The organism is Streptomyces sp. YIM 121038, from assembly GCF_006088715.1.
Taxonomy (GTDB): domain Bacteria; phylum Actinomycetota; class Actinomycetes; order Streptomycetales; family Streptomycetaceae; genus Streptomyces.
The window spans coordinates 3825076-3879301 of sequence record NZ_CP030771.1; the positions used below are offsets into that span (position 1 = coordinate 3825076).

A 54226-nucleotide genomic window follows, 5' to 3' on the forward strand; every position below is an offset into this window, starting at 1 on the left:
GCCGAGCCCCGGAACCCGTTTCGAGCGGTTCCTCACCCTTGATGCGATTCATGCTCAGCGCCCCGTCCCGCGTAGTTCGTCGTACGCATTGTCCCTTCAGGTCCCTTCCGGGTGCCTTCCAGCAGGTCCCATCCGGGTTCCCCTCAGACCGACTCCCGGAACGGACGATGAGTTCCCGGCGTCTGAAGGAGCGGAGGGGGGCACCGTCGGCTCCCTCGCGGCCCATGACGCATCATGGGGTCATCACACCGGAGCCTCGGGCTCCCCCTGCCCGAGGAGAAAAAGGCCGCATGACCAAGCGTCACGGTTATGCACTGCTGGCCGCTTTGCTCGCGGTCACCCTGGTCGTATCGGCGGCCATATACCTCGGCGTCACGGGCGCCGACGACACCGGGGACGCGTCCGGCGCGGGCCCCCGCACACCGCGCAACTCCGCGGCCCCCGCCTCCGCGGGCACCTGGGTCGGGACCTGGTCCGCGTCCCCGGCGGGCGCCGAGCCCGGCACGCGGGCGCACGGCCTCGCGGGCCGCACCGTGCGCAACGTGGTGCACACCAGCGTGGGCGGCGACGGCGCCCGCGTCACCCTCTCGAACCTGTACGGCAGCCGGCCGCTGACCGTCACGCACGCCTCCCTCGCGGTGGCCGCCGGGGCCGGCAGCCCGGCCGCGGCCGCCGACACGCTGCGCCGCCTCACCTTCCGCGGCGAGACGTCCGTCGTCATCCCGCCCGGCCGCCAGGTGATCAGCGACGCGGCGCGCCTGCGCGTCCCGCACGACGCGGACCTGCTGGTCACCACGTACTCGCCGACGCCCTCGGGCCCGGTGACGTACCACCCGCACGCCCGCCAGATCTCCTACGTGGCCGACGGCGACCGGACCGAGGACGCGACCGGGGCGGCGTACCACGAGCAGAGCCCGTACTGGCGGTACGTCTCCGCCGTGGACGTCCTCAGCAGCGACACGGACGGCACGGTCGTCGTCATCGGGGACTCGATCACCGACGGCATCACGTCCACCATGGGCGCCAACCGCCGCTGGACCGACGTGCTCGCGGACCGGCTGCGCGACGAGGCGGGCGCGCCGCGCTACAGCGTCGTCAACCAGGGCATCAGCGGCAACCGCGTCCTGTCCGACGGGCGCCCCGCCCGCTCCGCGGACGCCCCCGCGAACAACCCCAGCGGCCTGTCCCGCTTCGACCGCGACGTCCTCGGCCGCAGCGGCGCCAAGGCCGTCGTCATCGCCCTCGGCATCAACGACATCCTGCGCAACCCGCGGCAGACCGATGCCCAGCGCATCCTCGACGGGCTGCGGGAGCTGACCCGCCAGGCCCACACCCGCGGCCTGCGCGTCGTCGGCGCCACGCTCATGCCCTTCGGCGGCCACCGGGGCTACGCCCCCGCCCTGGAGGCGGTGCGGCAGTCCGTCAACGCCGAGATCCGCTCGGGGCGGGTCTTCGACGACTTCGTGGACTTCGACAAGGCCCTGCGCGACCCGTACGACCCCCGCAGGCTCCTCGGCCGCTACGACTCGGGCGACAGCCTCCACCCCAGCGACGCGGGCTTCCGCCGCATGGGCGAGGCCTTCGACCTGGGGGACCTGAAGGGGTCCGGCGCGGCCGAGCTGTGAGAGAACGGTCACCCGGCGGCGCCCGCCGGGCTGTGTTAGAGTTTCAGCGTTGCAGTTGTGGTACCCATGAACCTATGTGCGCCTGACGGGAATGTTTCCTCGGGCGCATTAGTTTTTTCCGGCATCTCCGGATGGGGCCTCTGCCTACAGTCAAGGAGAATGTCATGGCACAGGGAACCGTGAAGTGGTTCAACTCGGAAAAGGGCTTCGGCTTCATCGAGCAGGACGGCGGCGGCCCCGACGTCTTCGCCCACTACTCGAACATCGCCACCCAGGGCTTCCGTGAGCTCCAGGAGGGCCAGCGCGTCTCCTTCGACGTGACGCAGGGCCAGAAGGGCCCGCAGGCGGAGAACATCGTCCCCGCCTGATCGCCGGACGCGTATCCACTCACCGGGGTCCGTACCGTCACGGTGCGGACCCCGGTTTGTGCTGTTTCCAGGAAGGCAAGTACCCGCATGTCCCGCAGGCCCCAGAAGCCGAACCGGCGCGCGTCGTCGGCCAAGACGTCCTCGTCCAGGTCGTCCAAGTCGTCCGCGTCCTCGGCGCCGCCCGCGAGGGATTTCCGGCTGCCGGAGAACACGACACCCGCACTCCCCGCCGTCGAGGGCTTCGCCGATCTGGACATGCCTTCGGGCCTGCTCAAGACCCTCACCGCGCAGGGGGTGACCACCCCCTTCCCCATCCAGGCCGCCACGCTGCCCAACTCGATCGCCGGGCGCGACCTCCTCGGCCGCGGCCGCACCGGATCCGGCAAGACGCTCGCCTTCGGGCTCGCGCTGCTGACCCGCACGGCCGGCCTCCGCGCCGAGCCCAAGGCGCCCCTCGCCCTCGTCCTCGTACCCACGCGTGAGCTCGCCCAGCAGGTCACGGACGCGCTGACCCCCTACGCGACGGCGGTGAACCTCCGCCTCGCCACCGTGGTCGGCGGCCTCTCCATCACCAAGCAGGCCGCCACGATCCGGCGCGGCGCCGAGGTCCTCGTGGCGACCCCCGGCCGGCTCAACGACCTCGTGGAGCGCGGGGACTGCGTGCTCGGTGACGTCCGCGTCACGGTGCTCGACGAGGCCGACCAGATGACCGACATGGGCTTCCTGCCGCAGATCACCAAGCTGGTCGAGCGCGTGCGGCCCGACGGTCAGCGCCTGCTCTTCTCGGCCACCCTGGACCGGAACATCGACCGCCTGGTGCAGCGGTTCCTGACCGACCCGGTGGTGCACTCCGTGGACCCGTCCGCGGGCGCGGTGACCACCATGGAGCACCACGTGCTCCACGTTCAGGACGAGACCGACAAGAAGGCCGTCACCACGCGCATCGCGGCCCGCGACGGCCGGGTGATCCTCTTCATCGACACCAAGCGCGCCGCGGACCGGCTCGCCAAGCGGCTCCTCGCCGTGGGCGTGCGCGCGGCGGCCCTGCACGGCGGCCGCTCCCAGCCGCAGCGCAACCGCACCCTGGAGCAGTTCAAGAACGGGCAGGTCACCGCCCTGGTGGCGACGAACGTCGCGGCCCGGGGCATACACGTCGACGACCTCGACCTCGTCGTGAACGTCGATCCGCCGGCCGACCACAAGGACTATCTGCACCGCGGCGGCCGCACGGCCCGCGCCGGTGACTCCGGCAGCGTGGTCACGCTGGTCCTGCCCGAGCAGAAGCGGGACATCACCCGGCTCATGTCGGACGCGGGCATCCGCCCCCGGACCAGCCGCGTCACGTCGAGCGACACGGAGCTGGCCGACATCACCGGCGCCCGCGAGCCCTCCGGCGTGGCCGTCACCATCGAGGTCCCGCAGCCCCAGGCACCCGCCTCCGGCCGCGCCGACGGGGCGTCCGGCTCCGATTCCCGCAGGCGGTCCAGCCGCCGGCGCCGCGGTGGCGGCGGGGCGAAGGCCGCGACGGGCACCGCGACCGGCACCACGGGCACGGCCGGAGGCCGGGGCTCGGAGCGCCGGGCGTCCGGCGGGACGACGGCGGGCGCGGCCTCCGGCCGTGGCTCCGGCCGCCGGTCCGCCGCCGGTGCCGCCTCCGGCAACGCCGGGCGCGGTTCCGGACGGCGTACGGCGGCGGGCGGCGCCAAGGGCGGCGCGGGCACCGGCCGCCAGGGCGGCCGCCGGGACTCCGCGGCCTAGGCCACCGGCCAGGCCCTGACCCACCCCCGCGGGGCGTCACGCCCCGCTCGTCAGGATGGTGTCGATCCGCTTCAGGACCGGCTGCGACTCGCGGTGCAGCCGGTCCAGGTCGAGGCCCTCGTCCCCCAGGACGACGAACAGGGCGTTGTCCCCGACCGCGTACACCGCCGCACAGCCCCGGCTGCCGTACGACACCGCGCTGCGCAGCACGCCCCGCCCGGTCATCGCGACCATGCGCTGGGAGAGGCCCAGGCCGGCCGCGGCGAGCGCGGCGAGGCTGTCGGCGTCGATCGCCTCGTCCGTGTCGGACACGATGAGCAGCCCGTCGACCGCCGCCACGGCCGTGTCCGTGACGCCCGCGAGCTGTTCGCGCAGCCCCCGCATCTCCGTCGCCAGTGCCTCGTGGTTCATTCCATGGCCCCCCTCGGGCGTACGTACGTGATGCGAGGCGATGTCACACGGGGCGCGGGGCCCGCCGGGTCGCCGGCGTCGCGGGGGGCATGTCTACCAACCGGCGTGCGCCCTTCGCCCGCATTCGCACAATGTGACGGAATGTGGTCCGGCCCGTGGATCGGGAATCGCTTTCCTTTCGATCGAGCGACTGTTTACTTCTGGTTCACCCTTTTCGGGGAGAAAATCGCTCACCCGCCCGGATTACCGCCGGAACACGTCACGGAATGGACGCCCTGCGGCACGGTCCTGTCGTTCTCAGGCAGGTTCCGAGGGAATGCGCCAGGTCCTTCCGCCGGTGTCGTGGCGGTGCATAACCTCCGCGTCACCGCGGCACGGTGTGCGAACCGCCGCGCCGCGCGGGGAGGGGAGCCCGGGTGTCCGGAATCGACGTGTGTCTGTACGAGGTCATGGCCCTGCCGGGTGCGCGGGGCGCCGCCCTCGTCGACTGGACGTGCGGCCTCGCGCTCGGCTCGGCGGGCGAACCGCCGCGCGGAGAGGCCGAGTCGGCCGCTGTCGAGGCGGCGGAGCTGGCCCGGCTCTCCGTGGAGTACGGCACCTTCCGGCCACCGGACGACGAGGCGCCGCCGGGCCCCGGGGCGCCGGGGGCCGTCGAGGACCTGATCGTCACCACCCGCACCGCCTACCACCTGCTGCGGTTCGTCGAGACCGGCGACGAGAGCAGCGTGTTCCTGCATCTGTGGCTCGACCGGGACGCGGGGAACCTGGCTGTGGCCCGCCTGTGCCTCAGGGACGCCGCCCGAAGGCTGGTCCTGGAGTGAACGCCACCGCGCCGCCGACGGCGCAGACGGCCCTGCCCTCGCGCTGCTCGACGCTCCAGCGCCTGGCCGCGGAGGGCGCCACGGGCGCGCTGCTGCGCGACACCGGGACGCTGTACCTCACCGAGGGCCGGGTCAGCCACGCCGAGAGCGCGTCGGCCCCCGGCGTCGACGTCCTGCTCGTCGCGGGCGGGCGGCTGCCGCGCGCGGTCTGGGACGAGGCCGCGGGGCGGGCGGGCCCCCGGCGGCAGGTCGGCAGCCATCTGGTCGCCGAGGGCCACCTCACCCCTGGGGAGCTGGAGATCTGCCTGCTCACCGCCTTGTACGACGCCGCGCTCTTCGCCCTGGCCCCGGGCGGCGGGCCCACCCGGTTCCGGCGCGGCGTCGGCCACGGCATCGGCACGGTGCGGCCCGTGCCCGCCGCCGCCGTGGAGCGGGAGGCCCGGCGGCGCAGACGACTGCTCGACAGCGCCTGGCCGGGCCCGGCCATCGACACGGCGCCGCTGGTGCGGCGGCCGGGGCCGCCCGGCGGGAGCGTGCCGCGCCGCCAGCGCGCCCTGCTCGACCTGGCCGACGGCCGCCGCACCCCGGGCGATCTGTCGCGGCTGCTCGGCAGGCCGGTCTTCCACGTCCTGCTCGAGGTGCGCCGCCTGGCCGTCGCGGGGCTGATCGACCCGCCGCGCCCGCCGCCGCCCGAGCCGGACGCCCCCGACGTCCCGCCCCGGGACTCCCCCGCCGCCCGCTCCTTCGGGACGGACGGCTTCACCCCGCCCGACGTCGCGCTGCTGCGCCGGGTCCGCGACGCCCTGGAGGCCCTGTGACGCGCGGCGCCACGGGCCGGGGCGCGAGTGCTCCGTGAGGGGGCGGGCCGCACGGCGCCGCGCCCTGAGGAGGCAGCTGATGGCGGTGGAACCCGACGTGCTCGACGAACTCGCCCGGCTGCGGGCCCGGGTCCCGCGGCTGACCGGTGCCCTCGCGGCCGACACGGGCGGCCGCGTGCTCGCCCGGGACGCCGCGGACGAGGGGGCCCAGCGTCTTGCCGCCCTCACCGTGGACGCCCTCCTGGCCGCCCTGCGGCTCGCGGACGCCGCGGGCCAGGGGCGGGCGGGAGAGCTGCTCGTCCGGGGCGAGGGGGGCTACGTAGCGGCGTACACGGCGGGCCCCACCGCCGTCCTGACCCTCCTCGCGGAGCCGCGCGTCAACGTGGGCCGGCTCCATCTGGAGGGCCGCCGGGCCGGCGCCCGGATCGGGGAACTGCTCGACGGGGCGCTCGAACGACTGGAGGACACCTGACCATGACCCCTCCCACAGCCCGCTCCACCAACAGACGGAAAGGAAGTACGAGTCCCATGTACAACACCGAAACCGCCCTCAAAGAGGCGATGACCGCCATCGACGGCACCCTCGGCGCGGCCCTCGTCGACTACAGCAGCGGCATGGCCCTCGGCACCCTGGGCGGCAGCAAGGAACTCGACCTGTCCGTGGCCGCGGCGGGCAACACCGACGTGGTGCGCGCCAAGGTGCGGACCATGGAGATGCTCGGCCTCAAGAGCGAGATCGAGGACGTCCTGATCACCCTCAGCGATCAGTACCACTTGATCCGGCTGCTGAAGTCCCGCAACAACAGCGGGCTCTTCCTCTATCTCGCGCTCGACAAGGACAAGGCGAACCTCGCGATGGCCCGGCACCAGCTGCGGCGCATCGAGGCCGAGCTGGACGTCTGACCGCCGCGGCGGACGGCGGGGGCGGGCGGGCTACTGCCCGTCCCCGCCCCGGATGCCGCGGTGGTGGTCCTCCGGCCGCCGGTGGCGGAGCTCGTGGCGCTCCCGGTGGTGGAGGCGCCGGGCCTCCCGCTCCTCGAGCCGCTCCTGGCGGCGCTGCTCCTTCAGGCGCTGGCGCTCGGCCTTGCGGAGCTTGCGCTCGACGCCGACGCCGCCCATCAGGGCGAAGCCGGTGACGGTCACCCGCGGGGAGCCGGGGGTGCCCTCGCCCGTGGCGTCGTCGCCGAAGCCGCCCATGATGCCGAAGCCCTTGACGGTGACGTTCAGTTCGGGCGGCACGGTGACCTGGATGCCGCCCATGATCGTGAAGCAGCGGATCACGACGTCGCGCTCGGCGAAGCGCGCCTCGCGCAGGTCGATCTCGCCGCCGCCCCACATCGCGAACGAGGTGAAGAGCCGCCCGATGGTCCAGCCGCCCTTGCGGTTGAAGCCGCTCCAGAGGGCGAAGGCGCCGCTGGAGGTGGGCTCGGCGCCCACGACGACGCGCTCCGCCCAGTCGATCTCCGTCGAGTCGTCGTCGGCGGACCGCTTGACCAGGGACGTCTTGGGGGCGGGGGCGACCGCGCCGGCCGCGGGCAGGTCCCGGGTGAGCGGCGCGAGGTCGCCGTACGTACGGGCGCGGTACGCCGTGTCCACCCGCTCGTTGAACTCGTCCATGTCGAGGCGGCCCTCGGCGAGGGCCTCGCGCAGGACTTCGGCGACGCGCTCGCGGTCGGCGTCGGAGGCGCGCAGGCCCGGGTCCGGCGCGCCGGGGACGGCCGGCGGCGACGCGGCGGGCCGCGGCGCGGGGGGCGGGGAAGACTCGGCGTCCGTCATACCCCGAAGCCTACGAGGTCCCCCGGTCGGCGTACATCTTGGCGATGACGGCCTCGATGTCCGGCTCGCGCACGGAGAGGTCGAGCAGCGGGTAGCGCTCGGCGACCGCGGCGACCAGCGGGGCCGCGGAGGCGTCCGCGGGGAAGGCCAGCCACTGCCGGGGGCCCTCGGTGCGCACGACCCGCGCCGACTCGACCTCCAGGGGCGGGAGTTCGTGCTCCAGGTCCACGATCAGCATGCGCTCGCTCTGGCCCGCCTCGTGGAGGCCGTCGAGCGGGCCGTCGTACATCAGGCGCCCGTGGTCGATGACCATGACGCGCTCGCAGAGCTGCTCGATGTCGGTGAGGTCGTGGGTGGTGAGCAGGACCGTGGTGCCGGACTCGGCGTTCAGATCGCGCAGGAAGCCGCGGACCTTGGCCTTGCTGACCACGTCGAGGCCGATGGTCGGCTCGTCCAGGTAGAGGACCTCCGGGTCGTGCAGGAGCGCCGCCGCGATGTCGCCGCGCATGCGCTGGCCGAGCGAGAGCTGGCGCACGGGGACGTCCAACAGGGCGCCCAGGTCCAGGAGTTCGACACAGCGGTCGAGGTTCTCGGCGAACCGGGCGTCAGGAATCCGGTACATCCGGTGCATCAGGCGGTACGAGTCGATGAGCGGCAGGTCCCACCACAGCGTGGTGCGCTGGCCGAAGACGACGCCGATGTGCCGGGCCAGGCGGGTGCGTTCGCGGGCCGGGTCGATGCCCGCGACCCGCAGCCGGCCGCCGCTGGGCGTGAGGATGCCGGTGAGCATCTTGATGGTGGTCGACTTGCCCGCGCCGTTCGGCCCGATGTAGCCGACCATCTCGCCGCGCGGCACCCGGAAGGTGATGCCGTCCACGGCCCGCACCTGGTGCCGCTCGCGGCGCAGGAAGCCGGTCTTCCTGCGGACGTCGAAGACCTTCTCGACGCCGTCGAGGGTGATGAACGCGTCGGTGTCCACGAAAGGGTCAGCTCCCTGTGCTGCGGTAGGAACGGAGTCCCGCGCGCCAGGCGAGCCCCGCGAGCGCCAGACACGCGAGGGCCACGAGCGGCGGGGCGAAGGCGGCCCACTCCGGCAGGCCGAGCGGAGCCGGGCGGCCGAGGACGTACAGGCCGGGCAGCCAGTTCACGAAGGCGATCGGGACGACGAACGTGACCCCGCGCACCAGGTCGTCGGCGAAGACGGTCGGCGGGTACTGGAGCAGCGTGTTGCCGCCGTACGTGACGGAGTTCTGCACCTCGGAGGCGTCCTGGGCGACGAACTGGAAGGCCGCGCCGAGCACGAAGACGGCGGCGAAGATCCCGGCCCCGCTGATCAGCATCAGCGGCACGAGCAGCACCTTCAGGGGCGTCCAGGCGATGTCCACGCTCCAGAAGGCGTACGCGAGGACCAGCAGGCCCTGGGTGATCCGGCCGAGGCGGCGCAGCGCGAAGCGGTCGGCCGCGACCTGCGCGAGGACCGGCACGGGGCGGACCAGGAGGGTGTCGAGCGTGCCGTCGCGCACCCGGGTGCCGAGCCGCTCCATGGAGCCCATGGCGAGGTCGGCCACGCCGAAGGCGGTGGACGCCGCCCCGTACAGGAAGGCGATCTCGCCGAGGCCGTAGCCGCCGAGCCGGTCCACCTGGGAGAACATCAGCAGGATCGCGACGAAGTCGAGCGCGGTCGCCGCGAAGTTCCCGAAGGCCGTCAGCGCGAAGGAGGCGCGGTACGCCATGGTGGAGCGGATCCACATGGCGGTGATCAGGCGGTAGGCGCGCACGCCCTCGCGGGCCCTGCCGAGCGGCCCCACCGGGGCGCCGAGGCCGCCGGACGCCGGGCCCGCGGCCCGCTCGCGCGGCGGCTGGGGCCGCTCCCGCAGCGACTCAGCCACCCTGGACCACCACCCGTCGGGTCGCCACGCCCTGGAGCAGCCGTCCGACGGCGAGCAGCGCCGCCGCCCAGGCGGCCTGGAAGGCGTAGATCGCGAGGAGCCCGGTGCCCGTGTGCTTGCCCAGGAACACGTCCGCGGGCACCTGGAGCAGCGCCGACCAGGGCAGGGCCCGGGCGATCTCGCCGAGGGCGCCGGGGAAGACGTTCAGGGGCAGCAGCATGCCGGAGAAGAACGTGCCCGCGAGCCAGGAGATCTGGGCCACGCCCGCGCCGTCCAGGAGCCAGAAGGCGCTGAGCGCCACGAGATAGCGCAGGGCGAAGCTGACGACGACGCCGAGGAACACCGCGAGGAGCGTCGCGAGCCAGGTCAACGGAGATCGCGGCAGCGCGAGTTGGAAGGCGAGCGCCCCGAAAATCATCGGCACCACCCCACGGCCCAGAAGGTGGAACGCGGCCCGGCCCAGATCGCTCGCGAGCCACCACGCCTGGAGGTCGGCGGGCCGGTGGAGATCGGTCGCCACGTCGCCGGTGCGGATGCGCTCCATCAGGTCCGCCTCGAAGCCGCCGCCCATCGCCGCGACGGTCATCAGGAGGGCCTGACCGAGCCAGACGTACGTGAGCGCCTGCGCCTGGTCGTATCCTCCTAGTCCGGGTCTCTCGTCCCAGAGGGCTTTGTAGGTGTAGGCCAGGATCACCCCGAACACCGTGTTGGTGAACACACCCGCCAGCGTCGCCATCCGGTATGTGGCGAATCTCCGGAAGTTTCCTCCGGCGACGGCCGCGTACAAGCGGAACCGTCCTGTTCTCACGCACATCCCTTTCAGAGAGCCTCGTCCCGCTTCCAGGCCGGGCGCCCGGACCGCGTGTCCGGACCGAAGCGCAGGAGCCTAATGTGAGCGGGGCCGTCCGTGCCAGGCAATTTCGCCGCGCGGCGCGTGCCTGGTCAGAAAGGCATGCGGAGACAGTGTGCAATGGGTCGTACGAGGCGTACGACGCGAACTGGGAGTTCCGCGAGACATGAGCAGCGACGAGCCGCAGCAGCGGCGTGGTCCCGGGCGCGGGCCCGCTGACGGGCCCGGGGAGCCCGCCGCCCCCGAGGACGGGCCTGCGGCCCCGCGCCGGGACGCCCCGGAGGGGGCCCGCCGCCCCGCCGACGCGGGGCGCCCGGGCGTCCCCGGCAAGGGTGACGGGCCCGCACGCCGGGATGACCCCGCCGCGCGCCCCGGCCAGGGCGCGCCCGACCCCGCCACCCAGCAGATCCGGCCGGTCACGGACGGGGGCGGGGCCGCGCCGCGGGGCAAGGGCAAGGGCGGCCCCGCGCCCCTGCGCAAGAACGGCTCCGCCGCGACGCCCCAGGGCTCCCCGGCCGCCGGGGCGAACGACCCCGCGACCCAGCAGATCCGCCCCGTGAAGGCCGGTGCCCAGGGGGCCGGGGCCGCGGGGGCCGGGGCCGCGGGGGCCGGGGCCGCGGGCGCTGCGGGGGCGGCGGCGAAGGGCGGCCCCGCCACGACCCGGCTGCGCCCCGTACGGCCCGAGGGGCCCGGCGCCGGGCACCAGGAGCCCGGGAACGGCCGGCCGCAGGGCTGGGCGCCCCGCGACCCCGGCGAGGGCGGGGCGGGCGACGGCGACGGGGCGAGCCCCGCCGGGCCCGTCGCGCCCGGCCAGCAGGGCAAGAAGGGCAAGAAGGCGAAGCGGCCCAAGCGCAAGGGCTGGCGGCGCCTGTTCCCGACCTGGCGGATGGTGCTCGGCGCCTTCATCCTGTTCGTCCTGCTCGGCGTGGGCGCGTTCATGACGGGCTACTTCCTCGTGAACATCCCGCCGGCCAACGCCATGGCCACCAAGCAGAGCAACGTCTATCTGTACTCCGACGGCACCGAGATCGCCCGCGACGGCAAGGTCAACCGCGAGAACGTGCCGCTGTCGAAGGTGCCCAAGAAGGTCCAGCACGCGGTCCTCGCCGCCGAGGACCGGGACTTCTACAGCGAGTCCGCCGTCGACCCCAAGGCGATGCTCCGCGCGGGCTGGAACACGCTCACCGGCAAGGGCAAGCAGTCCGGTTCGACGATCACCCAGCAGTACGTGAAGAACTACTACCTGGCGCAGGAGCAGACGGTCTCGCGCAAGGTGAAGGAGTTCTTCATCGCGATCAAGCTGGACCGCGAGGTGAGCAAGGACGAGATCCTCCAGGGCTATCTGAACACCAGCTACTTCGGCCGCAGCGCGTACGGCGTGCAGGCCGCGGCGCAGGCGTACTACGGCAAGGACGTCGAGGACCTGTCCGTCGGCCAGGGCGCGTACCTGGCGACCCTGGTGAACTCCCCCAACGCCTACGACGTGGCGACGCACCCGGAGAACAAGCCGCGCGCCGTCGCGCGCTGGAACTACGTCCTGGACGGCATGGTCAAGGAGGGCTGGCTCGAGAAGGCCGAGCGGGACAAGGTCAAGTTCCCGATGCCGGAGCAGGCGAAGGGCGCGCCGGGCCTCTCCGGCCAGCGCGGCTACGTCGTGAAGGCCGTCGAGGACTATCTGATCGAGAACCGGATCGTCGACGAGGACGCCCTCAGCAAGGGCGGCTACCGCATCACCACCACGCTCCAGAAGCCCAAGCAGGACGCCTTCGTGAAGGCCGTCGACGAGCAGGTCATGTCGAAGATCGACAAGAAGGTCCGCAAGATCGACAAGGACGTGCGGGTGGGCGGCGCCTCGGTGGACCCCAAGACCGGCAAGGTCGTCGCGATGTACGGCGGCATCGACTACACGAAGCAGTTCGTGAACAACGCGACCCGGCGCGACTACCAGGTCGGCTCGACCTTCAAGCCGTTCGTGTTCACCTCGGCGGTGGAGAACGACTCGACCACGCAGGACGGCCGCCCGATCACGCCGAACACGGTCTACGACGGCAACAACCGCCGCCCGGTCCAGGGCTGGGACGGCGGCACGTACGCGCCCGCCAACGAGGACGACTACCAGTACGGCGACATCAGCGTGCGCGAGGCCACGGACAAGTCCGTGAACTCGGTCTACGCGCAGATGGCCGTCGACGTCGGCTCGGACAAGGTCAAGGAGACCGCGGTCGCGCTCGGCGTCCCGGCGAAGACGCCGGACCTGACGGCGTCCCCGTCGATCGCGCTCGGCCCGTCCACGGCGTCCGTCCTGGACATGACCGAGGCGTACGCGACGCTCGCCAACCACGGCAAGCACGGCACGTACACGCTCGTCGAGAAGATCAGCAAGGACGGCCAGGACATCGCGCTGCCGCAGCGCAAGACATCGACGGCGGTGAGCCGCGAGGCCGCGGACACCACGACGTCGATCCTGCAGAGCGTGGTGCAGTCCGGCACCGGCCGCGAGGCCCTCGCCGCGGGCCGTCCGGCGGCGGGCAAGACGGGTACGGCGGAGAACGACAAGGCGGCCTGGTTCGCGGGCTACACCCCCGACCTCGCCACCGTGGTCGCGGTGATGGGCCAGGACCCGGTCACGGCGACGCAGACGCCGCTGTACGGGGCGCTCGGCGAGACCCGCATCAACGGCGGCGGCTACCCGGCGAAGGTGTGGGCGCAGTTCACCAAGGACGCCCTGGAGGGCAAGCCCGTCAAGGAGTTCGACCTCCAGCTGGAGCCGGGCTCCGAGGAGCCGGTCGCGCCGGACCCGTCGCAGACGGCGCAGGAGCCCGACGAGGGCGACGACACCGGCGGGGCGACGGACGGCGGGCCGTCCGAGGAACCGGACCGGGGCGGCCGGACCCAGGGCGGCCAGACCCAGGAGCCGACCGGCGGCCAGGGCCAGGGCGGTCAGGACCAGGGCGGCCAGGGCCAGGGCGGTCAGACGCAGGACCCGACCGGCGGCCAGGACCAGGGCGGCGCTACGCAGGGCGGCGGCGCGGACGGCGGGGGCGCCACCGGGGACAACGAAGGGGGCCAGGGCGGCGGGGCCGCCCAGGGGGCCCTCGGCGGGCTCACCGTGGGGCCCGGTGGGCGGGACCGCGACGACTGATCGTGTGAGCGTGCGGGTGCGCGGGGGCTGAGCGTGCGGTTCCCCGCGCCCCTTGCGGGGCTAGTGGCCGCTCGTCGCCTTCAGGCCGACGACGGCCACGAGCAGCAGGCACACGAAGAAGATCCGGGCCGCGGTGGTGGGCTCGCCCAGGGCGACCATGCCGACCACCGCGGCGCCCGCGGCGCCGATGCCGACCCACACGCCGTAGGCCGTGCCGATGGGGAGCGTCTTGGCCGCGTACGACAGCAGGACCATGCTCGCGACGATGCCCGCGCCGGTGAACACGCTGGGCCACAGGCGGGTGAACCCCTCGGTGAACTTCATGCCGATCGACCAGCCGACTTCGAGCAGACCGGCGACGATGAGCAGGACCCAGGCCATGACGGAACCTCCGAGAACGAGACTTCAGGGGTGCGTCGTCTTTGCGGGGCCCGGTACGGCGCGTCTCGTCGGGGTCCCTCCACGGTAGCAAAAGGCAGGCAAAAGGGGCTGGTGACCATGGTCACCAGCCCCTTCGCACACCCGGTGCGCGGGCTACAGATAGAGCCCCGTGGAGTCCTCCGAGCCCTCGAAGCGGTCCGCGGCCACCGCGTGCAGGTCGCGCTCGCGCATCAGCACGTACGCCGTGCCCCGCACCTCGACCTCGGCCCGGTCCTCCGGGTCGTAGAGCACCCGGTCGCCCGGCTCCACCGTGCGCACGTTCTGCCCGACGGCGACGACTTCCGCCCAGGCGAGCCGGCGGCCGACGGCCGCGGTCGCCGGGATCAGGATGCCGCCGCCGGAGCGCCGCTCGCCCTCGGCGGTGTCCTGGCGCACGAGCACGCGGTCGTGCAGCATCCGGATCGGCAGCTTGTCGTCGTGGGTGCTTGATTCCTGTGTCTTGGCGCTCACGCCCCGAACCTACCTGCCCGCACGCGCCCTGTACGCCCCCGGGTCAGCCCTTGCGGCGCCGGGATCCGACGGCGAGGAGCCCCACGAGACCCACGACCACCAGGGCCACCGGCACGATCCGCTCCAGGCGTGGCTGGCCGTCCGCCGAGACGAGCTGACCGCGCACGTCGGAGACGAAGCGGTTCGCCCCGACGTAGGCCCGCCCGAGGGTGTTGTCCACGCTGGCCGCGACCTTCGCCTTCGCGTCGCCGACGATCGTCTTCGGGTGGACCCGCACCCCGATCTCGTCGAGGGTCTCGGCGAGCTGCTCGCGCCGGAGCTTGATGTCCGCCTCGATCTGCGCAGGGGTCCTGGCATCCGCATCCGACACCGCGCTGCCTCCGTGGGGTGTGTTCCTTGTACTCGGACCTCCACAGTCTGTCAGCTTCGCCCGCGCCGCACCCCACGGCACCCCTATTACGCTCGTCCCCGTCACCACAGCTTGGTGCGTACGCGCACCGTGAGGAGCCCAAGAATGAGCGAGCGACTGCAGCCCGGCGACACCGCCCCCGCCTTCTCCCTGCCCGACGCCGACGGCAAGCAGGTCTCCCTCGCGGACCACAAGGGCCGCAAGGTGATCGTGTACTTCTACCCGGCCGCCCTGACCCCCGGCTGCACCAAGCAGGCCTGCGACTTCACGGACAACCTGGACGTGCTCGCGGCCGCGGGCTACGACGTCATCGGGGTGTCCCCGGACAAGCCGGAGAAGCTCGCGAAGTTCCGCGAGAAGGAGAACCTGAAGGTCACGCTGGTCGGCGACCCGGCCAAGGAGACCCTGGAGGCGTACGGCGCCTTCGGCGAGAAGAAGCTGTACGGCAAGACGGTGACGGGCGTGATCCGCTCGACCGTCGTCGTGGACGAGGACGGCAAGGTGGAACACGCGTTCTACAACGTGAAGGCGACCGGCCACGTGGCCAAGATCATCCGCGATCTCGGCATCTGACGACCGCGCGCGTCCGCCGCGGCGGATGTGAGAAAGCCCCCTCCCGCAGGGGGCTTTCGTTTGCGATCGCGGGCTCGGAGTAGGCGTCCTGGAGACCCACCCGCTCCGAAAGGACTCCTTCCATGGCGGCCAGCAGGTTCCAGGCCGACCCGGGGGCCGACCCCCTCGCTCCCGGCGCCGACCCGGAGGCGGTGAAGCGTCACCGCCTCCTCTTCCGCACGGTGAGACGGCGCCGGAACCCACCCCCGCGGCGCACCGACGTCACCGTCACCGACGACGCGGCGGTGCGCCGCGCGGTGAAGGCGGCGTCGCTCGGCAACGCCATGGAGTGGTTCGACTTCGGCATCTACAGCTATCTGGCCGTCACCATCGGGCATGTCTTCTTCCCGTCCGGGAACAGCACGGTCCAGCTGCTTTCGTCGTTCGCCACCTTCGCGGTCTCGTTCCTGGTCCGGCCGCTCGGCGGGATGGTGTTCGGGCCGATGGGCGACAAGGTCGGCCGCAAGAAGGTGCTGGCCCTGACGATGATCCTGATGGCGGCGGGCACCTTCGCCATCGGCCTGATCCCCGGCTACGCCACCATCGGCTTCTGGGCGCCGGTGCTGCTGATCCTCTTCCGCATGGTGCAGGGCTTCTCCACCGGCGGCGAGTACGGCGGCGCGTCCACCTTCATCGCCGAGTACGCGCCGGACAAGCGGCGCGGCTACTTCGGCAGCTTCCTGGAGTTCGGCACGCTCGCCGGGTACGTGGGCGCGGCGGGCCTGGTCACGATCCTGACGACCGTGCTCGACGACGGCGCCATGGAGGCGTGGGGCTGGCGCGTGCCGTTCCTGGTGGCGGGCCCGCTCGGCCTGGTCGGGCTGTATCTGCGGCTGCGCCTGGACGAGACCCCGGCGTTCCAGAAGCTCACGGACGAGAGCCACCACCCCGCGTCGGACGCCGCGTCCGCCGTCGAGACCTCCGCCAAGGGCGATCTGACCAGGATCTTCCGCGAGCACTGGCGGCCGCTGGTGCTGTGCGTCGCCCTGGTCGGCGCGTACAACATCGCCCACTACACGCTCCTGTCGTACATGCCGACGTATCTGACCGACGAGCTGGGCTACGACGACACGCACGGTCTGGTGATCCTCATCGTGACGATGCTCGCGCTGATGCTGGTGATCAGCCGGGTCGGCGCGCTGTCCGACCGCTTCGGCCGCAAGCCGCTCCTGATGACCGGCATGGCGGGCTTCCTGGTGCTGCCGGTCCCGGCGTTCCTGCTGATCAAGCAGGGTGCGCTGGTCGCGGTCGCGGCGGGCGTGCTGATGCTCGGCCTGTCCCTGGTGTGTCTGCTGGGCACCATGTCCGCGACGCTGCCCGCGCTGTTCCCGACACCGGTGCGCTACGGCTCGCTGTCGGTGGGCTACAACCTCTCCGCCTCGCTGTTCGGCGGCACCGCGCCGCTGGTGATCACCGCGCTGATCGGCGTCACGGGCTCGGACATGATGCCCGCCTACTACTCCATGGCGGCGGCGGGCGTCGGCATCGCCGCGGTCGCCTGCCTGAAGGAGACGGCGCGGCGGCCGCTCAGCGGCTCGCCGCCGTGCGTCGAGACCGAGGAGGAGGCCGCCGACCTGGTCGAGGAGCGGGCCGCGGCACCCCAGTTCTGACTCCGCCCGGCGACCGCGGGCGGGCGCCCATTACGATGGGGCGGCACGCGGCCGTGGTGGAATTGGCAGTCACGCTGGGTTTAGGTCCCAGTGGGGTAACACCCGTGAGGGTTCGAGTCCCTCCGGCCGCACTCGCGAAGGCCCCGCCGCCTTCGGAAGCAGACGTACGAAAGGGCGCCCCCGCCGCACGCGGGGGCGCCCTTCGCCGTCGGTGCGCGCCGGGTCAGCCGAGCAGCTCCCGCACCACCGGCACGAGGGCGCGGAACGCCTCGCCGCGGTGGCTGATCGCGTTCTTCTCCTCGGCCGTCAGCTCGGCGCAGGTCCGGGTGTCCCCCTCGGGCTGGAGGACCGGGTCGTAGCCGAAGCCGTTCGTGCCCGCGGGGGCGTGGCGCAGGGTGCCGCGCAGCCGGCCCTCGACGACGCGCTCGGTGCCGTCGGGCAGGGCGAGGGCCGCGGCGCAGGCGAAGTGCGCGCCGCGGTGGGCCTCGTCGATGTCGCCGAGCTGGGCGAGCAGCAGGTCGAGGTTGGCCTTGTCGTCGCCGTGGCGCCCCGCCCAGCGCGCGGAGAAGATGCCGGGCGCCCCGCCGAGCACGTCGACGCAGAGCCCGGAGTCGTCGGCGACGGCGGGCAGGCCGGTGGCCCGTGCCAGGGCGTGCGCCTTGAGCAGGGCGTTCTCGGCGAAGGTGACCCCGGTCTCCTTGACGTCGGGGATCTCGGGGTAGGCGTCCGCGCCGACGAGTTCGTGGTCGAGGCCCGCGGCGGCGAGGATCGCCCTGAGCTCGGTGACCTTGTGGGCGTTGCGGGTGGCGAGGATGAGACGGGTCATGGGACCAGTATCCGTCCCGTCGCCGGGACCCGGCCGCCCGGCCGGGGTGCCCCCCGGCCGCCCGGCCGCGTCGGTTCGTGCAGGCCTCGGCCCCGCGTCAGTTCGTGCAGGCCTTGGTGACCTTGCCCGCGGCGTTCGCCATCGGGCGGAGGTCGGGCGTCTTGTCGCCGTTGTCGACGGCCTTCTCCACGTTGTCGACGGCCTTCTGCATCTCGTCGACGGCGTCGCTGATGTCCTCGTCGTCCTCGTGGTCCCTGCGGATGTCGTCGAGGTCGCCCCGGATCTTGTCGAAGCGCTTCTCGGACTTCCGGTCCGGGTAGAGGACGGCGTCCTGGGCGGCCTGGCGGAGCGCGTCGGCGCCGTCCGACACGGCGTCGGCCGCCTTGACGCAGTCCACGGCGTCCTTCGGGTCGCAGGCGACCAGGCCGAGCGTCGCCGGTACGGCGATCAGGGCGGTGGTTATGGCGACGGTGACCCGTCGGTGGCGCACGGCCATGGATGGTTCCCTCCCGTTGTGTGGTGAGCGAGCGTGCGGTCGTTCCCGCACGCTCCACCTCATAGAACGCCCGTGGTCCTCGGGACGGTTGCTCGCCGGGAGGCGAACCCCTTTACACCGGCGGCTACTTGGCCGAATCCAGTGCCTCGCGCTGGAGCGCGGTCAGCTCCGCGCACCCCCCGACGGCGAGGTCGAGCAGGGCGTTCAGCTCCTCGCGCGCGAACGGCTCGGCCTCCGCGGTGCCCTGGACCTCGACGAACCGGCCATCGCCGGTGCACACCACGTTCATGTCGGTGTCGGCCTTGACGTCCTCCTCGTAGGCGAGGTCGAGCAGCGGCACGCCGCCGACGATGCCGACGGACACGGCGCTGACGGTGCCGGTCAGCGGCTGGCGGCCCGCCTTGACGAGCTTCTTGCCCTGCGCCCAGGAGACGGCGTCGGCGAGCGCGACGTACGCGCCGGTGATGGCGGCGGTGCGGGTGCCGCCGTCGGCCTGGAGGACGTCGCAGTCCAGGACGACGGTGTTCTCGCCGAGCGCCTTGTAGTCGATGACGGCGCGCAGCGAACGGCCGATGAGGCGGGAGATCTCGTGCGTGCGGCCGCCGATCTTGCCGCGTACGGACTCGCGGTCGCCGCGGGTGTTGGTGGAGCGCGGCAGCATCGAGTACTCGGCGGTGACCCACCCCTCGCCGCTGCCCTTGCGCCAGCGGGGCACGCCCTCCGTCACGGAGGCCGTACAGAAGACCTTGGTGTCGCCGAAGGAGACGAGGACGGAGCCCTCGGCGTGCTTGCTCCACCCCCGCTCGATGGAAACGGGGCGGAGCTGGGCGGGGGTACGACCGTCGAATCGAGACATGCCAACGACCCTATAGTCCCCCCGGAACCCACCCGACCGGTTCGCCCGCTCCGCTACGAACGACCGCCCCACCCTCCCCTGCGGGCGACTGCCCCGCCCCCCTCTGTGGGCGGCTGGTCCGCCCAGAGGGCGGAACGGGCGGGCACAGAGGACAGCCGCCCCGCGCCGCGGCACCAGGCTCCAGCAGCAGCCCGAGGACGCAGCCACCCCGGGCAACGCAAAAGGGGCGCGGCCCCGGCTACCCGGACCCGCACCCCCAGCGGGAGCGAAGTCGCTCACATCATGTCTTCGATCTCCGCCGCGATCGGGTCCGCGTCCGTGCCGATGACCACCTGGATCGCCGTGCCCATCTTCACGACGCCGTGCGCGCCCGCGGCCTTCAGGGCGGCCTCGTCGACCAGGCCCGCGTCGTTGACCTCCGTGCGGAGACGGGTGATGCAGCCCTCGACCTCTTCGATGTTGTCGATGCCGCCGAGCCCGGCAACGATCTTCTCAGCCTTGCTGGCCATTGCTTACTCCCTGCTGTGAAAGGACGCGGCCACGACACCGTAGGTCCGCTTTGTCACGGTAACGCACGGTTGGCCCATCTTCGCGGGCGGTCACGGCGGCCGCACCCCATCATGACGATCAAGGTGTCGTCCCTGACCAGGGGGCCACCGCACACCCGCCCGCAACTGGTCTACACCAGTTTTCAACGACCGCCAAACTGGCCGGTTCCAGGAGGAACGCCGATGAGTTCGGACGCCGCCGCGGCACCGCAGAAGAAGTGGTGGAACGGCCTCTTCCAGGGCCTGCAGAAGATGGGCCGCAGCCTCCAGCTACCCATCGCCGTGCTGCCCGCCGCGGGCATCCTGAACCGGCTCGGCCAGCCGGACGTCTTCGGCGACGACGGCCTGGGCTGGACGAACGTCGCCAAGGTCTTCGCGGCCGCGGGCGGCGCCCTGCTCGACTCCTCGCTCGGCCTGCCGCTCCTCTTCTGCATCGGCGTGGCCATCGGCATGGCCAAGAAGTCGGACGGCTCCACCGCCCTCGCCGCCGTCGCGGGCTTCCTCGTCTACTACGCGGTGCTCCGCGCCTTCCCCGAGGACTGCGCGGCCGGGGCCGACTTCGCGGGCGCCGGGATGTGGAGCGGGGTGTGCGTGGCCGAGGACGGCACCTCGGCGCAGGCCTCGTACCAGAATCCGGGCGTGTTCGGCGGCATCGTGATGGGCCTGCTCGCGGCCTGGCTCTGGCAGCGCTACCACCGGGTGCGCCTGGTGGACTGGCTGGGCTTCTTCAACGGCCGCAGGCTCGTGCCGATCATCATGGCCTTCGTCGGCCTGGTCTTCGCGGGCCTGTGCGTCTGGGTCTGGCCGCCCATCGGCGACGGGCTCACCAGCTTCTCCAAGTGGCTGGTGGACCTCGGCTGGCTGGGCTCGGGCATCTTCGGCGTGGCCAACCGCGCGCTGCTCACGGTCGGCCTGCACCAGTTCCTGAACACCTTCGTCTGGTTCCAGTTCGGCGACTACACCAAGGCGGACGGCACCGTGGTGCACGGTGACATCAACCGCTTCCTCGCCGGGGACCCGACGGCGGGCCAGTTCACCTCGGGCTTCTTCCCGATCATGATGTTCGCGCTGCCCGCCGCCGCGCTCGCCATCACGCACGCGGCCCGCCCCGAGCGCCGCAAGGTCGTCGGCGGCATGATGCTCTCGGTCGGCCTGACCTCCTTCGTCACCGGCATCACCGAGCCGATCGAGTACTCCTTCCTCTTCATCGCGCCGCTCCTGTACGCGATCCACGCGGTGCTCACCGGCGTCTCGATGGCGGTGACGTGGGCGCTCGGAGTGAAGGACGGCTTCAGCTTCTCGGCGGGTCTCATCGACTACGTCATCAACTGGAGCCTGGCCACCAAGCCCTGGTTGATCATCCCGATCGGCCTGGCGTTCGCGGTCGTCTACTACGCTTTGTTCCGCTTCGTCATCCACAAGTTCGACCTGCCCACCCCGGGCCGCGAACCGGAAGAAGAGGCAAAGGCGTTGGACGCAGAACAGACCAAAGCGTAAGACTCAAGCGGAACCCCGCTCAGAGCCTTCGGAAAGGCCCTCGGACCCCTGGTCCCGGGGCCTTTCGTCATGCTTGTGACGGTATGGGCAAGGCCACAGGAATCGTAGGTTCCTTATGCCGCCTTGACCGTGTTACAACAGGTCTACACCACTGAGTGGTGTAGACCACCTGGATGCTGTCGCACCCCCCGAACTGTCCCCTGACAGCACCCGCACATGGAGGAAGTCATGAGTACGGCCACCGCCAAGGCGGCGCCCGCGAAGAAGCGGGGCGCCGGCCTCTTGCAGGGTCTGCAGAAGGTCGGCCGCAGCCTGCAGCTGCCCATCGCCGTGCTGCCCGCCGCGGGCATCCTGCTCCGCCTCGGCCAGCCGGACGTCTTCGGCGCGGACGGCCTGGGCTGGGGCAAGGTCGCCACGGTGTTCGCCAACGCCGGTGACGCCGTGTTCGCGAACATGCCGATGCTGTTCTGCATCGGTGTCGCGATCGGCTTCGCGAAGAAGGCGGACGGCTCCACCGCCCTCGCCGCGCTCGTCGGCTTCCTGGTCTACACGAACGTCCTGAAGGCGTTCCCGGTGACCGAGGCGAAGATCATGAAGGGGGCCGACGTCGCCGCGACGTACAACGACCCCAAGGTCTTCGGCGGCATCATCATGGGTCTGATCTCCGCCGTGGTCTGGCAGAAGTACCACCGCACCAAGCTGGTGGACTGGCTCGGCTTCTTCAACGGCCGCCGTCTGGTGCCGATCATCATGGCCTTCATCGGCACCGCCCTGGGCGTCTTCTTCGGCCTGTGCTGGGGCCCGGTCGGCGACGCGATCACCAACTTCGGCGAGTGGATGACCGGCCTCGGCTCCATCGGCGCGGGCGTCTTCGGCGTGGTCAACCGCGGGCTGCTCCCCGTCGGCATGCACCAGTTCGTGAACACCGTCGCCTGGCAGGAGATCGGCTCCTTCACGGACTCCGCCGGTGCCGTCTGGCACGGCGACATCCAGCGCTTCATGCACGGTGACCCGACCGCGGGTCAGTTCATGTCCGGCTTCTTCCCGATCATGATGTTCGCGCTGCCCGCCGTCGCGCTCGCCATCACGCACACCGCGCGCCCCGAGCGCCGCAAGGTCGTCGGCGGCATGATGCTGTCCCTCGCGCTCACCTCGTTCGTCACCGGCATCACCGAGCCGATCGAGTTCGCGTTCATGTTCATCGCCCCGGCCCTGTACGTGATCCACGCGGTCCTCACGGCCGTCGCCATGACGGTCACCTGGGCGCTCGGCGTGCACCACGGCTTCACCTTCTCCGCCGGTGCCATCGACTACGTCCTGAACTGGAAGTTCGCCGAGAAGCCCTGGATGATCATCCCGATCGGCCTCGTCTTCGCGGCCGTCTACTACGTGGTCTTCCGCTTCGCGATCGTCAAGTTCAACATCCCCACCCCGGGCCGTGAGCCCGAGGAGGAGATCGAGGACCTGACGAAGGCGTAGCCCCTCGGACAGCGCGAAGGCCCCGGAACCGCTCGGTTCCGGGGCCTTCGTCGTCGTGCCGGGACGGGCCCCTCCCGCGGCGCGCGCCGGTCCGGGGGCGTATCGATACGGCGCCTCAGAGCTGGTACGACGCTCCGGGCACGGCCAGCTCCGCCGGGCCGTCGAACACGGCGCGGGCGTCCGCGAGGTTCACCGCGGGGTCCGTCCACGGCGGGATGTGGGTGAGGACGAGGCGGCCCGCGCCCGCACGCGCGGCGGACTCGCCCGCCTCACGGCCGTTGAGGTGCAGGTCCGGGATGTTCTCCTTGCCGTGCGTGAACGCGGCCTCGCACAGGAAGAGGTCGGTGCCGGTGGCGAGTTCGTCGAGCGCCGCGCAGGGGCCCGTGTCGCCGGAGTACGTGAGCGACCTGCCGCCGTGCTCGACGCGCACGGCGTACGCCTCGACCGGATGGCAGACCTTCTCGGTGCGCACCGTGAACGGGCCGATGTCGAAGGCGCCCGGCTTGACCGTGTGGAAGTCGAAGACCTCGCTCATCGAGGACGCGGAGGGCGTGTCGGCGTACGCCGTGGTCAGGCGCTGCTCGGTGCCCTCGGGGCCGTACACCGGGATGGGCGCGCAGCGGCCGCCCTCGTGCCGGTAGTAGCGGGCCACGAAGTACGCGCACATGTCGATGCAGTGGTCGGCGTGCAGATGGCTGAGGAAGATCGCGTCGAGGTCGTACAGACCGATGTGGCGCTGGAGCTCGCCCAGGGCGCCGTTGCCCATGTCGAGCAGCAGCCGGAAGCCGTCGGCCTCGACGAGGTAGCTCGAGCAGGCCGAGTCCGCGGACGGAAACGACCCCGAGCAGCCGACGACGGTGAGCTTCATATAGCTGGAACCTCCGCGCTGGCGGTCGGGGGAATTCGGGGGCGTGCGGTCCGACGAGCGTAAGGCGCGAAACGGCGCCTCGCTCCTCCGTCGTGGGCCGTTGTGGGCGAACTCACCTGGGGTGTCACCGGTTCGGGGGGCCGGGCGGGGGCGGGGCGGCGGGGGACACTGGGAGGGAAGGTTTTGGCTGTGTCCGGGAGGGCTGAGGGAGTGTCGGGGATGGCGGGGCGGACGGGCGACCGGGCCGGTCGGTGGCGGCCGGTGCTCGCGGTCTGCTGCGCGCTGGTGCTCCTGCTGGCCCCCGTCGGGTTCTTCGCCGCCGTGCCGGGCGCGCTCGCGCGGGGGCACGCGTACGCCGCCGCGCCCGCCTGCGCGGCCGGGGCCAGGACGGGCTCGTGCACGACGACGGTGGCCGCGACCGTCACGGGCACCGAGGAGAAGGCCCGCGGCCGGAAGGCCGACTACTGGCTCCGCGTCACCGAGCGCGGCGACGACCGGGTGCGGCGCGTGCACATGTCCGGATCGAGGCTGCACGACGCCGTGCGCGCCGGGGACCGGGTGTCGCTGACGTACTGGCGGGGCGAGATCCGCACCGTGCGGTTCGGCACCGCCGCCGAGGAGACCGAGGCCTCGCCGGCCGACGACTGGCGCCTCCCCCTCGGCCTCGGCCTGCTGACGCTGCCCGTCGGGCTCGGCGTCCTGACGGCGGTCCTGTGGTGGCGCCGGAGGTACGCCGCCGCCGCGCACGCGAGCGCCTGGCAGCTCTCCGTGGGGCCCGTGGCCGGGGCGCTCCTGGGCTGCCTCGGCTTCGTCGCGGCCCAGGCCCGCCCGGACGTGCGCGGCGCCCTGCTGGTCACGGCCCTCGGGGTGCCTCCGGTGGCGGCGCTCACCGCTCTGGTCGCGTGGCTCACGCGGCGGCGGGAGCGGCGGGCCGTCGACACCAGCGACATCGTTCCGGTGCCGCCCGCCGGGAGGCGGTGCGTGCGCGCGGCCGTGCTCGGGGACGTGCCCTACAGCGTGGACGGCTTCGACCACCTGGTCGTCGGGGACGGGGCGCCCGCGGTGACGCCCGACCCCGACGGGCGCGTCGCCCGCAGGCCGCTGCCGCCGTCACTGACCGTGCACGAGGTCCGGGCGCCGCGGCCCGGCGACACCGTCCTCGGGCCGGGCGGCGGCACGTACGACACCGTCCTCATCGAGTGCCGCGACGGCGCCGTGACCGTCGTCATCGCCCTGGCGCGCGAGGACGCTCCCGTCGTCCTCGGCGCCCTCCTTTCGCCGGCGCGGGCGGCGGGCTGAGGAGCCCGCCGGTACCGTCGGGGCTATGGACACGTCCTGGTGGCTGGCGCTCGCCGCGGTGGTGGTGCTCGCCCTGGTGGCCACCGTGGTGGACGGGTGGGGGCGCGGGCGCGGGCGCTCGCGCGGCGCGGGGCGGACGGCGCGCAGGGCCGCCTCGGGAGCGCCGGTCCGGCCGCGGGCCGCGGAGATCTGGTGGGCCGTGGCCGACGAGGCCGAGCGCCCCTTCCTCGTCCTGTCCGTACGGGGTGACGCCGTGCGCGTCGCGACGATCACCACCCGGTTCCACGACGAGCGGGCCGGGGTGATTCCGCTGCCGCCCGGGGCCGTGGGCGACGTCCAGGGGCGCGCGAGCTTTCTGGAGCCGGAGGGGGTGCGGGAGCTGTGGGCCGGGGACTTCCGGCGGCGGGCGGGGGTGGTGGACCCGGCGTTGTGGGACCAGGTGCGGTACCTCGGCGGCGGCTGACCCTTCGCGGTGCGCCCCAGGCCCGCCCCTTCCCGATCCGGGGGGCTCCGCCCCCCGTGCCCCCGTTGTCGGCCGCTCCGCGCCTCGTCCTCAAACGCCGGACGGGCTGGATGGTGCCGCTGCGGGCCTCATCTCGTCTGCGGGTCCGCCGACGGCGTCTGCGGGTCCGCAGAAGGCGTCCGGCCCGGACCGAGATCTTTCAAGCCCGTCCGGCGTTTGAGGACGAGGCCGCAGGCCGACCGACCGGTTCCAGGGCGCCCCCCCAGGGCTACGCCCAGAGTTGGCCCTGGACCGTGGCGATGGCCTCCTCCGTCGTGGTGGCCGTGTACAGGCCCGTCGAGAGGTACTTCCAGCCGCCGTCGGCCACGACGAAGGCGATGTCCGCCTGCTCCCCGGCCTTGACGGCCTTGCGGCCGACGCCGATGGCCGCGTGCAGGGCCGCGCCGGTGGAGACTCCGGCGAAGATGCCCTCCTCCTTGAGCAGCTCGCGCGTGCGGGTCACCGCGTCGGCGGAGCCCACGGAGAAGCGGGTGGTGAGGACCGACTCGTCGTACAGCTCGGGGACGAAGCCCTCGTCGAGGTTGCGCAGGCCGTAGACCAGGTCGTCGTAGCGCGGCTCCGCGGCGACGATCTTCACGTCGGGCTTGTGCTCGCGCAGATAGCGGCCGACGCCCATGAGCGTGCCGGTGGTGCCGAGCCCGGCCACGAAGTGGGTGATCGAGGGCAGGTCGGCGAGGATCTCGGGGCCGGTGGTGGCGTAGTGGGCGCCCGCGTTGTCCGGGTTGCCGTACTGGTAGAGCATCACCCAGTCGGGGTGCTCGGCCGCCAGCTCCTTGGCGACGCGCACGGCGGTGTTGGAGCCCCCCGCCGCGGGCGACGGAATGATCTCGGCGCCCCACATCGTGAGCAGTTCGCGCCGCTCCCGGGAGGTGTTCTCCGGCATGACGCACACGATGCGGTAGTCCTTGAGCCTGGCCGCCATGGCGAGCGAGATGCCGGTGTTGCCCGAGGTCGGTTCGAGAATGGTGCAGCCGGGGGTCAACCGGCCGTCCTTCTCGGCCTGTTCGATCATGTGGAGCGCGGGCCGGTCCTTGATGGAGCCGGTCGGATTGCGGTCCTCCAGTTTGGCCCAGACGCGGACGTCGGCGGACGGTGACAGGCGCGGCAGGCGGACCAGCGGCGTGTTGCCGACGGCCGCGAGCGGGGAGTCGTAACGCATGCGGCGGCCGCGGCCGTCAGACCATGCCGCCCGCGACGGCGGGCAGGATCGTGACGCTGTCGCCGTCGGTGAGCTCGGTGGAGACGCCCGCCAGGAAGCGGACGTCCTCGTCGTTCAGGTACACGTTCACGAACCGGCGCAGTTCGTTGCCCTTGTCCTTGTCGATGAGGCGCTCCTGGATGCCCGCGTGCCGGGTCTCGAGGTCGGCGAAGAGCGCGGCGATGGTGTCGCCGTTGCCCTCGACGGCCTTCTCGCCGCCGGTGTAGGTGCGGAGGATGGTCGGGATGCGGACCTCGATGGCCATGGCGATGGGCTCCTGTCGGGAGGGGCGGACTACCGGAACTGCGAGAAGTGCGAGCACTGCGGGAACTGCGCGAGGGGCGGGCCGCCCGGCGCGCGGGCGGGCGGCGCCCCCGGCCCGGGAGCGCTGGGCGCGGCCCGGCGGCGCCTCAGCGCCGACAGATGGCGCTGGCGAGACGGCACAGGTCGACGTGCAGCCGGCCGACGAGCAGGGCGCCCGGCGTCGTATCGATGCTCACGTCGTTCGAAACCATGGGGTCATCGTATCGATTCCCGGTCCGGGTCCCGGAATGTGATCTCGGATACCGGACGGATCCGGCTCGGCACCCGGACGCGGGCGGACCGCTCAGGGCGCGGGGACGCGCCGCGAGGGGCCCGGCAGATAGGTGACGGTGGGGGCTCCGGTGGCCGGGTGGACGGCCACTTCGGCCGTGACGCCGTACACCTCCGCGAGGAGTTCGCCGGTCAGGACCTCTCCCGGGGGCCCGGACGCGACGACGCGGCCGCCGTCGAGCACGTACAGGCGGTCGCAGTAGTACGCGGCCAGGGTCAGGTCGTGCAGGGCGAGCAGGTTCGCGGTGCCGAGCTCCTTGACCAGGCCGAGGATCTCCAGCTGGTAGCGGATGTCCAGGTGGTTGGTGGGCTCGTCGAGCACGAGGACGGCGGGTTCCTGCACCAAGGCGCGGGCGAGCAGGGCCCGTTGCCGCTCGCCGCCGGAGAGCTGACCGAAGGGGCGGTCGGCGAGGTCCGCCGCGCCGACGCGGCCCAGGGCGTCGGCCACCATGGCCCGGTCGGTGGTGGTGTCGGCCTCCCAGAAGCGCTTGTGCGGGGAACGGCCCATGGCCACCACCTGGCGGACGGTGAGTTCGAAGCCCGCGTGGCCGTCCTGCGGCACGGTGGCGACGCGGCGGGCCCGCGCCTTGACCCCGGCCGCCGCCAGGTCGGCGCCGTCGAGCAGGACCCGCCCCGCGGTGGCCGCGAGCGCGCCGTAGACGCAGCGCAGCAGCGTCGTCTTGCCGCTGCCGTTGGGGCCGACGATGCCGACCGTCTCACCCGCGGAGACGGTGAGCGAGACGCCGTCGACGAGACGGCGGCCGGACGGGGTGTCGTACGTGAGGTCCTCGGCCCGCAGGCGCCCGGCGCCGGGGAGCGGGCCCGCGGCCCCGGCGGGCGGTCGTCGTCCTTCGGTCATGCCGTCACCCCTTCGTGCGTCCGGCCCCGGCGCAGCTGCCACAGGAAGAACGGGCCGCCGGTGAGCGCGGTGAGCACGCCCACGGGGATGTCCTGCGGCGCCGCCAGGGTGCGCGCCGCGAGGTCGGCGACGACCAGGAACACCGCGCCCATCAGCGCCGCCACCGGGAGCAGCGCCCGGTGTCCGGCGCCGACCAGCATGCGGGCCGCGTGCGGCACCATCAGGCCGACGAAGCCGATGGCCCCGCTGTGCGCGACGAGGACGCCGGTCACCAGCGAGGCGAGCACGAAGACGCCCGCGCGGAACCGGGCCGTGTCCAGGCCGAGGACGGTGGCGCCCTCCTCCCCCACCAGGAGCAGGTCGAGCGGCCGGGCGAGCGCGAGGAGCACGGCCGTGCCGAGGGCGAGCACGGTCAGGGGCACGGCGAGCATGTCCCAGCGGGCGCTGCCGAGGCCGCCGAGCGTCCAGTACAGGACCTCCTGGAGGTGGTCGGCGCGGGCCGAGACCACCAGGATCAGGCTGGTCAGGGCGGACAGGACGTAGGAGACGGCCACGCCGGCGAGGACCAGGCGGCCGGTGGTGAAGCCGCCGCCGGGCTCCCGGGCCAGCACGTACACGACGAGGAGCGCGAGGAACGCGCCCGCGAAGGACGCCGCCGGGATGGTCACCGTGGTGGCCAGGCCCGCGCCCCAGCCGAGCACGATCACGCCGACCGCGCCCGCGGAGGCGCCGGAGGAGACGCCGAGCAGGAACGGGTCGGCCAGCGGGTTGCGGACCAGGGCCTGGAGGGTGGTGCCGATGACGGCGAGCCCCGCGCCGACGGCCGCGCCGAGCAGCACTCTGGGGAGGCGGACGTCGAGGACGATGGTCCGGTACGGGGACGGTCCTTCGGCCCTGCCCGTGAGGATGTCGAAGACCTCGGCGGGCGGGATCCTGACCGAGCCGTAGGCCAGCGCGGCGATGCCTGCGGCCGCGAGGGCGAGGGTCAGGGTCGCCATGAGGATGGCGTAGCGGGCCCTGCCGGGGGCTCCCCGAGCCCGCCCCTTCCCGAAACGGGGGGCTCCGCCCCCGGGCCCCCGTGCGTCGCGCTTCGCGCTCGTCCTCAAGCGCCGGACGGGCTGGACAGTGCCCGGGGCGGACTTCTCGGTCTGGGTCACCGCAGCTGCTCCGCCAGCTTCTCCACCGCCTTTGGTGCGCGTACGCCGAGGACCACGTCCGACAGGGGCAGGACCGCGAAGCGCTTGTTCTTGATGGCGGGGACGTCCTTGAGTGCCGGGTCGTCGAGGAGGCGCTTCTTCTTCTGGGCCACGGTCGTCGCGCCGTAGTCGTAGATGAGGACGACGTCGGGACTGCGGTCGACCACCGTCTCCCAGGAGGCGTCGCCGAAGGACTTGTCGAGGTCGGCCATCACGTTGCGGCCGCCGGCGCGCTTGATGATGTCGTTGCCGATGCCCTTGCCGCCCGCCGTGAAGGCGGTCTTGTCGCCGCTGTCGTAGACGAAGACCGACGGTGCCCTGCCGCCCTTGGCCTTCTTCGCGGCGCGGGCCAGCTCGGCCTCGGCGGTGCGCACCCACTTCTCGGCCCGGTCGCGGACGCCGAAGGTGGCGCCGGTCTCGCGGACCTCGCGGTAGACGTCGTCCATCGTGACCGGCTTCTTGGCGCAGCCCTCGATGTTCAGGCGGCTGTTGATCCCGGACTTGGCGAGGGCCTCGCGGGAGCGGCCCTCACCGGCGGCGAAGGCGCTGGAGTAGCCGCCGTAGACGAAGTCGGGGTTCGCGGCGAGGAGCTTCTCGTACGAGGGGTACTCCTTGGCGAGCACCGGCAGGGACTTGTAGTCCTTCGCGTACGCCGGGAGCACCTCGTCGTCGAGGTAGGCGGTCCCGGCGATGCTGTCCTTGAGGCCCAGCTCGAGGAGGATCTCCGTGGCGTGCTGGTTCATGGGCACGGCGCGCTCGGGGGGCGCCTTGTACGTCGTCCGCACACCGCAGTTGGTGACGGTGTACGGGAATCCGGCGGCCTTGGACTTCCCGGCCGGGGCGTCGGACCCGGAGTCGCCGGACGACGAGCAGGCCGTGAGCGGGAGCAGGGTCGCCGCGGCGACGAGCAGCACGCGGATGCGCATGACTGTGCGGTCCTCCTCCAGGGGATTTCCGCGTCCCCTGCGTCAAGTGGGAGGAGGCGGCAGGTCAGTTCCTGACTCCCGGCACGCGCGCGTGCCGGTCACAGTGGCGGGACCGCGCCGGACTCACACCGGCTTCCTGGGGTCCTGCCGCCTCGAAGGTCGGCTTCAGTATGCCTGTACGACCTGGACGTCCTCCTCGGTGACCTCCCCGTCCACGATGCGGAACGAGCGGAACTGGAAGGGTCCCGCGTCGTCGGCGTCGGCGGTGGACACCAGGACGTAGTGGGCGCCGGGCTCGTTCGCGTACGAGATGTCCGTGCGGGAGGGGTAGGCCTCCGTGGCGGTGTGCGAGTGGTAGATGACGACGGGTTCCTCGTCGCGGTCGTCAAGATCGCGGTACAGCTTGAGCAGGTCCGCCGAGTCGAACTCGTAGAACGTGGGCGAGCGGGCCGCGTTCAGCATCGGGACGAACCGCTCGGGGCGGTCCGTGCCCGCCGGGCCGGCGACGACGCCGCACGCCTCGTCGGGGTGGTCCTTGCGCGCGTGCGCGACGATCTCGTCCCACAGGGCCTGGGTGATGGTCAGCATGTGGGCCAGGATAAGCAGCACGAACGTACGAAAGGGCCGCCGCGTACCAGTATGTGATACGCGACGGCCCGAATCGTGAACGCAGGCCCGCTGCGGTGGGGCAGCGCCCCGAAGGGGCGCGGGGAACTGCGCGACCAGCCACAGACGGCCCGCAGCTCCGTGAGACGCAGAGGTCAGTCCTTGGCCCCAGGCACAGCGGCAGCGTGCTGGCGCTTCTTGAAGGCCGCGGCCTCCGGGTTGCGGCTCTTGAGCACCAGGTAGGACACGCACAGGATGGCGGCCCAGACCGGGGCGCAGTACAGCGAGATCCGGGCGTCCTTGTCGATGCCCATCATCACGATGACCATGCCGATGAAGGCGAGCGCGAACCAGCTGGTGTACGGGGCGCCCGGGGCGCGGAAGGTGGACTGCGGCAGGATGCCGCGGTCGGCCTTACGGCGGTAGTTGATCTGGGAGACCAGGATCATGATCCAGGCCCACATGCCGGAGATGGTGGCGAAGGAGACGACGTAGTTGAACGCCTCGCCCGGCCACTGGTAGTTGATCCACACGCCGACGAGCATCAGCGCGGCGGACGCGGTGGTGCCGACCAGCGGCAGGCCGTTCTTGGTGAGCTTGGTGAAGAACTTCGGGCCCTGGCCGTTGAGCGCGAGGTCGCGCAGCATGCGGCCGGTGGAGTACATGCCCGAGTTGCAGGAGGAGAGCGCGGCCGTCAGGACCACGAAGTTCACGATCGCGGCGCCGATGCCGAGGCCCATCTTCTCGAAGGCCGCGACGAACGGGGAGACACCGGGCTGGAAGGACGTCCACGGGACGACCGAGAGGATCATGATCAGGGCGCCGACGTAGAAGACGGCGATGCGCCACGGCACGGTGTTGATCGCCTTGGGCAGGGTCTTCTTCGGGTCCTTGGACTCACCCGCGGTGACGCCGACGAGCTCCACGGCCAGGAAGGCGAACATCACGATCTGGAGGGTCATCAGCGTGTTGCCGATGCCGTTGGGGAAGAAGCCGCCGTTGTCCCACAGGTGCGTGACGGACGCGCTGTCCCCGGCGTCGGAGAAGCCGATGGTGAGGATGCCGGCACAGATCAGGATCATGCCGATGATGGCGGTGACCTTGACCATGGAGAACCAGAACTCCAGCTCGCCGAAGAGCTTCACGGAGATCAGGTTGGCGCCGTACAGGATGACGGTGAAGATCAGCGCGTAGGCCCATTGCGGAATGGAGTCATGGGTCCAGTACTGCATGTACTGGGCTGCCGCCGTGACTTCGGTGATGCCGGTGACGACCCAGAAGAGCCAGTACGTCCAACCGGTCACGAATCCGAAGAACGGGCCGACGAACTCGCGGGCGTACTCCGAGAACGAACCCGACACGGGCCGGTACATCAGGAGCTCGCCGAGCGCGCGCATGATGAAGAAGATGACGAGGCCCGCGATGGCGTAAGCGAGGATGAGGCTCGGCCCGGCCTTGTGAATGGCCTTGCCCGCGCCGAGGAACAGCCCGGTGCCGATGGCACCGCCGATCGCGATCATCTGGATCTGCCGGGCACCGAGCCCGCGCTGATAGCCCTCGTTCTCGCCGGACGCGTCCGCGCCCGCCGCGGCCCCATTGCCGTCGTGATGCTCTTCGACCTGCACTGAGGTCATGGTGACGCCTTTCTCCATGCTGATCCGCGCCGCGAACTGCGGTTTCGCCGCGGACCAGGTCGTGATCCCCCGAATGGTGATGGAGTGCCGCCGACGGTCAGTCGGCCCCTGGCGTGCCGTCGGCGACATGGGTGGCGTCACCGAGCGGTCGTGAACATTTATCACGACCGTCACAGTGATCGAATGAGCCCGCTATGGCGCACACCACAGGAAGAAGCGGACAAAACTCCCATTGAGCGGCATATGCGGACGGTATGGTGACCCGATCGTTATCCGGATTTGAGCGTCCGTTGAGCGAACGTCCGCGATCTTCAAGAAGACGTCACGCGGAGGCCGGGAAACCGTCACCCCGTCCGACAGAAAACCTTCACACCGGCCATCGGAAGAACTTCACGCCCGGCCGGGTCCCGCCTCACCCGGTCAGCGTGTCGACGAGGGTCTCCTGGAGTCCCCCCAGCCACAGGTACGCCATCACCATCGGCTTGCGCGGATCGGAGTCCGGCAGGCGGTAGAGGATGTCGGTGTCCTCCTCGTCGGTCACCTCCAGGCGGGTGCCGATCGCGAGCCGCAGGTCGTTGAGCGCGCCGAGCCAGCGGCGCGAGTCGTCGACGGACAGCTTCAGGACGGCGCCGCCCTCGCCCGCGACGGTCAGCGCGTCCAGGCAGCGGACCACCGCGAGCGCGTCGTCCCGCTTGCGCGCCCGCAGGTCGTTCTCGGTGAAGCGGCGGAACTCCGCGGAGTACGACCGCAGTTCGGCGGCCTGCGCCTCGGAGGCGCCCTCGGTGCCGGGGCCGCCGTACGCGTCCGGGAGCAGCCGCTTGAGCACCGGGTCGGCGGGCGGCTCGCTCGGGCCGGGCGCGAAGAGCTCGGCGAAGAGGTCGTCGTCGGCGCCCGCGGGCTCGTCGCCGGGGCCGATCAGCTCCAGGAGCTGCACGGCGAGGGAGCGGATGATGGAGATCTCGACCTCGTCGAGCGCGACGGCCGCGCCGCCCCCCGGGATCGGTTCGAATTGTCCTGGCATCGGTCGCGTCGCTACTTCCGGTCCTGCTGCAGGGTGGCCCACAGTCCGTACCCGTGCATGGCCTGCACGTCGCGCTCCATCTCCTCGCGCGTTCCCGCGGAGACGACGGCGCGGCCCTTGTGGTGGACGTCGAGCATGAGCTTGGTCGCCTTGTCCTTGGAGTACCCGAAGTACGTCTGGAAGACGTACGTCACGTAGCTCATGAGATTCACCGGGTCGTTGTGCACCAGGGTGATCCAGGGAACGTCGGGTTCGGGGACCGCGAAGGTCTCTTCGTCCGCGTCCGGGCGGGTGATCTCTGCAGGAGCCGCGCTACTCACTTGTCCCATGCTGCCACCCGCAGGGGGCGACCGCACAAACGGGCCCCTGAAATCGTCAGAGTGACGAGATGGGGGTAGCATTCGTCGTATGAACTCTGGGGAGCATGAGCTGGGGCTGCCGGTGGACGTCCCGTCCACGGCGCTCTTCACGGATCACTACGAGTTGACGATGTTGCAGGGCACGCTCAAGTCCGGCGCCGCGCACCGCCGCTCGGTCTTCGAGGTGTTCACGCGCCGCCTGCCCGAGGGCCGTCGCTACGGAGTGGTCGCCGGGACCGGCCGGGTCCTGGACGCCGTGGAGAACTTCCGCTTCGACGCGGACGTCCTCTCCTTCCTGCGCGAACGCGGCGTCGTGGACGAGCCGACCCTGCGGTGGCTCGCCTCGTACCGCTTCAGCGGGGACGTGTGGGGCTACCCGGAGGGCGAGGTGTACTTCCCCGGCTCACCGATCCTGCGGGTCGAGGGCAGCTTCGCGGAGTGCGTGCTCCTGGAGACCGTGATCCTGTCGATCCTCAACCACGACTCGGCCATCGCCGCGGCCGCGTCCCGGATGGCCTCCGCCGCGGGCGGGCGGCCGCTGATCGAGATGGGCGCGCGCCGCACCCACGAGCTGGCGGCCGTCGCCGCGTCCCGGGCGGCCTACGTCGGCGGCTTCACCACCACCTCCGACCTCGCCGCGGGCTTCCGCTACGGCATCCCGACCGTCGGCACCTCCGCGCACGCCTTCACCCTGGTCCACGACAGCGAGCGCGACGCCTTCCGCGCCCAGGTGGACTCCCTCGGCCGCGGCACGACCCTGCTCGTCGACACCTACGACGTCGGCGAGGCCGTCCGGATGGCCGTCGAGATCGCGGGCCCGGAGCTCGGCGCCGTCCGCATCGACTCCGGCGACCTCCTCCTGGTCGCGCACCGGGTGCGGCAGCAGCTGGACGAGCTCGGCGCCACCCAGGCCAAGATCGTCGTCACCTCCGACCTGGACGAGTACGCCATCGCCTCGCTGGCGGCCGCGCCCGTGGACGCGTACGGCGTGGGCACCCAGCTGGTCACCGGCTCCGGGCACCCCACCTGCTCCATGGTCTACAAGCTGGTCGCCCGCGCCCGCTCCGCCGACCCGAAGGCGCCCCTCGAACCCGTCGCGAAGAAGTCGCTCGGCGCCAAGTCGTCCCTGGGCGGCCGCAAGTGGGCCGCGCGCCGCCCCGACGCCCAGGGGGTCGCCGAGGCCGAGGTCGTCGGCACCGGACCGGTCCCGGCGGACCTGGCGGACCACCAGCTCCACGTCGAGCTGATCAAGGGCGGGGCGGTGCTCGCCCGGGAGCCCCTGGACACCGTCCGCGACCGGCACGCGGCGGCGCGGGCCTCGCTGCCGCTCTCGGCGACCCAGCTCTCGCGGGGCGAGGCCGTCATCCCCACGGAGTTCGTGTGAACGCCGCCCCCTCCCGCATCGGACGTGAAGTCTCTACGCTCGATTCATCCAGCTAACGAAGGACACCCGCCATGCGCCGCGCCCTGATCGTCGTAGACGTACAGAACGACTTCTGCGAGGGGGGCAGCCTGGCGGTGGCGGGCGGCGCGGACGTGGCCGCCGCCATCACCGACCTCATCGGCCAGACGCCCGCCTGCTACCGCCACGTCGTGGCCACCCGCGACCACCACATCGCCCCCGGCGGCCACTTCTCCGCCACGCCCGACTACGTCGACTCCTGGCCGCCGCACTGCGTGGCCGGGACCGAGGGCGTCGGCTTCCACCCGAACTTCGCGCCCGCCGTGGCCTCCGGGGCCGTCGACACCGTCTTCTCCAAGGGGGAGCACTCGGCGGCGTACTCCGGCTTCGAGGGGGCCGACGAGAACGGGGTGCCGCTGGCGCGGTGGCTGCGGGAGCGGCAGGTGCGGGAGGTGGACGTGGTGGGGATCGCCACGGACCACTGCGTGCGGGCCACCGCGCTCGACGCCGTGCGGGAGGGGTTCCGGACCCATGTCCTGCTCGACCTCACGGCGGGCGTGGCCGAGGCCACGACGGAGCGGGCCCTGGAGGAGCTCCGCGCCGCGGGCGTCGAACTGACGGGCAAGCCGGTGGTGTAGCCCTCGCGGGTAGCGCCCCAGACCCGCCCCTTCCCGCTTCCTGGGGGCTCCGCCCCCAGACCCCCGCTCCTCAAACGCCGGAGAGGCTGAAGGATCTGCCGCGACCGGCGACAGATCCAGCCCGTCCGGCGTTTGAGGGTCAAGCCGCCGCCCGCCTCATCAGGGCCCTGATCGGGTGCCACAGTTCCTGCGCGCCCTGCACGGGGGCCGTGCGCCATATGAGGCCGTCGGGGTGGTGGAGGACCGCCGTGACCTCGTCGGGAGTGGGCGGCTCCGCGTTGCCGCGGAGGTACACCGACCGGAGCCCGAGGTTCCGTAGCCGGGTCAGGGCCCTCGCCCGGTTCACGGAGTGCACCAGGACCCGTACCCGCGCCCCCGCCGAAGGGCCGGGGCTCGGCAGGGTCAGCGCCACCACCACGCTGCCGTTCGGCAGCTTGCAGAAGCCTCCTGCGGCCATGCCGTGTCACACCCCCGTGAGACGTCGCGTCAATAAGGAATCCACAGCACGCACCTAAACACGAACGGCCGCCGCCCGCTAGGGGGCGACGGCCGTTCCGTCAGAAATACGCCTCTGACCTGGGGGAATGCGAAATCACCGCACGGAGGGGCCCACCTGGACCGTGATCGAGGAGCCGTCCTTCGGCTGCTTCACGATCTTGATCTTGGTGTTGGTGTCAGTGACCTTGACGCTGCCCGTGGGGTTCTCCGGGTACCAGTAGGTGCCCTTGTGGTCGTCGAAGGCCGAGACCCCGGCGCGCGACTTCAGCTTGAGCGCGACGTCCGCGTTGTGGAGCGTGAAGGCGTCGGTGCGGTACTTCGAGAACGGCGCGTCGTACGGCTGGATCTTGTTCCGCAGGAGCGTGCCGTCCTTCCACTTCAGCGGCTTGGCGTGCGCGTCCACCGGCAGGATCAGGCCCTGGCCGTGGTGCTTGCTGACGTTGTTGTCCTTCTGGGAGGTGTCCCACTGCCAGACCAACAGGCCGGTCTGGTACGGGTAGTGCTCCACCCAGTCCGGACGCGTCGTGGAGAAGCCGAAGTTGTACGGACCCTCCTTGAGGGTCTTGTCGTAGGACACGTACTGGCGGTTCTCGGCGAAGTAGTACTGCTCGTACTTCTTCGTGAAGGACTCGCCGATGCGCGAGAAGCCCTTCACCTTCCAGCCGTTGTCGCCGTTCTCCGCGCCGTCGGTGAACAGCTTGGCGCCGTCCGCGGTCAGCGTGATCTGGTCGGCGGTGAAGCCCTTGAGCGCGTTGCCGCCGTCCGTGGCGTAGCGGAAGCGGACGTCGATCTTCTTGCCCGCGTAGGCGTCGAGCGGGTAGACGAGCTTCTGGTACTTCGTCGACGAGCCGGTGAGCGCGGGCTTGTCGCCGCCGTCACGGGTGATCTGCTTGCCGTCGGCGGTGCCGTCGACGGGCGTGAAGCTGGCGCCGCCGTCCGTCGAGACCTCGGTGTAGAGGTAGTCGTAGTTCCGCTCGATGTCCCACCAGCCGTCGAGGGACAGCTCGGCCTTGGACTTGCCGGTGAGGTCGACGGACCGGGTCAGGGTGTTCCTGAGGTCGTCGTCCTGGCCGCTCCACCACTGGTTGGCGCCCTCGGTGGGCTTCACGACCGTCGTGGTGACCGACTTCTTCGGCAGCGTGACGAGCAGCGCCTGCTTGTTGCGGGTGTTGTACTCGGACACGCCCAGCTTGTGCGTGGACTTCGTCGCGGCCTTCGCCTTGGCGTAGTTGAGCCAGCCCAGCTGGAACTTGTCCCAGGAGGTCATGTCGCCGGGCAGGTCGCCGATCGCGTTCTTGGCGGTGCCGAGCCAGGAGCCGGCCGACATCAGCGACCAGAAGCCGACGGAGTTCTCACCGGCGGCGCCGGGGCCCGTGGTGTCGTACAGGTCCGGCAGGCCGAGGTCGTGGCCGTACTCGTGGGCGAAGACGCCGAGGCCGCCGTTCTCCGGCTGCATCGTGTAGTCGCCGACCCAGATGCCGGACTTGCCGATCTGGGTGCCGCCCGCCTTGTTGTTCCCGGGACCCGTCTTGCCCGCGTCGTCGCCGTAGGCGTACCAGCGGTGCGCCCACAGGGCGTTGGGGCCCTCGGCGCCGCCGCCCGCGGACTCGTCCTCACCGGCGTGGACGATCTGGAAGTGGTCGATGTAGCCGTCGGGCTCGTTGAAGTTGCCGTCGTTGTCGAAGTCGTAGCGGTCCCACTTGTCGTACTTCGCGAGGTCCGCCTTGATCTGCGCGTCCGTACGGCCCTTGGCCTTCTGGTCCTTCTCCCAGGCCGTGACGCCGTCGCGCACCGCGTCCCAGACGTTGGCGCAGTTGTTGTCGCCGCAGTAGTTCGAGCCGTAACGGGCCTCGTTGTAGTCGACCTTGACCCAGTCGGAGACCGTGCCGTCGACCGAGTAGCGCCCGGAGGAGGTCTTCTCGTAGTACGTCTTCAGCGAGTGCTTGGTCTTGCCCTTGCTGTCCTTGCCCTTGCCGAAGTACAGGTCCTTGAAGTGCTCGCGGTTGTAATCGGCCTGCCAGGCCGTGCTGTTGTCCTTCGCACGGTCCGGCTTGGCTATCTTGTTGTGCTGCGGACCGGGCGTGCCGCCGTACTTCTTGACGGGCTGCTGCGGGCCGTCGGGGCCGTCGGGGTCGTACAGGGTGGTGTCGTCCACCTTGTCCCCGAACTCCACCAGGATCGTGAAGATCTTGTCGGTCTTCTCGCGGCCCAGCTCGACGTACTTCTTGTCGTCGAGCTTGACGACGTTGGAGCCGCCGCGCTTGGTGACCTCGGCCTCGCCCGACACGACCTGTTCGAGGGCCGCCTTGCGCTGCTGGGCCTGCTGCTTGCTGAAGGGCCCGTCCAGGTCGTGGTCGACACCCGTCTTGGCGTCCGCCGGATCGCGGCGGTCAACGGCCTGTCCGTCCTTGGCCGAGGGCGCCTTCGCGCCGTCGTCGGCGACCGCCACCCCGTACGCCGAGAACGTCGCGGTGGCCGCGGCCACCGCGACCGTGGCGGCCGCGGCGCGGAACGTCCGTCTCTTGACTCTCACTTGATGGTTTCCTCCCCCGCTCCCGCCGCGGATCCGGAGGTGTCCCGGTCAAGGAGGTCCGCGCGCGGTAAGCGCGTCATAAGTGACGACATTCGACCGGAGGGTGAAGAGAAAAGACAGACCTTGACTTGAACAGGCCAAATGCTCTATGCAGACGCACTTGTCCACTATCCGGACGCGCGCGGTGTGTGGCGGCGGCACGACCGAGCGGCATATTGCATCGTCAACCGGCGCGTGCGACCGTCCAGTTGATGGAATGCATGAATCTATGCGCCCCCCGTGCACCGGCGCCGTGGGTAAGGTCACGCTTACCGTGCGGTCACGTCGGGCATGCAGGCAAATAGAGCCAGACCCTGGAGAACGGCGCCAAATCAACGGCAGGCGCGGGTGCTCGGCAAGGCATCCAAGCCGACGCCAAAAAGCCCCCTTCGATTCGTATACGTTCCGCTATGCCCCACCCACAACCCCCATAGCCCCAGGATCACCCCCGCATCCGCTGTCCCGAGGACGGATCACGCCATGTCTCGCCCCATGCCTCGTCCGACCGTCGCACAGCTCTCGTATGGTTCCGCGACCGTCATCTGTTCCACCCTCGCCATGCTGCTCCTGTCGCAGGCGACCTCACCCCCAGGAATCGCCGTCATAACCCTTGCCGCGCTCGGGCTCGGGCTGCTCGTCGCCTTAACGGTTCCGCTGCCCAAGCAGGGGCGCGGCAAGAGCACCGCCGCCCCCGCGGAGCACCAGGTCCCCGCCCAGCGCACGGTCATCGCGCCCGTGCCGACGCGGGAGCCCTCGCGGGCCAGCGCGGCCGCCGCCTCCGCCTCCGTACGGGAACCCGCCGGTCCTTGACGGTTCCGTACGGACATACGCATACAGAACCGGCGGGCTCGTGAACCACCTCCACGAACCCGCCGGTCGACGAGCGCCCCGTATCGCGCGGGCGCCGCTGCCACCTGCCCCGCGGCCGCCGTCCGCCGCGCGGGTCAGCCCGTGCTGACCACCACGGTCTTGGCCGCCTTGTCGTGCAGGCCCTGTTTGTACGGCTTGTCGAAGAAGCTCCAGCCACCGCAGATCGCCGTCCAGACGCACGCGCAGCAGAACGCGAACGGGATCCACAGGACCGCGGCGCGGGCGAGCGCCGACTGGAGGGTGGGCGTGGCCCCGTCGTTGAGGTTCGCCACCCGCAGATTCAGCCACTTCTTGCCCAGCGTCTGGCCGGACTTGGAGATGAAGTAGCTGTCGTAGGCGATGTACAGCACGGCGGCCAGGAGCGACTGGCCGAACGACTTGCCCGCGTCCACCTTGTCGGGGTCCAGGTCGTACTCGTGCGTGCCGAACAGCCACGTGAGCGCCCAGACGACGATGCCGACGAGGATCATGTCGATGATGCGGGCGAGGACGCGCTTGCCGCTGTCCGCCAGCGGGGGCATCCCCCCGAGGGGGTCGGGGGCGCCGTAGGGGTCGCCCCCGTAGGGCGGGGGCGGGGCGCCGCCGCCCGGCGGTGGGGTGTCGTACGGGGATCCGCCGGTGCCCGGCGGGGGCGGCTGCTTCTTGAAGGGGTCGTTGTCGTCGGGGTCCGGTCCGGTGGGGTAGGGCGGCGGTTCGGTGCTCATGGGGTGAGTGCACCGCGAAGTGGAGGCACCTGCATGCGCTGAGCGGCTGTCCGGGTTACCTCTTCCCGTTCCGCCACGACGGGCCTTCGGTCGACTGCGGATACATCGTGGCTGAGCGCGCGGTTCCCCGCGCCCCTGCGGGGCGCTGTCAGGAGGCGACGAACGTCTTCGCGGCCTTGTCGTGCCAGCACTGGCGCCACGGCCGGTCGAACAGGCACCACAGCACGCCGAGCACCCCCACCACCAGGACCCCGGGCACGGCGTACACGAGCCAGCGCCGCAGGGCCGCGCCGAACGACGGCGTCCCGTGCCCCTCGATGCCCCGCACCTGGATCCCGCACAGCTTCTTGCCGAGCGTCCGCCCCCACTTGGCCGTCGGCAGCGCCTCGTACAGGACGCCGAAGAGCAGCAGCACGCCGAGGAGGATGCCGAGGTAGCCCGCGGTGGTGCCGTCGAGCAGCCAGACCGTGACCTTCTCGCCGGACAGCTTCGCCGCGTCGATCTTGCTGTCGATGTGGTCCGCGGCCCGCGTGCCGAGCGGCAGCGCGGCCCCCGCGGTGACCGCGGCGAGGACGACGGTGTCGACGAGCCGCGCCACGAGCCGCTTGCCGAGCGGGGCGGGCCGCGCCTCGGCCTGGGCCCGGGCCACCGCCGCGAACGGGTCCGTGGCCACCGGCTTCCACGGCACCACGGGCCCCTCGCCCTGCGGGGCGGCGGGCGGCTGGGCGAGCTGGTGCACCTGTTGCGCCCAGGAGGCGGCGCCGCCACCGGGCCCGGGGGTCACGACTCCCCCGCTGCCGGGGACACCGGTCTGCTGCGGCACGGAAGGCGCGGCGGGCGTGGACGGTACCGCGGGCCCGGCGGGCGCGGACGGCACGGGAGCCGCCGCGGACCCCGGTGCCGGCTTGGGGCGCAGCGCCCTGATCGCCATCGTGCCCTCGGCGCCGCCGGACGCGGCGGGCGTGGCGGGGCCGCCGGGCTTCACCGGTCCGGTGGGGCGGCGGAAGGTGACCGTTCCCTCGCCGGAGGGGGGCTGCGGAGGGCCCGCCTTGACGCCGGGGGCCTGGGCCGCGTCCTCGGGGCGTCCTTGCGCGGGCACGCGGCTCGCGGTGCCCTGGGCGGCGCCCGGCGCGGCCGCGTCGGGGCGGGCCGCGGGCTCGGCCGACAGCCTGGGGTCCGGCTGTCCGGGCGCGCCCCACGACACCCGCTGGTCCTGCTCGCCGCCCAGCCCGCTCTGCCGGGCGGCGTCCGCGCCCCAGGCGGACGCGGGCTCCTGGTCGGCGTCGGGCCCCGGCTCCTCGGACTGGGCGACGCCCTCCGGCTCCTCGTCGAAGAAGACGGGCCCCGTCTCCTCGACCGGCGGCGCGGGCGCGGGCACCGCGGCCGCCGCCGAGCGCGGCGGGGCGGGCAGGGGCTCACCGTCGGACGGCGCCGGGCGGCTCGTACCGGGCACCCAGGCGGCGCCGTTCCAGTACCGGACGTAGCCGGGGATGGACGGATCGGGGTAGTAGCCCTCGCGGGGCCTGTCGTCGCCGGGGGCCGGGGTTGGGGCGCTCATGTCCGTCGTCCCGTATCTGCTCGGGGGTCGTGTGCGGCTCCACATCTATCAGACCGGCGCGCCCCGCCGGGTGGCTCCCGCCGCACCGCCCCCTTCCGTGCACGGTTCCTCCCCGGCCTCGCACGGAGGGCTCGTACGGGGGCGTGGACGGGGCCCGTACGAACCCCTTCGAAAGTTCTCCGAAAAACTTTCCCGAAGTCGCGTAATGCCCGGCGCTCCTCGCGCTCTGACTCTCTGCGGGCCTGTTCCGGGTCCGTACGGAACAGAGAACAGAGAAAGGAAGCGCGAACGATATGCACACCGTGGTGGAACGCGAGCTGGAGCTGAAACTGGTCCTCTCGCCGGAGCGCTCGATCCCCGTGCCGGCCCGGCTCAGCTACCGCACCGACGATCCGTACGCCGTCCACATCGCCTTTCACATCGGCTCCGAGAACCCCGTGAACTGGACGTTCGCCCGGGAGCTGCTCGTGGAGGGGGTGTTCCGGCCGTGCGGCCACGGCGACGTGCGGGTGTGGCCGACGAAGGTCGAGGGCAAGTCCGTGGTCCTGATGGCGCTGAGCTCCCCCGACGGGGACGCGCTCCTGGAGGCCCCGGCGCCCGCCGTGTCGGCCTGGCTGGAGCGCACCCTGCGGGTGGTCCCTCCGGGCTCTGAGGCCGAGCGGCTCGGCATCGACGACGGCCTCGCCGAGCTGCTCGCCCCCACCCCCGGCCGCGCCGACGAGCTGTGGCTGCGGGACCCGTGGCCCTCTGACGAGTCCAAGGACGGTGAGTGAGCGCGAGCGTCACGGGGGAGCCCGCCGCGGGGGCGGGTGAGAGCGAGGGCGCTCAGAAGAGCTTGCCCGGATTGAGGAGGTGGTGCGGGTCGAAGGCGGCCTTGACGGCGCGCTGCATCTCGACGCCGACGGGTCCCAGTTCGCGCGCCAGCCACTCCTTCTTGAGGACGCCGACGCCGTGCTCACCGGTGATGGTGCCGCCGAGTTCGAGGCCGAGGGCCATGATCTCGTCGAAGGACTCGCGGGCGCGCCGGGACTCGTCGGGGTCGGCGGCGTCGAAGCAGACGGTGGGGTGCGTGTTGCCGTCGCCCGCGTGCGCGCACACGCCGATGGTCAGGGCGTACTTGTCCGCGACGCGCTCGACGCCGTCGAGCATCTCGGCGAGCCGGGAGCGCGGCACGCACACGTCGTCGATCATCGTGGTGCCCTTGACCGCTTCGAGGGCGGTGAGCGACAGACGGCGCGCCTGGAGCAGGAGTTCGGACTCGGCCGCGTCCTCCGCCGGGACGACCTGGGTGGCGCCCGCCGCCTCGCACAGGGCGCCGACGGCGGCGAGGTCCGCGGCCGGGTCCGGGGTGTCGAAGGCGGCCAGGAGCAGGGCCTCGGTGGTCTCCGGCAGGCCCATGTGGGCGAGGGAGTTGACGGCCCGGATCGTCGTGCGGTCCATCAGTTCGAGGAGGGACGGCACATGACCGCCCTCCATGATCCGGCACACGGCGTCGCAGGCCGCGGCCGCCGAGCCGAACTCGGCCGCGAGGACGAGCTGCCGGGGCGGCTGCGGCTTGAGCGCGAGGATCGCCCGGACGACGATGCCGAGGCTGCCCTCGGAGCCGACGAACAGGCGGGTCAGGTCGTATCCGGCGACGCCCTTGGCGGTGCGGCGGCCGGTGCGCAGCAGGCGCCCGTCGGCGAGGACGACGTCGAGGCCGAGGACGTACTCGGCCGTCACGCCGTACTTCACGCAGCACAGGCCGCCCGACGCGGTGCCGATGTTCCCGCCGATGGTGCACGTCTCCCAGCTGGAGGGGTCGGGCGGGTAGGCGAGGCCGTGGGCGGCGACCGCGCGCGAGAGGGCGGCGTTGACGACGCCCGGCTCGACGACGGCCACGCGGTCCACGGGGTTGATCTCCAGGATGCGGTCCATCTTCACGAGCGAGAGCACGACGCAGCCGTCGCTGGCGTTGGCCCCGCCCGACAGGCCCGTGCGGGCGCCCTGCGGCACGACGGGCACGCGCAGCTCGGTGGCCGTGCGCATGACGTGCTGGACCTGCTCGACGGTGCGGGGCAGGACGACGGCGGCCGGGCTGCCCGCCGCGCAGAAGCTCGCCATGTCGTGCGCGTACGAGGACGTGACGTCCGGGTCGGTGAGGACCGCGTCGGCGGGGAGGCCCGCCCGGAGGGCTTCGATGAGGGCGCTGCTCATGATCACAGCCTCGCACCCGGGGCCATCGGTGTGAACCCGTGTGCGACGCCCTTCGCGTGCCGCGACGCGATCTTCGTATTGACGCACAGTGAGCGCCATGGAGACCGAGAAGCCCGGCGCGGCCGGGGAGCAGGCCGCGGGCCCCGCCGAGGACCGGGCCCCGGCACTCGGCCCCGCCGGGTCCGTGGCCCGGCTGCTCGACGGGCTCGCCGGGGAGCGGCGGCCGCGCCGACGCGGTCTGCGGCGGGCCCTCGTGGGGTCCGTGGCGGGCGCCGCCGTGCTCGGCGGCGTGCTCGTGTGCGTGCTGGTGCCCGGCTCGGGCGAGCGGGCCGCGCCGCCCGCGCCCGGGCCCGCCGGGCGCGCCCTGGCCGCCGCGGGCACCGGGGTCCCGGCCGCGCTGCCCGATCTGGCCGCGCTCATCGGCGAGCGGGAGGCCCATCTGCGGGCGCACCCCGGCGACGACCAGTCGTGGGCGGTCCTGGGCTCGGCGTACGTCGAACAGGGCGCGCGCACGGGGGACTTCATGTCCTACCCGAAGGCCGAGCACGCGCTGCGCGCCTCCCTGCGGGCGCGGCCCGAGGCGAACGTGGATGCCCTCGCCGGGCTCGCGGCGCTCGCCGGCGCGCGGCACGACTACCGGGCGGCGCGGACGTGGGGCGAGCGGGCGGCGCGGCTCGCGCCGAAGCGGTGGATGACGTATCCGGTGCTCATCGACGCCTACCGGGGCCTCGGTGACGCCAAGGGCGTGGCCCGCTCCCTGGAGACGCTCCAGAAGCTGAGGTCCGGGGCCGCCGTCAGGGCGGTCGCCGGGACGGTCTACCGCGACCGGGGCTGGCGCGAGGACGCGGCGGCCGCGCTGGCCGACGCGGCGGCGCTCGCCGAGTCCCCCGCCGAGCGGGCCGCGGCGCTCCACCGGGTCGGGGAGCTGTCCTGGGAGCGGGGCGAGCCCGCGCAGGCGCTGCGCTACGCCGAGGCGGCGCTCGCGGCCGGCCCGGGGCAGCCCGCCGCGCTCGCGGCGAAGGGGCGGGCCCTCGCCGCGCTCGGGCGCGCCTCGGAGGCGCTACAGGCGTATCGGGGGGCGCTCGCCGAGTGGCCCGAGCCGCGGTACGCCCTGGAGCTGGGCGAGTTGTACGAGTCCTTGAAGCTGATGCCCGCCGCGCGGGCGCAGTACGACCTGGTGCGGGCGCGGGTCCGGGACGCCGGGCGCGGCGGGGTGAACGACGAGCGGGTGCTCGGGCTCTTCGAGGCGGACCACGGCGACGCCGGGGCCGCGGTGCGGCGGCTGCGGGCGGAGTTCGCGCGGCACGGGAGTCCGGAGAACGCGGACGCGCTGGGGTGGGCGCTGCACCGGGCCGGGGACCCGGAGGCCGGCCTGAAGCTGGCGGAGCGGGCGATGAAGAAGGGGCCGCGCAGTGCGGTGTTCGCCTATCACCGGGGGGAGATCGAGCGGGAGCTCGGGCGGTACGGGGCCGCGCGGCGGCACCTCACGGAGGCGCTGCGGGTGAACCCGTACTTCTCCCCGCTGGGGTCCGCGGCGGCGCGCGACGCCCTCCAGGCCCTGGGCGAGCCGCCCGAGGGCGGCCCCGCCGAGCTCTACGCCCCGCCGGGGGCCCCGGTCCCGAAGCTCCCCACGCCCCGCAAGGCCCCGGCGTCACGGTGACGCACGCGGCGCCCAAGGCCGCGCCCACCTGCCCCGCGGGGCAGGTGGGCACAGGGCGCGCGGGCCTCGGCTAGAGGTTGCCGCGCTTCTCCTGCTCGCGCTCGATCGCTTCGAACAGCGCCTTGAAGTTGCCCTTGCCGAAGCCCATCGAGCCGTGCCGCTCGATCATCTCGAAGAAGACCGTCGGCCGGTCCTGGACCGGCTTGGTGAAGATCTGCAGTAGATAGCCGTCCTCGTCGCGGTCGACGAGGATCTTCAGCTCGCGCAGCGTCTCCACGGGCACCCGGGTCTCACCGGCCCACTCGCCCAGGGTGTCGTAGTAGGAGTCGGGGGTGTCGAGGAACTGCACACCCGCCGCGCGCATGGTGCGCACCGTGGCGACGATGTCGTTCGTGGCGAGCGCGATGTGCTGGACGCCCGCGCCGCCGTAGAACTCCAGGTACTCGTCGATCTGGGACTTCTTCTTGGCGATGGCGGGCTCGTTGATCGGGAACTTCACCTTCAGGGTCCCGTCGGCCACCACCTTCGACATCAGCGCCGAGTACTCGGTCGCGATGTCGTCGCCCACGAACTCCTTCATGTTCGTGAAGCCCATGACCTTGTTGTAGAAGCCGACCCACTCGTTCATCTTGCCGAGCTCGACGTTGCCCACACAGTGGTCGATGGCCTGGAAGGTCCGCTTGGCGGGCGGCTCGACGATGGGCGACGCGGCCACGAAGCCGGGCAGGTACGGGCCGTCGTAGCCCTTGCGCTCGACCAGGGTGTGGCGGGTCTTGCCGTACGTCGCGATGGCCGCGAGGACCACCGTGCCGTTCTCGTCCTTGACCTCGTACGGCTCGTCGATGCCGCGCGCGCCGTGCTCGACGGCGTACGCGTACGCGGCGCGCGCGTCCGGCACCTCGATGGCGAGGTCGACGACGCCGTCGCCGTGCGCGGCCACGTGCTCGGCGAGGAAGGTGCCCCGCTCGGTGGAGGGCTTGATGACGGAGGTGAAGACGAACCGCGCGGCGCCGTTCTCCAGGACGTAACTGGCGGTCTCGCGGCTGCCGTTCTCCGGTCCGGAGTAGGCCACGAGCTTCATGCCGAACGCCGTGGAGTAGTAGTGAGCGGCCTGCTTGGCGTTGCCCACGGCGAAGACGACCGCGTCCATTCCCTTGACCGGGAAGGGGTCGGCCTCGCGCGCGGTTTCGGGCGTGGTGTGTGTGGTCTGAGTCATACTTCGAGGCTCCCGCCGAACCGCAAGATGCGCAATAGTTCGCGTATTCGCTGGGCAATGTGCGCAACGAGCGCCCAGGGATGCCGGGCGTTCTGTACATCATGACCACTTCGGAGGCGGCATGGCGATCGATCATCTGGACGGCAGGCTCATCGTGCTGCTCGCGCGCGAGCCGCGGATCGGCGTCCTGGAGGCGTCCCGCAGGCTCGGCGTCGCGCGCGGCACGGTGCAGGCCCGCATGGACCGGCTTCAGTCGAACGGAGTCATCCGCGGCTTCGGCCCGGAGGTGGACCCGGCGGCGCTCGGCTACCCGGTCACGGCGTTCGCGACCCTGGAGATCAAACAGGGCCAGGGCGCCGACGTGCGGGCCCACTTGGCGGGCGTGGCGGAGGTCCTCGAACTGCACACCATCACCGGGCACGGCGACATGCTGTGCCGTCTGGTGGCCCGCTCCAACGCGGATCTCCAACGTGTGATCGACCGGGTGGTGGGTTTTGATGGCATCGTCCGGGCCTCCACGGCGATCGTCATGGAGAACCCCGTTCCGCTGCGGATCATCCCGCTGGTGGAGCAGGCGTCCGGCGGCTGACGGCACGGGCGACGTGAGGGTGGGTAGGGACTAGGGCGATCCACCCGTACGACGCACGCGGGCGCGGGGAGACTCCCCGCGCCGTCTGGCGCACCCCGCGAGGTGAGCGGCACGGTGAACTTCTGGGACTACCTCGGCAACCGTCACCAGCAGTTGCTGATGGACGCGTACCAGCACGCCAGCGCGGTCTTCCAGTGCATGGTGGTGGCCACGGTCATCGGCGTGCTGATCGGTGTGGTGACCTACCGCAGCGAGTGGGCGGGCAACCTCGCCACGACCGCGACCTCCACGATCCTGACCATCCCGTCGCTCGCCATGATCGGTCTGCTGATCCCGGTCGTGGGCCTCGGCGTCGCGCCGACGGTGACGGCCCTGACGCTGTACGGCCTCCTTCCGATCGTGCGCAACTCCATCGTGGGCCTGCGCGGCGTCGACCCCACCCTGGTGGACGCCGCGAAGGGCATCGGGATGTCCCGCCTGCACCGGCTCGTGCGCATCGAGCTGCCGCTGGCGTGGCCGCCGATCCTGACCGGCATCCGGGTCTCCACCCAGATGCTGATGGGCATCGCCGCGATCGCCGCCTACGCCTCCGGGCCCGGGCTCGGCAACGAGATCTTCCGCGGCATCGCCTCGCTCGGCAGCAAGAACGCGCTCAACCAAGTGCTCGCGGGCACGCTCGGGATCATCGTCCTGGCGCTGCTCTTCGACGCCGCGTACGTCCTGATCGGCCGTCTGACGATTCCTAGGGGGATCCGTGTCTGAGACTCCGGAGAGGCCCGCGCCGTCGCCCGCGCCCGGCGCGGCGGGCTCCACCGCCGACCAGGCGGGCTCCACCGCCACCTCGCCCGCCCCCGCCGCGGCCGGGGCGTCCGCCACCACCGGGGCGACGATCGAGCTCGAGAGCCTCACCAAGCGCTACCCCGGCAGCTCCGAACCGGCCGTGGACAGCGTGAACATGGAGATCAAGGCGGGCGAGATCGTGATCTTCGTCGGCCCCTCGGGCTGCGGCAAGTCGACCACGCTGAAGATGATCAACCGCCTGATCGAGCCGACCAGTGGCCGCATCCGCATCAACGGCGAGGACGTCACCGACATCGACCCGGTGAAGCTGCGCCGCAAGGTCGGCTACGCCATCCAGTCCTCCGGCCTCTTCCCGCACATGACGGTCGCTCAGAACATCGCGCTCGTCCCGAAGATGGTGGGCTGGGGCAAGGCCAGGATCAAGGAGCGGGTGGAGGAGATGCTGGACCTGGTCGGGCTCGACCCGGCCGAGTTCCACGGCCGCTATCCGCGCCAGCTCTCCGGCGGCCAGCAGCAGCGCGTGGGCGTGGCGCGGGCGCTCGCGGCCGATCCGCCCGTGCTCCTCATGGACGAGCCGTTCGGCGCGGTCGACCCGATCACCCGCGACCACCTCCAGGACGAGCTGATCCGGCTCCAGCACGAGCTGCACAAGACGATCGTCTTCGTCACGCACGACTTCGACGAGGCCATCAAGCTGGGCGACCGCATCGCCGTGCTCCGCGAGCGCTCGCACATCGCGCAGTTCGACACCCCCGAGGCGATCCTCACCAACCCGGCCGACGACTTCGTGTCGGGCTTCGTCGGCGCGGGCGCGGCCCTGAAGCGGCTGAACCTGACGCGCGTGCGGGACGTGGAGATGGCCGACGTGCCGACGGTGACGGTCGACGACCCGCTCCAGCTCATCTTCGACAAGCTGCGCGCGAGCGGCACCAACGAACTGCTCCTGCTCGACAAGCGCGGCCGCCCCTACAAGTGGCTCAGGCGCGGCGACCTGATGCGCGCCCGGGGCTCCCTGGCCCGCGCCGGCACCCTCGTGCACGACACGGTGACCCGGGACGCCACGCTCCGCGACGCCCTGGAGGCGGTGCTCACCGACAACGCGGGCCGGGTCGCCGTGACCGGGCGGCGCGGCGAGTACACGGGCGTCGTCGACATGGAGACGCTGATGAACTGCGTGCACGAGATGCTGGAGGCCGACCGTCTCGACGCCCTGGAGCACCAGCACGAACTGGAGGAGCAGCGTGCCCAGTTGACGCAGAAGGAGCAGGAAGGCGACGGCGGCGGGGAGGTGAAGCGTTGAGTCCGGTTCCCGGCGACGAGCCGCGCGTCCCCGAGCGCAAGCACGCCGCCCAGGAGGCGTCGCGCCCGCGCGGCGAGCACGAGGTCAAGGGCCTGGCCTTCCGCGACGACGGCGAGGCCGGGCAGGAGGCGCCCGCGACCCCGGTGGCGCGCGAGCCGCGCCGGGTGACCTGGCAGAAGCTGACGTTCCTGCCCGCGCTCCTGGCGGCGGTCCTGATCGCCACCTGGATCTGGTTCGAGCAGGCCGACCTGGACGAGATCTCCAAGAACGCGCTGTCCAACGGCCAGGTGGGCAAGGCCCTGCGGCAGCACGTCGAGCTGACCGCGATCTCCACCTTCTTCGTGCTGATCATCGCGATCCCGCTGGGGATCCTGCTGACGCGGCGCCGCTTCCGCAAGGGTGCGCCGGTGGCCATGGCCCTGGCGAACACGGGCCAGGCGACGCCCGCGATCGGCCTGCTCGCCCTGCTGGTGATCTGGATGGGCATCGGCGAGAAGGCGGCCCTGACCGGCATCGTCATCTACGCCGTCCTGCCGGTGCTCTCCAACACGATCGCGGGCCTCAAGGCGAACGACCCCACCCTCCTCGAAGCCGCGCGGGGCATCGGCATGTCCCCGCTCGGCGTGCTCGCCCGGGTCGAACTCCCGCTGGCCGTCCCGCTGATCCTCGCGGGGGTGCGCACCGCGCTCGTCCTGAACGTGGGCACGGCGACGCTCGCGACCTTCGGCGGCGGCGGGGGCCTGGGCGTCCTGATCACCACGGGCATCACCAACCAGCGCATGCCGGTCCTGATGCTCGGCTCGATCCTCACGGTGGTGCTCGCCCTGCTCGTGGACTGGCTGGCCTCGCTGGCCGAAGTGGTCCTCAGCCCGCGCGGTCTGGAGGTGCGCTCATGAGGTGCGCGGCGCGTACGAAGGCGTGGGGCGCGGTGGCCGGGGTCCTCCTGGCCGCGGGCGGCTGCGGTCTGACCAGCGGCTCGCCGATGGTGGACGACGTGAAGCCCGGCATCGTCGGCAAGGGGCAGCCGCTGAAGGGCGCCGACCTCACGGTCACCTCGAAGGAGTTCACCGAGCAGCTGGTCCTCGGCGCGATCATGGGCATCGCCTTCCAGGCGGCGGGCGCGGACGTCCTGGACCGCACCGGGATCCAGGGCTCGATCGGCGCGCGGGAGGCGGTCAAGGGCGGGGACGCGGACGCCATGTACGAGTACACGGGCACCGCGTGGATCACCTACCTCGGCAACGCCAAGCCCGTCACCGACCCGCACCAGCAGTGGGAGGTGGTCCGCGAGGCCGACGCGAAGAACGGCCTGACCTGGCTGCCGCCCGCCGCGCTCAACAACACCTACGCCCTCGCCATGAACGAGTCCAACGTCAAGAAGTACGGCACGAAGACGCTCTCCGACGTCGCCGCCCTGGCGAAGAAGGACCCCAAGGCCGTCACGGTGTGCGTGGAGGGCGAGTTCGCCAACCGCGCGGACGGCCTGCCCGGCATGCAGAAGGCGTACGGCATGAAGCTCCCGGCCGGGAACATCACACAGATGGACACCGGGATCATCTACACCCAGGCCCGGAAGGGCACCTGCACGTACGGCGAGGTCTTCACGACGGACGGCCGCATCAAGGCGATGAACCTGACGCCGATGGCGGACGACCGCCACTTCTTCCCCAACTACAACGCGGCCCCCGAGATCAACAGCAAGACCCTGAAGAAGTACCCGGAGATCGCGGAGGTCCTCGCGCCCATCACGAAGAAGCTCGACAACAAGGTGGCGCAGGAGCTGAACTCCAAGGTCGACGTGGACGGCGAGGATCCGCACGAGGTGGCGAAGGACTGGATGGTGGAGCAGGGCTTCGTGAAGGAGTAACCCGGGGGCGGAGCGGCCCGGGGGGGGCGGAGTGGCCCGGGGCGGGGGCCCGGGGGCTTCCGGGCGCCTCCCGGCGGGTTCCGGCCATGCAAAGACCCCCTTGCAAAGAAAGCGTTGCAACGGAGTCTTTGCATGCGTACGCTGAGGGACATGACGCAGGACCCGAAGCCTCGGAAGATCCATCACCTCGACGCGCGCTCGCTGCGCGGCCTCGCACATCCGCTGCGGATGCGGCTGCTCACCTCACTGAGGTTCGACGGCCCGGCCACGGCGTCCCAACTCGCCGCCCGCCTGGGCGAGTCGAGCGGCGCGACGAGCTACCACCTGCGCCAGCTCGCGGAGTACGGCTTCGCGGAGGACGACCCGGAGCGCGGCAAGGGCAGGGAGCGCTGGTGGCGGTCCGTCCACCAGGGCACGTACCTCGACGACCAGCTGCGCACCGACCCGACCCCGGAGGTGCGCGGCGCGCTCAACGCCTATCTGCACGAGGCCGCGACGCACCACGCCCAGGAGCTGGCCACCTGGCTCGGCACCGAGGGCGACTGGTCCAAGGAGTGGGTCGAGTCGTCGGACATGAGCGACTTCACGCTGCGACTCACCCCGGCGGAGAACGCGGAGCTCGGCCGCAAGCTCCACGACCTCATCGAGAGCTACCGGAAGCCGTCCGCCGACGAGGACGCTCCGGACACGGCCCGCGTCCGCATCCACCTGCACGCGTTCCCGACGAAGTCCGGGGCCGACACCTGAGAGGAGCACCCCGCCGTGCACCCCGAGATCCATCTGCTCCTGCACGACATCCGTGCCGTCGAGCTGCGCCGCGAGGCCCCCGCCCGCAGACCGGCCAGGCCCCCGATCCGCAGCCAACTGGGCTGGACCCTGGTCGAGTTGGGCCTGCGCCTGGTCAGCAGCTCGGAACCTTCTCGCCCTTCTGCAGGGCCCGCAGCGCGTCGACCGTACCGGACAGCGTGGTGACCGGGACCAGCTGAAGCCCCTTCGGCTTCTCCGCCTCGGCGTCCGAGCACTCGGCCTTCGGTACGAGGAAGACGGTGGCGCCGTCACGGGCCGCGGCCTGCGTCTTCAGGGAGACGCCGCCGACGGCGCCCACCTTGCCGTTCGCCTTGATCGTGCCGGTTCCGGCGATCGTGCGGCCGCCCGTCAGATCGCCGCCGCTGCCGTTGCCGTCCAGCTTGTCGATGATGCCGAGCGCGAGGAAGAGCCCGGCGCTCGGCCCGCCGATCTTGCCCAGGTCGGCGTTGACCTTGACCTTGTCGGTGCCGTCCACGCCGTCCGCCCGCAGATAGCGCAGCGCCGCCTTCGTGGCGTCGTCCTGCGACTCGCGCATGTCGCCGAGGTTGCGCTCCTCGACCTTCTTCTCGTCGTCGCCGTCCGGATAGACCGAGTCCTTGGGCATCACGGCCCGGTCCGTGCGGAACCAGCCGTCGATCACGTCGCCGAGGCGCACGGTCATCCGCGGCCCCGTCGCCACGATCGTCGTCATCCGCAGCTGCCCCTCGGTCTTCCGGGTGGCCGCCCCGGAGACCGTGAGCACCGGCTTGCCCTCGTACTCCCCCAGCACGTCGGCGGTGCCGCCGGGCTGCGCGACGGCAAAGGGGAGCGGGGCGAAGGCGGCAACCGCGAGCAGAGCGACGACGGGCGTCGCGGCGACGGCGAGGACCTTGGGGCGGCTCAGCTGAGCGAGACGAGACAGCACGTGTCCCAATCTACGTGAGATGACAATCAAGCCCGTCCGGCGCTTGAGGACGAGCCAGGCCGGAGGCCGCGATCAACGGCGCGCCGCCGCGGCCTCAGCGCAGCGCCTCGGCCACCTCGCGGGCCGCGTCCACCACCCGCGGGCCCACCCGCTCCGGCACCGAGTCCGCGAGCATGACCACGCCCACGCTGCCCTCCAGGCCGGTCACGCCGACCAGGGGGGCGGCGGCGCCGCTGGCCCCGGCCTCCAGTTCGCCGTGGGTGAGCGCGTACCCGGGGTCGGTGATGTGCCCCTGCCGGGCGGCGAGGATGGCCTTGCCCGCGGCGCCCCGGTCCAGGGGGTGGCGGAACCCGGTCCGGTACGCCACGTGGTAGTCGGTCCACGTCGGCTCGACCACGGCGACGGCGAGCGCCTCCGTGCCGTCGACCAGGGTCAGGTGGGCCGTGGCCCCTATGTCCTCGGCGAGGGAGCGCAGGGCGGGCAGCGCGGCCTCGCGCACCAGTGGGTGCACCTGGCGGCCGAGCCGCAGGACGCCGAGGCCCACCCGGGCCCGGCCACCCAAGTCGCGGCGCACGAGGGCGTGTTGCTCAAGGGTGGCGAGGAGCCGGTACACGACGGTCCGGTTGACGCCGAGCTTGTTGGACAGCTCGGTGACGGTCAGGCCGTGGTCGGTGTCGGCGAGCAGCTTGAGGACGCGCAGTCCTCGGTCGAGCGTCTGAGATGTCTCCGCGGTCACGACGCCCACTCCTTAGTCGTGAGGGTCGACGGCCCCCTCTGCGGCGGGCACCGGCTGCGCTCCGGGGCGGCGCTGCCACGGGGCGTTGTGTAGCGGGGACAGTAGCGAGGGCGTCCCGCTCAGCGGAAGACTCCGTCCAGAAT

The 54226-nt window shown here is 72.0% G+C and carries 58 protein-coding genes, 1 tRNA gene and 2 riboswitches (1 of these 61 cut by a window edge); of the genes, 27 read left to right on the forward strand and 32 right to left on the reverse strand.

Annotated features, from left to right (window positions below):
* Positions 1 to 52: the start of a DUF445 domain-containing protein gene (locus C9F11_RS15970; protein ID WP_138959929.1), read on the reverse strand. 1379 nt of this gene lie to the left of the window's left edge; the window shows 52 of its 1431 coding nt (coding positions 1-52); it begins with the start codon at positions 50 to 52; its stop codon lies beyond the left edge, outside the window.
* Positions 53 to 290: 238 nt separating this feature from the next.
* On the opposite strand from C9F11_RS15970, the gene C9F11_RS15975 reads away from it, so the two are divergent.
* From C9F11_RS15975 to C9F11_RS15985, 3 genes are all read left to right on the forward strand, one after another.
* Positions 291 to 1625 (forward strand): SGNH/GDSL hydrolase family protein, encoded by a 1335-nt coding sequence (locus C9F11_RS15975; RefSeq protein WP_138959930.1) that lies wholly within the window; start codon positions 291 to 293, stop codon positions 1623 to 1625.
* A 164-nt stretch (positions 1626 to 1789) separates the two neighbouring features.
* Positions 1790 to 1993 (forward strand): cold-shock protein, encoded by a 204-nt coding sequence (locus C9F11_RS15980; RefSeq protein WP_007502648.1) that lies wholly within the window; start codon positions 1790 to 1792, stop codon positions 1991 to 1993.
* Positions 1994 to 2080: 87 nt separating this feature from the next.
* On the forward strand, positions 2081 to 3751 hold the full coding sequence (locus C9F11_RS15985) for a DEAD/DEAH box helicase (RefSeq protein ID WP_138959931.1): 1671 nt from the start codon (positions 2081 to 2083) through the stop codon (positions 3749 to 3751).
* A gap of 36 nt (positions 3752 to 3787) precedes the next feature.
* Here the strand turns inward: C9F11_RS15985 and C9F11_RS15990 are convergent, their stop codons facing one another.
* The gene (locus C9F11_RS15990) at positions 3788 to 4162 is read right to left on the reverse strand and encodes a roadblock/LC7 domain-containing protein (RefSeq protein WP_138959932.1); all 375 of its coding nucleotides are present in this window, start codon (positions 4160 to 4162) and stop codon (positions 3788 to 3790) included.
* 416 nt (positions 4163 to 4578) lie between these two features.
* On the opposite strand from C9F11_RS15990, the gene C9F11_RS15995 reads away from it, so the two are divergent.
* From C9F11_RS15995 to C9F11_RS16010, 4 genes are all read left to right on the forward strand, one after another.
* Positions 4579 to 4983, forward strand: coding sequence for a hypothetical protein (locus C9F11_RS15995; RefSeq protein ID WP_138959933.1), 405 nt, complete (start codon positions 4579 to 4581; stop codon positions 4981 to 4983).
* Entirely contained in the window at positions 4980 to 5801 is an 822-nt protein-coding gene (locus C9F11_RS16000; RefSeq protein ID WP_171075746.1) for a transcriptional regulator, read from the forward strand. The genes C9F11_RS15995 and C9F11_RS16000 overlap by 4 nt, the downstream gene beginning before the upstream one ends.
* Before the next feature lie 79 nt (positions 5802 to 5880).
* Entirely contained in the window at positions 5881 to 6273 is a 393-nt protein-coding gene (locus C9F11_RS16005; protein WP_138959934.1) for a roadblock/LC7 domain-containing protein, read from the forward strand.
* Between the two features lie 56 nt (positions 6274 to 6329).
* Positions 6330 to 6704, forward strand: a complete 375-nt coding sequence (locus tag C9F11_RS16010) for a hypothetical protein (protein WP_138959935.1) — start codon at positions 6330 to 6332, stop codon at positions 6702 to 6704.
* A 30-nt stretch (positions 6705 to 6734) separates the two neighbouring features.
* Here C9F11_RS16010 and C9F11_RS16015 read toward each other — a convergent pair whose 3' ends face one another.
* The 4 genes from C9F11_RS16015 to C9F11_RS16030 form a co-directional block, all read right to left on the reverse strand.
* Entirely contained in the window at positions 6735 to 7493 is a 759-nt protein-coding gene (locus C9F11_RS16015; protein ID WP_346347449.1) for a DUF1707 domain-containing protein, read from the reverse strand.
* Between the two features lie 94 nt (positions 7494 to 7587).
* A complete protein-coding gene (locus C9F11_RS16020; RefSeq protein WP_138959937.1) occupies positions 7588 to 8556 on the reverse strand; it encodes an ABC transporter ATP-binding protein in 969 nt (322 codons plus the stop codon).
* Between the two features lie 7 nt (positions 8557 to 8563).
* On the reverse strand, positions 8564 to 9385 hold the full coding sequence (locus tag C9F11_RS16025; protein ID WP_249402184.1) for an ABC transporter permease: 822 nt from the start codon (positions 9383 to 9385) through the stop codon (positions 8564 to 8566).
* Between the two features lie 73 nt (positions 9386 to 9458).
* Positions 9459 to 10280 carry an ABC-2 family transporter protein gene (locus C9F11_RS16030; RefSeq protein ID WP_138959938.1) on the reverse strand — a complete coding sequence of 274 codons (822 nt, stop codon included), beginning with the start codon at positions 10278 to 10280 and terminating at the stop codon, positions 9459 to 9461.
* Between the two features lie 922 nt (positions 10281 to 11202).
* Between C9F11_RS16030 and C9F11_RS16040 the strand changes: the two genes are divergently transcribed.
* Positions 11203 to 13458 (forward strand): transglycosylase domain-containing protein, encoded by a 2256-nt coding sequence (locus C9F11_RS16040; protein WP_171076090.1) that lies wholly within the window; start codon positions 11203 to 11205, stop codon positions 13456 to 13458.
* Positions 13459 to 13518: 60 nt separating this feature from the next.
* Here the strand turns inward: C9F11_RS16040 and C9F11_RS16045 are convergent, their stop codons facing one another.
* From C9F11_RS16045 to C9F11_RS16055, 3 genes are all read right to left on the reverse strand, one after another.
* Positions 13519 to 13839: a multidrug efflux SMR transporter gene (locus C9F11_RS16045; protein ID WP_030686831.1), complete on the reverse strand. Its 321-nt coding sequence runs from the start codon at positions 13837 to 13839 to the stop codon at positions 13519 to 13521.
* 29 nt (positions 13840 to 13868) lie between these two features.
* Positions 13869 to 13939: riboswitch (guanidine-III (ykkC-III) riboswitch) on the reverse strand.
* 53 nt (positions 13940 to 13992) lie between these two features.
* Positions 13993 to 14295 carry a co-chaperone GroES gene (locus tag C9F11_RS16050; RefSeq protein ID WP_051707732.1) on the reverse strand — a complete coding sequence of 101 codons (303 nt, stop codon included), beginning with the start codon at positions 14293 to 14295 and terminating at the stop codon, positions 13993 to 13995.
* Between the two features lie 97 nt (positions 14296 to 14392).
* Positions 14393 to 14719: a DUF3618 domain-containing protein gene (locus tag C9F11_RS16055; protein ID WP_138959940.1), complete on the reverse strand. Its 327-nt coding sequence runs from the start codon at positions 14717 to 14719 to the stop codon at positions 14393 to 14395.
* 144 nt (positions 14720 to 14863) lie between these two features.
* Here C9F11_RS16055 and bcp point away from each other — a divergent pair, with 144 nt between their 5' ends.
* The 3 genes from bcp to C9F11_RS16070 all read left to right on the forward strand — a co-directional run bounded on the left by bcp (position 14864) and on the right by C9F11_RS16070 (position 17111).
* Positions 14864 to 15331, forward strand: coding sequence for a thioredoxin-dependent thiol peroxidase (gene bcp, locus C9F11_RS16060; protein WP_138959941.1), 468 nt, complete (start codon positions 14864 to 14866; stop codon positions 15329 to 15331).
* A 122-nt stretch (positions 15332 to 15453) separates the two neighbouring features.
* Positions 15454 to 16980, forward strand: coding sequence for a glycine betaine/L-proline transporter ProP (gene proP / locus C9F11_RS16065; protein ID WP_138959942.1), 1527 nt, complete (start codon positions 15454 to 15456; stop codon positions 16978 to 16980).
* Positions 16981 to 17027: 47 nt separating this feature from the next.
* Positions 17028 to 17111: transfer RNA gene (locus C9F11_RS16070), tRNA-Leu, on the forward strand.
* Between the two features lie 92 nt (positions 17112 to 17203).
* Here the strand turns inward: C9F11_RS16070 and rdgB are convergent.
* From rdgB to C9F11_RS16090, 4 genes are all read right to left on the reverse strand, one after another.
* Positions 17204 to 17806: an RdgB/HAM1 family non-canonical purine NTP pyrophosphatase gene (rdgB, locus tag C9F11_RS16075; RefSeq protein WP_138959943.1), complete on the reverse strand. Its 603-nt coding sequence runs from the start codon at positions 17804 to 17806 to the stop codon at positions 17204 to 17206.
* A gap of 97 nt (positions 17807 to 17903) precedes the next feature.
* Positions 17904 to 18302 carry a hypothetical protein gene (locus C9F11_RS16080; protein WP_138959944.1) on the reverse strand — a complete coding sequence of 133 codons (399 nt, stop codon included), beginning with the start codon at positions 18300 to 18302 and terminating at the stop codon, positions 17904 to 17906.
* Between the two features lie 124 nt (positions 18303 to 18426).
* Entirely contained in the window at positions 18427 to 19158 is a 732-nt protein-coding gene (gene rph / locus C9F11_RS16085; protein ID WP_138959945.1) for a ribonuclease PH, read from the reverse strand.
* A gap of 275 nt (positions 19159 to 19433) precedes the next feature.
* Positions 19434 to 19667 (reverse strand): PTS glucose/sucrose transporter subunit IIB, encoded by a 234-nt coding sequence (locus C9F11_RS16090; protein ID WP_030686811.1) that lies wholly within the window; start codon positions 19665 to 19667, stop codon positions 19434 to 19436.
* 222 nt (positions 19668 to 19889) lie between these two features.
* On the opposite strand from C9F11_RS16090, the gene C9F11_RS16095 reads away from it, so the two are divergent.
* Together C9F11_RS16095 and C9F11_RS16100 are read left to right on the forward strand one after the other, a co-directional pair.
* Positions 19890 to 21203, forward strand: a complete 1314-nt coding sequence (locus tag C9F11_RS16095; protein ID WP_138959946.1) for a PTS transporter subunit EIIC — start codon at positions 19890 to 19892, stop codon at positions 21201 to 21203.
* A 228-nt stretch (positions 21204 to 21431) separates the two neighbouring features.
* Positions 21432 to 22682: a PTS transporter subunit EIIC gene (locus C9F11_RS16100; RefSeq protein ID WP_138959947.1), complete on the forward strand. Its 1251-nt coding sequence runs from the start codon at positions 21432 to 21434 to the stop codon at positions 22680 to 22682.
* Positions 22683 to 22797: 115 nt separating this feature from the next.
* On the opposite strand, the gene C9F11_RS16105 is transcribed toward C9F11_RS16100, so the two are convergent.
* The gene (locus C9F11_RS16105; RefSeq protein ID WP_138959948.1) at positions 22798 to 23550 is read right to left on the reverse strand and encodes an MBL fold metallo-hydrolase; all 753 of its coding nucleotides are present in this window, start codon (positions 23548 to 23550) and stop codon (positions 22798 to 22800) included.
* Positions 23551 to 23769: 219 nt separating this feature from the next.
* Between C9F11_RS16105 and C9F11_RS16110 the strand changes: the two genes are divergently transcribed.
* Entirely contained in the window at positions 23770 to 24849 is a 1080-nt protein-coding gene (locus tag C9F11_RS16110; RefSeq protein WP_249402290.1) for a hypothetical protein, read from the forward strand.
* Between the two features lie 25 nt (positions 24850 to 24874).
* On the forward strand, positions 24875 to 25312 hold the full coding sequence (locus C9F11_RS16115; protein WP_138959949.1) for a type II toxin-antitoxin system PemK/MazF family toxin: 438 nt from the start codon (positions 24875 to 24877) through the stop codon (positions 25310 to 25312).
* 268 nt (positions 25313 to 25580) lie between these two features.
* Here the strand turns inward: C9F11_RS16115 and C9F11_RS16120 are convergent, their stop codons facing one another.
* The 8 genes from C9F11_RS16120 to C9F11_RS16150 form a co-directional block, all read right to left on the reverse strand.
* The gene (locus C9F11_RS16120) at positions 25581 to 26531 is read right to left on the reverse strand and encodes a cysteine synthase (protein ID WP_138959950.1); all 951 of its coding nucleotides are present in this window, start codon (positions 26529 to 26531) and stop codon (positions 25581 to 25583) included.
* A gap of 16 nt (positions 26532 to 26547) precedes the next feature.
* Positions 26548 to 26835 (reverse strand): MoaD/ThiS family protein, encoded by a 288-nt coding sequence (locus tag C9F11_RS16125; RefSeq protein ID WP_138959951.1) that lies wholly within the window; start codon positions 26833 to 26835, stop codon positions 26548 to 26550.
* Between the two features lie 145 nt (positions 26836 to 26980).
* Positions 26981 to 27085, reverse strand: coding sequence for a putative leader peptide (locus tag C9F11_RS49935; protein WP_318783814.1), 105 nt, complete (start codon positions 27083 to 27085; stop codon positions 26981 to 26983).
* Between the two features lie 92 nt (positions 27086 to 27177).
* Complete coding sequence (locus C9F11_RS16130; RefSeq protein ID WP_138959952.1) at positions 27178 to 28023, reverse strand: ABC transporter ATP-binding protein; 846 nt, start codon at positions 28021 to 28023, stop codon at positions 27178 to 27180.
* Positions 28020 to 29021, reverse strand: coding sequence for an iron ABC transporter permease (locus C9F11_RS16135; RefSeq protein ID WP_138959953.1), 1002 nt, complete (start codon positions 29019 to 29021; stop codon positions 28020 to 28022). The genes C9F11_RS16130 and C9F11_RS16135 overlap by 4 nt, the downstream gene beginning before the upstream one ends.
* Positions 29022 to 29176: 155 nt before the next feature.
* Positions 29177 to 30145, reverse strand: a complete 969-nt coding sequence (locus C9F11_RS16140) for an ABC transporter substrate-binding protein (RefSeq protein ID WP_138959954.1) — start codon at positions 30143 to 30145, stop codon at positions 29177 to 29179.
* Positions 30146 to 30210: 65 nt separating this feature from the next.
* A riboswitch (cobalamin riboswitch) is annotated at positions 30211 to 30284 on the reverse strand.
* A 26-nt stretch (positions 30285 to 30310) separates the two neighbouring features.
* The gene (locus C9F11_RS16145) at positions 30311 to 30733 is read right to left on the reverse strand and encodes a M67 family metallopeptidase (RefSeq protein ID WP_138959955.1); all 423 of its coding nucleotides are present in this window, start codon (positions 30731 to 30733) and stop codon (positions 30311 to 30313) included.
* 173 nt (positions 30734 to 30906) lie between these two features.
* The gene (locus C9F11_RS16150) at positions 30907 to 32385 is read right to left on the reverse strand and encodes an amino acid permease (protein ID WP_138959956.1); all 1479 of its coding nucleotides are present in this window, start codon (positions 32383 to 32385) and stop codon (positions 30907 to 30909) included.
* Between C9F11_RS16150 and C9F11_RS47390 the strand changes: the two genes are divergently transcribed.
* Positions 32384 to 32539 carry a hypothetical protein gene (locus tag C9F11_RS47390; RefSeq protein ID WP_161624867.1) on the forward strand — a complete coding sequence of 52 codons (156 nt, stop codon included), beginning with the start codon at positions 32384 to 32386 and terminating at the stop codon, positions 32537 to 32539. The two genes, C9F11_RS16150 and C9F11_RS47390, sit on opposite strands and share 2 nt — an antisense overlap.
* A 258-nt stretch (positions 32540 to 32797) precedes the next feature.
* Here C9F11_RS47390 and C9F11_RS16155 read toward each other — a convergent pair whose 3' ends face one another.
* Together C9F11_RS16155 and clpS are read right to left on the reverse strand one after the other, a co-directional pair.
* On the reverse strand, positions 32798 to 33406 hold the full coding sequence (locus C9F11_RS16155; RefSeq protein WP_138959957.1) for a DUF2017 domain-containing protein: 609 nt from the start codon (positions 33404 to 33406) through the stop codon (positions 32798 to 32800).
* Positions 33407 to 33417: 11 nt separating this feature from the next.
* Positions 33418 to 33735, reverse strand: coding sequence for an ATP-dependent Clp protease adapter ClpS (gene clpS / locus C9F11_RS16160; RefSeq protein ID WP_030680803.1), 318 nt, complete (start codon positions 33733 to 33735; stop codon positions 33418 to 33420).
* A gap of 79 nt (positions 33736 to 33814) precedes the next feature.
* On the opposite strand from clpS, the gene C9F11_RS16165 reads away from it, so the two are divergent.
* On the forward strand, positions 33815 to 35149 hold the full coding sequence (locus C9F11_RS16165; protein WP_138959958.1) for a nicotinate phosphoribosyltransferase: 1335 nt from the start codon (positions 33815 to 33817) through the stop codon (positions 35147 to 35149).
* A 71-nt stretch (positions 35150 to 35220) separates the two neighbouring features.
* Positions 35221 to 35805 (forward strand): isochorismatase family protein, encoded by a 585-nt coding sequence (locus tag C9F11_RS16170; protein ID WP_138959959.1) that lies wholly within the window; start codon positions 35221 to 35223, stop codon positions 35803 to 35805.
* 139 nt (positions 35806 to 35944) lie between these two features.
* On the opposite strand, the gene C9F11_RS16175 is transcribed toward C9F11_RS16170, so the two are convergent.
* Positions 35945 to 36262: a hypothetical protein gene (locus C9F11_RS16175; protein ID WP_138959960.1), complete on the reverse strand. Its 318-nt coding sequence runs from the start codon at positions 36260 to 36262 to the stop codon at positions 35945 to 35947.
* Between the two features lie 135 nt (positions 36263 to 36397).
* On the reverse strand, positions 36398 to 38836 hold the full coding sequence (locus tag C9F11_RS16180) for an immune inhibitor A domain-containing protein (protein ID WP_138959961.1): 2439 nt from the start codon (positions 38834 to 38836) through the stop codon (positions 36398 to 36400).
* A 531-nt stretch (positions 38837 to 39367) separates the two neighbouring features.
* Here C9F11_RS16180 and C9F11_RS16185 point away from each other — a divergent pair.
* Positions 39368 to 39685, forward strand: a complete 318-nt coding sequence (locus C9F11_RS16185) for a hypothetical protein (protein WP_138959962.1) — start codon at positions 39368 to 39370, stop codon at positions 39683 to 39685.
* A 134-nt stretch (positions 39686 to 39819) separates the two neighbouring features.
* On the opposite strand, the gene C9F11_RS16190 is transcribed toward C9F11_RS16185, so the two are convergent.
* On the reverse strand, positions 39820 to 40449 hold the full coding sequence (locus C9F11_RS16190; protein ID WP_138959963.1) for an RDD family protein: 630 nt from the start codon (positions 40447 to 40449) through the stop codon (positions 39820 to 39822).
* Positions 40450 to 40597: 148 nt separating this feature from the next.
* A complete protein-coding gene (locus C9F11_RS16195; protein WP_138959964.1) occupies positions 40598 to 42007 on the reverse strand; it encodes an RDD family protein in 1410 nt (469 codons plus the stop codon).
* Positions 42008 to 42300: 293 nt separating this feature from the next.
* On the opposite strand from C9F11_RS16195, the gene C9F11_RS16200 reads away from it, so the two are divergent.
* Entirely contained in the window at positions 42301 to 42780 is a 480-nt protein-coding gene (locus tag C9F11_RS16200) for an SsgA family sporulation/cell division regulator (protein ID WP_030680789.1), read from the forward strand.
* A gap of 52 nt (positions 42781 to 42832) precedes the next feature.
* On the opposite strand, the gene C9F11_RS16205 is transcribed toward C9F11_RS16200, so the two are convergent.
* Positions 42833 to 44203, reverse strand: a complete 1371-nt coding sequence (locus C9F11_RS16205) for an FAD-linked oxidase C-terminal domain-containing protein (protein ID WP_138959965.1) — start codon at positions 44201 to 44203, stop codon at positions 42833 to 42835.
* Positions 44204 to 44300: 97 nt separating this feature from the next.
* Between C9F11_RS16205 and C9F11_RS16210 the strand changes: the two genes are divergently transcribed.
* Positions 44301 to 45863 (forward strand): tetratricopeptide repeat protein, encoded by a 1563-nt coding sequence (locus tag C9F11_RS16210; protein ID WP_138959966.1) that lies wholly within the window; start codon positions 44301 to 44303, stop codon positions 45861 to 45863.
* A 70-nt stretch (positions 45864 to 45933) separates the two neighbouring features.
* Here the strand turns inward: C9F11_RS16210 and hppD are convergent, their stop codons facing one another.
* Positions 45934 to 47079: a 4-hydroxyphenylpyruvate dioxygenase gene (gene hppD / locus C9F11_RS16215; RefSeq protein WP_138959967.1), complete on the reverse strand. Its 1146-nt coding sequence runs from the start codon at positions 47077 to 47079 to the stop codon at positions 45934 to 45936.
* Positions 47080 to 47200: 121 nt separating this feature from the next.
* On the opposite strand from hppD, the gene C9F11_RS16220 reads away from it, so the two are divergent.
* From C9F11_RS16220 to C9F11_RS16245, 6 genes are all read left to right on the forward strand, one after another.
* Positions 47201 to 47668 (forward strand): Lrp/AsnC family transcriptional regulator, encoded by a 468-nt coding sequence (locus C9F11_RS16220; RefSeq protein WP_138959968.1) that lies wholly within the window; start codon positions 47201 to 47203, stop codon positions 47666 to 47668.
* A 114-nt stretch (positions 47669 to 47782) separates the two neighbouring features.
* Positions 47783 to 48430, forward strand: a complete 648-nt coding sequence (locus C9F11_RS16225) for an ABC transporter permease (protein ID WP_030680772.1) — start codon at positions 47783 to 47785, stop codon at positions 48428 to 48430.
* Positions 48431 to 48557: 127 nt separating this feature from the next.
* Positions 48558 to 49769, forward strand: a complete 1212-nt coding sequence (locus C9F11_RS16230; RefSeq protein ID WP_138966562.1) for a betaine/proline/choline family ABC transporter ATP-binding protein — start codon at positions 48558 to 48560, stop codon at positions 49767 to 49769.
* A gap of 92 nt (positions 49770 to 49861) precedes the next feature.
* Entirely contained in the window at positions 49862 to 50665 is an 804-nt protein-coding gene (locus tag C9F11_RS16235; protein ID WP_249402185.1) for an ABC transporter permease, read from the forward strand.
* Entirely contained in the window at positions 50662 to 51636 is a 975-nt protein-coding gene (locus C9F11_RS16240) for a glycine betaine ABC transporter substrate-binding protein (RefSeq protein WP_138959970.1), read from the forward strand. Before C9F11_RS16235 ends, C9F11_RS16240 begins: the two co-directional genes overlap by 4 nt.
* A gap of 150 nt (positions 51637 to 51786) precedes the next feature.
* Entirely contained in the window at positions 51787 to 52383 is a 597-nt protein-coding gene (locus C9F11_RS16245; protein ID WP_138959971.1) for a helix-turn-helix domain-containing protein, read from the forward strand.
* A gap of 154 nt (positions 52384 to 52537) precedes the next feature.
* Here the strand turns inward: C9F11_RS16245 and C9F11_RS16255 are convergent, their stop codons facing one another.
* Entirely contained in the window at positions 52538 to 53347 is an 810-nt protein-coding gene (locus C9F11_RS16255; protein WP_138959973.1) for a S16 family serine protease, read from the reverse strand.
* A gap of 94 nt (positions 53348 to 53441) precedes the next feature.
* Positions 53442 to 54083: a helix-turn-helix domain-containing protein gene (locus tag C9F11_RS16260; protein ID WP_030680755.1), complete on the reverse strand. Its 642-nt coding sequence runs from the start codon at positions 54081 to 54083 to the stop codon at positions 53442 to 53444.
* Positions 54084 to 54226 lie beyond the last annotated feature (143 nt).

Bases quoted from the DNA above. Each gene is read 5' to 3' on its own strand.
- C9F11_RS15975 (WP_138959930.1), top strand. From the start codon at position 291: ATGACCAAGCGTCACGGTTATGCACTGCTGGCCGCTTTGCTCGCGGTC.
- C9F11_RS15980 (WP_007502648.1), top strand. From the start codon at position 1,790: ATGGCACAGGGAACCGTGAAGTGGTTCAACTCGGAAAAGGGCTTCGGC.
- C9F11_RS15985 (WP_138959931.1), top strand. From the start codon at position 2,081: ATGTCCCGCAGGCCCCAGAAGCCGAACCGGCGCGCGTCGTCGGCCAAG.
- C9F11_RS15990 (WP_138959932.1), bottom strand. From the start codon at position 4,162: ATGAACCACGAGGCACTGGCGACGGAGATGCGGGGGCTGCGCGAACAG.
- C9F11_RS16005 (WP_138959934.1), top strand. From the start codon at position 5,881: ATGGCGGTGGAACCCGACGTGCTCGACGAACTCGCCCGGCTGCGGGCC.
- C9F11_RS16010 (WP_138959935.1), top strand. From the start codon at position 6,330: ATGTACAACACCGAAACCGCCCTCAAAGAGGCGATGACCGCCATCGAC.
- C9F11_RS16030 (WP_138959938.1), bottom strand. From the start codon at position 10,280: ATGTGCGTGAGAACAGGACGGTTCCGCTTGTACGCGGCCGTCGCCGGA.
- C9F11_RS16040 (WP_171076090.1), top strand. From the start codon at position 11,203: ATGGTGCTCGGCGCCTTCATCCTGTTCGTCCTGCTCGGCGTGGGCGCG.
- C9F11_RS16045 (WP_030686831.1), bottom strand. From the start codon at position 13,839: ATGGCCTGGGTCCTGCTCATCGTCGCCGGTCTGCTCGAAGTCGGCTGG.
- C9F11_RS16050 (WP_051707732.1), bottom strand. From the start codon at position 14,295: ATGCTGCACGACCGCGTGCTCGTGCGCCAGGACACCGCCGAGGGCGAG.
- bcp (WP_138959941.1), top strand. From the start codon at position 14,864: ATGAGCGAGCGACTGCAGCCCGGCGACACCGCCCCCGCCTTCTCCCTG.
- proP (WP_138959942.1), top strand. From the start codon at position 15,454: ATGGCGGCCAGCAGGTTCCAGGCCGACCCGGGGGCCGACCCCCTCGCT.
- rdgB (WP_138959943.1), bottom strand. From the start codon at position 17,806: ATGACCCGTCTCATCCTCGCCACCCGCAACGCCCACAAGGTCACCGAG.
- C9F11_RS16080 (WP_138959944.1), bottom strand. From the start codon at position 18,302: ATGGCCGTGCGCCACCGACGGGTCACCGTCGCCATAACCACCGCCCTG.
- rph (WP_138959945.1), bottom strand. From the start codon at position 19,158: ATGTCTCGATTCGACGGTCGTACCCCCGCCCAGCTCCGCCCCGTTTCC.
- C9F11_RS16090 (WP_030686811.1), bottom strand. From the start codon at position 19,667: ATGGCCAGCAAGGCTGAGAAGATCGTTGCCGGGCTCGGCGGCATCGAC.
- C9F11_RS16095 (WP_138959946.1), top strand. From the start codon at position 19,890: ATGAGTTCGGACGCCGCCGCGGCACCGCAGAAGAAGTGGTGGAACGGC.
- C9F11_RS16100 (WP_138959947.1), top strand. From the start codon at position 21,432: ATGAGTACGGCCACCGCCAAGGCGGCGCCCGCGAAGAAGCGGGGCGCC.
- C9F11_RS16105 (WP_138959948.1), bottom strand. From the start codon at position 23,550: ATGAAGCTCACCGTCGTCGGCTGCTCGGGGTCGTTTCCGTCCGCGGAC.
- C9F11_RS16110 (WP_249402290.1), top strand. From the start codon at position 23,770: ATGGCGGGGCGGACGGGCGACCGGGCCGGTCGGTGGCGGCCGGTGCTC.
- C9F11_RS16115 (WP_138959949.1), top strand. From the start codon at position 24,875: ATGGACACGTCCTGGTGGCTGGCGCTCGCCGCGGTGGTGGTGCTCGCC.
- C9F11_RS16120 (WP_138959950.1), bottom strand. From the start codon at position 26,531: ATGCGTTACGACTCCCCGCTCGCGGCCGTCGGCAACACGCCGCTGGTC.
- C9F11_RS16125 (WP_138959951.1), bottom strand. From the start codon at position 26,835: ATGGCCATCGAGGTCCGCATCCCGACCATCCTCCGCACCTACACCGGC.
- C9F11_RS49935 (WP_318783814.1), bottom strand. From the start codon at position 27,085: ATGGTTTCGAACGACGTGAGCATCGATACGACGCCGGGCGCCCTGCTC.
- C9F11_RS16130 (WP_138959952.1), bottom strand. From the start codon at position 28,023: ATGACCGAAGGACGACGACCGCCCGCCGGGGCCGCGGGCCCGCTCCCC.
- C9F11_RS16135 (WP_138959953.1), bottom strand. From the start codon at position 29,021: ATGGCGACCCTGACCCTCGCCCTCGCGGCCGCAGGCATCGCCGCGCTG.
- C9F11_RS16140 (WP_138959954.1), bottom strand. From the start codon at position 30,145: ATGCGCATCCGCGTGCTGCTCGTCGCCGCGGCGACCCTGCTCCCGCTC.
- C9F11_RS16145 (WP_138959955.1), bottom strand. From the start codon at position 30,733: ATGCTGACCATCACCCAGGCCCTGTGGGACGAGATCGTCGCGCACGCG.
- C9F11_RS47390 (WP_161624867.1), top strand. From the start codon at position 32,384: ATGGTGACGCCTTTCTCCATGCTGATCCGCGCCGCGAACTGCGGTTTC.
- C9F11_RS16150 (WP_138959956.1), bottom strand. From the start codon at position 32,385: ATGACCTCAGTGCAGGTCGAAGAGCATCACGACGGCAATGGGGCCGCG.
- C9F11_RS16155 (WP_138959957.1), bottom strand. From the start codon at position 33,406: ATGCCAGGACAATTCGAACCGATCCCGGGGGGCGGCGCGGCCGTCGCG.
- clpS (WP_030680803.1), bottom strand. From the start codon at position 33,735: ATGGGACAAGTGAGTAGCGCGGCTCCTGCAGAGATCACCCGCCCGGAC.
- C9F11_RS16165 (WP_138959958.1), top strand. From the start codon at position 33,815: ATGAACTCTGGGGAGCATGAGCTGGGGCTGCCGGTGGACGTCCCGTCC.
- C9F11_RS16170 (WP_138959959.1), top strand. From the start codon at position 35,221: ATGCGCCGCGCCCTGATCGTCGTAGACGTACAGAACGACTTCTGCGAG.
- C9F11_RS16175 (WP_138959960.1), bottom strand. From the start codon at position 36,262: ATGGCCGCAGGAGGCTTCTGCAAGCTGCCGAACGGCAGCGTGGTGGTG.
- C9F11_RS16185 (WP_138959962.1), top strand. From the start codon at position 39,368: ATGCCTCGTCCGACCGTCGCACAGCTCTCGTATGGTTCCGCGACCGTC.
- C9F11_RS16190 (WP_138959963.1), bottom strand. From the start codon at position 40,449: ATGAGCACCGAACCGCCGCCCTACCCCACCGGACCGGACCCCGACGAC.
- C9F11_RS16195 (WP_138959964.1), bottom strand. From the start codon at position 42,007: ATGAGCGCCCCAACCCCGGCCCCCGGCGACGACAGGCCCCGCGAGGGC.
- C9F11_RS16200 (WP_030680789.1), top strand. From the start codon at position 42,301: ATGCACACCGTGGTGGAACGCGAGCTGGAGCTGAAACTGGTCCTCTCG.
- C9F11_RS16205 (WP_138959965.1), bottom strand. From the start codon at position 44,203: ATGAGCAGCGCCCTCATCGAAGCCCTCCGGGCGGGCCTCCCCGCCGAC.
- C9F11_RS16210 (WP_138959966.1), top strand. From the start codon at position 44,301: ATGGAGACCGAGAAGCCCGGCGCGGCCGGGGAGCAGGCCGCGGGCCCC.
- hppD (WP_138959967.1), bottom strand. From the start codon at position 47,079: ATGACTCAGACCACACACACCACGCCCGAAACCGCGCGCGAGGCCGAC.
- C9F11_RS16220 (WP_138959968.1), top strand. From the start codon at position 47,201: ATGGCGATCGATCATCTGGACGGCAGGCTCATCGTGCTGCTCGCGCGC.
- C9F11_RS16240 (WP_138959970.1), top strand. From the start codon at position 50,662: ATGAGGTGCGCGGCGCGTACGAAGGCGTGGGGCGCGGTGGCCGGGGTC.
- C9F11_RS16245 (WP_138959971.1), top strand. From the start codon at position 51,787: ATGACGCAGGACCCGAAGCCTCGGAAGATCCATCACCTCGACGCGCGC.